Origin of the sequence: Pseudarthrobacter sp. C1 (assembly GCF_034720455.1) — a bacterium.
Taxonomy (GTDB): Bacteria; Actinomycetota; Actinomycetes; order Actinomycetales; family Micrococcaceae; genus Arthrobacter.
Genome location: NZ_JAYESK010000008.1, coordinates 46,789 through 103,779 on the forward strand (window position 1 = coordinate 46,789; position 56,991 = coordinate 103,779).

At 65.0% G+C, this 56,991-nt stretch carries 49 protein-coding genes, 1 tRNA gene and 1 other RNA gene; 23 read left to right on the plus strand and 28 right to left on the minus strand.

What is annotated here, in order from left to right; genetic code table 11:
- Nucleotides 1-109: 109 nt before the first annotated feature.
- The 5 genes from U7114_RS14055 to U7114_RS14075 all read right to left on the minus strand — a co-directional run bounded on the left by U7114_RS14055 (nt 110) and on the right by U7114_RS14075 (nt 6,113).
- Nucleotides 110-1,417 (minus strand): MFS transporter, encoded by a 1,308-nt coding sequence (locus tag U7114_RS14055; RefSeq protein ID WP_323057695.1) that lies wholly within the window; start codon nt 1,415-1,417, stop codon nt 110-112.
- Nucleotides 1,410-2,867 carry an FGGY-family carbohydrate kinase gene (locus U7114_RS14060; protein ID WP_323057696.1) on the minus strand — a complete coding sequence of 486 codons (1,458 nt, stop codon included), beginning with the start codon at nt 2,865-2,867 and terminating at the stop codon, nt 1,410-1,412. Before U7114_RS14060 ends, U7114_RS14055 begins: the two co-directional genes overlap by 8 nt.
- 27 nt (nt 2,868-2,894) lie before the next feature.
- Nucleotides 2,895-3,683 (minus strand): SDR family NAD(P)-dependent oxidoreductase, encoded by a 789-nt coding sequence (locus tag U7114_RS14065; RefSeq protein ID WP_323057697.1) that lies wholly within the window; start codon nt 3,681-3,683, stop codon nt 2,895-2,897.
- A gap of 99 nt (nt 3,684-3,782) precedes the next feature.
- Nucleotides 3,783-5,198 (minus strand): FAD-binding oxidoreductase, encoded by a 1,416-nt coding sequence (locus U7114_RS14070; protein WP_323057698.1) that lies wholly within the window; start codon nt 5,196-5,198, stop codon nt 3,783-3,785.
- Between the two features lie 309 nt (nt 5,199-5,507).
- On the minus strand, nt 5,508-6,113 hold the full coding sequence (locus tag U7114_RS14075) for a glycerol-3-phosphate responsive antiterminator (RefSeq protein ID WP_197432426.1): 606 nt from the start codon (nt 6,111-6,113) through the stop codon (nt 5,508-5,510).
- 217 nt (nt 6,114-6,330) lie between these two features.
- Between U7114_RS14075 and U7114_RS14080 the strand changes: the two genes are divergently transcribed.
- Complete coding sequence (locus U7114_RS14080; RefSeq protein ID WP_323057699.1) at nt 6,331-7,203, plus strand: hydroxymethylpyrimidine/phosphomethylpyrimidine kinase; 873 nt, start codon at nt 6,331-6,333, stop codon at nt 7,201-7,203.
- Between the two features lie 151 nt (nt 7,204-7,354).
- Here U7114_RS14080 and U7114_RS14085 read toward each other — a convergent pair whose 3' ends face one another.
- Together U7114_RS14085 and U7114_RS14090 are read right to left on the minus strand one after the other, a co-directional pair.
- Nucleotides 7,355-8,629 (minus strand): serpin family protein, encoded by a 1,275-nt coding sequence (locus U7114_RS14085; RefSeq protein WP_323057793.1) that lies wholly within the window; start codon nt 8,627-8,629, stop codon nt 7,355-7,357.
- Between the two features lie 357 nt (nt 8,630-8,986).
- The gene (locus tag U7114_RS14090) at nt 8,987-10,381 is read right to left on the minus strand and encodes an MFS transporter (RefSeq protein ID WP_323057700.1); all 1,395 of its coding nucleotides are present in this window, start codon (nt 10,379-10,381) and stop codon (nt 8,987-8,989) included.
- A gap of 346 nt (nt 10,382-10,727) precedes the next feature.
- Between U7114_RS14090 and U7114_RS14095 the strand changes: the two genes are divergently transcribed.
- Genes U7114_RS14095 through U7114_RS14105 form a run of 3 tightly spaced genes read left to right on the plus strand, consistent with a single transcriptional unit; the run spans nt 10,728 to nt 13,847 of the window.
- On the plus strand, nt 10,728-11,396 hold the full coding sequence (locus tag U7114_RS14095; RefSeq protein ID WP_323057701.1) for a response regulator transcription factor: 669 nt from the start codon (nt 10,728-10,730) through the stop codon (nt 11,394-11,396).
- A complete protein-coding gene (locus tag U7114_RS14100; RefSeq protein WP_323057702.1) occupies nt 11,393-12,844 on the plus strand; it encodes a HAMP domain-containing sensor histidine kinase in 1,452 nt (483 codons plus the stop codon). Before U7114_RS14095 ends, U7114_RS14100 begins: the two co-directional genes overlap by 4 nt.
- Complete coding sequence (locus tag U7114_RS14105; RefSeq protein ID WP_157239275.1) at nt 12,837-13,847, plus strand: TAXI family TRAP transporter solute-binding subunit; 1,011 nt, start codon at nt 12,837-12,839, stop codon at nt 13,845-13,847. The genes U7114_RS14100 and U7114_RS14105 overlap by 8 nt, the downstream gene beginning before the upstream one ends.
- Before the next feature lie 110 nt (nt 13,848-13,957).
- On the opposite strand, the gene U7114_RS14110 is transcribed toward U7114_RS14105, so the two are convergent.
- The gene (locus U7114_RS14110) at nt 13,958-15,472 is read right to left on the minus strand and encodes an XRE family transcriptional regulator (RefSeq protein WP_157239277.1); all 1,515 of its coding nucleotides are present in this window, start codon (nt 15,470-15,472) and stop codon (nt 13,958-13,960) included.
- Between the two features lie 149 nt (nt 15,473-15,621).
- Between U7114_RS14110 and aceA the strand changes: the two genes are divergently transcribed.
- Together aceA and aceB are read left to right on the plus strand one after the other, a co-directional pair.
- Nucleotides 15,622-16,953, plus strand: a complete 1,332-nt coding sequence (aceA, locus tag U7114_RS14115; protein WP_323057703.1) for an isocitrate lyase — start codon at nt 15,622-15,624, stop codon at nt 16,951-16,953.
- A 92-nt stretch (nt 16,954-17,045) separates the two neighbouring features.
- A complete protein-coding gene (gene aceB / locus U7114_RS14120; RefSeq protein WP_323057704.1) occupies nt 17,046-18,698 on the plus strand; it encodes a malate synthase A in 1,653 nt (550 codons plus the stop codon).
- Between the two features lie 248 nt (nt 18,699-18,946).
- Here the strand turns inward: aceB and U7114_RS14125 are convergent, their stop codons facing one another.
- Nucleotides 18,947-20,140 (minus strand): CynX/NimT family MFS transporter, encoded by a 1,194-nt coding sequence (locus tag U7114_RS14125; protein WP_323057705.1) that lies wholly within the window; start codon nt 20,138-20,140, stop codon nt 18,947-18,949.
- 141 nt (nt 20,141-20,281) lie between these two features.
- On the opposite strand from U7114_RS14125, the gene U7114_RS14130 reads away from it, so the two are divergent.
- Nucleotides 20,282-21,241, plus strand: coding sequence for a D-2-hydroxyacid dehydrogenase family protein (locus U7114_RS14130; RefSeq protein WP_157239283.1), 960 nt, complete (start codon nt 20,282-20,284; stop codon nt 21,239-21,241).
- Between the two features lie 86 nt (nt 21,242-21,327).
- Here the strand turns inward: U7114_RS14130 and U7114_RS14135 are convergent, their stop codons facing one another.
- The 6 genes from U7114_RS14135 to U7114_RS14160 all read right to left on the minus strand — a co-directional run bounded on the left by U7114_RS14135 (nt 21,328) and on the right by U7114_RS14160 (nt 27,914).
- Complete coding sequence (locus U7114_RS14135; RefSeq protein ID WP_323057706.1) at nt 21,328-22,077, minus strand: ThuA domain-containing protein; 750 nt, start codon at nt 22,075-22,077, stop codon at nt 21,328-21,330.
- A 1-nt stretch (nt 22,078) separates the two neighbouring features.
- Nucleotides 22,079-23,173, minus strand: coding sequence for a Gfo/Idh/MocA family oxidoreductase (locus tag U7114_RS14140; protein ID WP_323057707.1), 1,095 nt, complete (start codon nt 23,171-23,173; stop codon nt 22,079-22,081).
- Nucleotides 23,174-23,219: 46 nt separating this feature from the next.
- Entirely contained in the window at nt 23,220-24,116 is an 897-nt protein-coding gene (locus U7114_RS14145) for a carbohydrate ABC transporter permease (protein WP_323057708.1), read from the minus strand.
- Entirely contained in the window at nt 24,116-25,048 is a 933-nt protein-coding gene (locus U7114_RS14150; protein WP_157239289.1) for a carbohydrate ABC transporter permease, read from the minus strand. Before U7114_RS14150 ends, U7114_RS14145 begins: the two co-directional genes overlap by 1 nt.
- A gap of 2 nt (nt 25,049-25,050) precedes the next feature.
- A complete protein-coding gene (locus U7114_RS14155) occupies nt 25,051-26,346 on the minus strand; it encodes an ABC transporter substrate-binding protein (protein ID WP_157239291.1) in 1,296 nt (431 codons plus the stop codon).
- Between the two features lie 347 nt (nt 26,347-26,693).
- Nucleotides 26,694-27,914: an ROK family protein gene (locus tag U7114_RS14160; RefSeq protein ID WP_157239293.1), complete on the minus strand. Its 1,221-nt coding sequence runs from the start codon at nt 27,912-27,914 to the stop codon at nt 26,694-26,696.
- Between the two features lie 148 nt (nt 27,915-28,062).
- Between U7114_RS14160 and U7114_RS14165 the strand changes: the two genes are divergently transcribed.
- The 5 genes from U7114_RS14165 to U7114_RS14185 are packed head-to-tail and all read left to right on the plus strand — an operon-like array spanning nt 28,063 to nt 32,690.
- Nucleotides 28,063-28,803 carry a sugar phosphate isomerase/epimerase gene (locus tag U7114_RS14165; protein ID WP_323057709.1) on the plus strand — a complete coding sequence of 247 codons (741 nt, stop codon included), beginning with the start codon at nt 28,063-28,065 and terminating at the stop codon, nt 28,801-28,803.
- Nucleotides 28,800-29,930, plus strand: coding sequence for a Gfo/Idh/MocA family oxidoreductase (locus U7114_RS14170; RefSeq protein WP_323057710.1), 1,131 nt, complete (start codon nt 28,800-28,802; stop codon nt 29,928-29,930). Before U7114_RS14165 ends, U7114_RS14170 begins: the two co-directional genes overlap by 4 nt.
- On the plus strand, nt 29,927-31,129 hold the full coding sequence (locus U7114_RS14175; protein WP_321215270.1) for a Gfo/Idh/MocA family oxidoreductase: 1,203 nt from the start codon (nt 29,927-29,929) through the stop codon (nt 31,127-31,129). Before U7114_RS14170 ends, U7114_RS14175 begins: the two co-directional genes overlap by 4 nt.
- A gap of 1 nt (nt 31,130) precedes the next feature.
- A complete protein-coding gene (locus tag U7114_RS14180; RefSeq protein ID WP_323057711.1) occupies nt 31,131-32,126 on the plus strand; it encodes a sugar phosphate isomerase/epimerase family protein in 996 nt (331 codons plus the stop codon).
- A 30-nt stretch (nt 32,127-32,156) separates the two neighbouring features.
- Nucleotides 32,157-32,690, plus strand: a complete 534-nt coding sequence (locus tag U7114_RS14185) for a GNAT family N-acetyltransferase (RefSeq protein ID WP_323057712.1) — start codon at nt 32,157-32,159, stop codon at nt 32,688-32,690.
- Between the two features lie 18 nt (nt 32,691-32,708).
- On the opposite strand, the gene U7114_RS14190 is transcribed toward U7114_RS14185, so the two are convergent.
- Together U7114_RS14190 and U7114_RS14195 are read right to left on the minus strand one after the other, a co-directional pair.
- Entirely contained in the window at nt 32,709-34,847 is a 2,139-nt protein-coding gene (locus U7114_RS14190) for a glycogen debranching N-terminal domain-containing protein (protein ID WP_157239305.1), read from the minus strand.
- Between the two features lie 55 nt (nt 34,848-34,902).
- Nucleotides 34,903-35,964 (minus strand): glycosyltransferase family 4 protein, encoded by a 1,062-nt coding sequence (locus U7114_RS14195; protein ID WP_323057713.1) that lies wholly within the window; start codon nt 35,962-35,964, stop codon nt 34,903-34,905.
- Nucleotides 35,965-36,184: 220 nt separating this feature from the next.
- Here U7114_RS14195 and U7114_RS14200 point away from each other — a divergent pair, with 220 nt between their 5' ends.
- Entirely contained in the window at nt 36,185-36,883 is a 699-nt protein-coding gene (locus U7114_RS14200; protein WP_157239309.1) for a DsbA family oxidoreductase, read from the plus strand.
- Between the two features lie 57 nt (nt 36,884-36,940).
- Nucleotides 36,941-37,591 (plus strand): TetR/AcrR family transcriptional regulator, encoded by a 651-nt coding sequence (locus U7114_RS14205; protein WP_157239310.1) that lies wholly within the window; start codon nt 36,941-36,943, stop codon nt 37,589-37,591.
- A 34-nt stretch (nt 37,592-37,625) separates the two neighbouring features.
- Here U7114_RS14205 and U7114_RS14210 read toward each other — a convergent pair whose 3' ends face one another.
- Together U7114_RS14210 and U7114_RS14215 are read right to left on the minus strand one after the other, a co-directional pair.
- On the minus strand, nt 37,626-38,300 hold the full coding sequence (locus U7114_RS14210) for a LytR C-terminal domain-containing protein (RefSeq protein ID WP_321215266.1): 675 nt from the start codon (nt 38,298-38,300) through the stop codon (nt 37,626-37,628).
- Entirely contained in the window at nt 38,293-38,592 is a 300-nt protein-coding gene (locus U7114_RS14215) for a type II toxin-antitoxin system VapB family antitoxin (RefSeq protein ID WP_199775313.1), read from the minus strand. Before U7114_RS14215 ends, U7114_RS14210 begins: the two co-directional genes overlap by 8 nt.
- Nucleotides 38,593-38,740: 148 nt before the next feature.
- On the opposite strand from U7114_RS14215, the gene U7114_RS14220 reads away from it, so the two are divergent.
- Both U7114_RS14220 and U7114_RS14225 read left to right on the plus strand, forming a co-directional pair.
- A complete protein-coding gene (locus U7114_RS14220; protein ID WP_321215265.1) occupies nt 38,741-39,670 on the plus strand; it encodes a hypothetical protein in 930 nt (309 codons plus the stop codon).
- 278 nt (nt 39,671-39,948) lie between these two features.
- Nucleotides 39,949-41,364 (plus strand): stealth family protein, encoded by a 1,416-nt coding sequence (locus U7114_RS14225; protein ID WP_409339704.1) that lies wholly within the window; start codon nt 39,949-39,951, stop codon nt 41,362-41,364.
- Nucleotides 41,365-41,373: 9 nt separating this feature from the next.
- Here U7114_RS14225 and U7114_RS14230 read toward each other — a convergent pair whose 3' ends face one another.
- The 3 genes from U7114_RS14230 to U7114_RS14240 all read right to left on the minus strand — a co-directional run bounded on the left by U7114_RS14230 (nt 41,374) and on the right by U7114_RS14240 (nt 44,236).
- On the minus strand, nt 41,374-42,327 hold the full coding sequence (locus tag U7114_RS14230) for a phosphodiesterase (RefSeq protein ID WP_321215264.1): 954 nt from the start codon (nt 42,325-42,327) through the stop codon (nt 41,374-41,376).
- Between the two features lie 164 nt (nt 42,328-42,491).
- A complete protein-coding gene (locus U7114_RS14235; protein WP_321215263.1) occupies nt 42,492-43,004 on the minus strand; it encodes a glutathione peroxidase in 513 nt (170 codons plus the stop codon).
- A gap of 113 nt (nt 43,005-43,117) precedes the next feature.
- Nucleotides 43,118-44,236 (minus strand): M23 family metallopeptidase, encoded by a 1,119-nt coding sequence (locus tag U7114_RS14240; RefSeq protein WP_323057714.1) that lies wholly within the window; start codon nt 44,234-44,236, stop codon nt 43,118-43,120.
- A 682-nt stretch (nt 44,237-44,918) separates the two neighbouring features.
- Between U7114_RS14240 and U7114_RS14245 the strand changes: the two genes are divergently transcribed.
- Nucleotides 44,919-45,809, plus strand: a complete 891-nt coding sequence (locus tag U7114_RS14245) for an oxygenase MpaB family protein (RefSeq protein ID WP_323057794.1) — start codon at nt 44,919-44,921, stop codon at nt 45,807-45,809.
- A 59-nt stretch (nt 45,810-45,868) separates the two neighbouring features.
- Here the strand turns inward: U7114_RS14245 and U7114_RS14250 are convergent.
- Nucleotides 45,869-45,953: transfer RNA gene (locus U7114_RS14250), tRNA-Ser, on the minus strand.
- Between the two features lie 311 nt (nt 45,954-46,264).
- Here U7114_RS14250 and U7114_RS14255 point away from each other — a divergent pair.
- The 4 genes from U7114_RS14255 to recR all read left to right on the plus strand — a co-directional run bounded on the left by U7114_RS14255 (nt 46,265) and on the right by recR (nt 50,776).
- Entirely contained in the window at nt 46,265-46,588 is a 324-nt protein-coding gene (locus U7114_RS14255) for a hypothetical protein (protein WP_323057715.1), read from the plus strand.
- A 45-nt stretch (nt 46,589-46,633) separates the two neighbouring features.
- Nucleotides 46,634-46,730: signal recognition particle sRNA small type (gene ffs / locus U7114_RS14260), an RNA gene on the plus strand.
- Nucleotides 46,731-46,751: 21 nt separating this feature from the next.
- Nucleotides 46,752-50,102 (plus strand): DNA polymerase III subunit gamma and tau, encoded by a 3,351-nt coding sequence (locus U7114_RS14265; protein ID WP_323057716.1) that lies wholly within the window; start codon nt 46,752-46,754, stop codon nt 50,100-50,102.
- Nucleotides 50,103-50,176: 74 nt separating this feature from the next.
- Nucleotides 50,177-50,776 carry a recombination mediator RecR gene (gene recR / locus U7114_RS14270; protein WP_050056466.1) on the plus strand — a complete coding sequence of 200 codons (600 nt, stop codon included), beginning with the start codon at nt 50,177-50,179 and terminating at the stop codon, nt 50,774-50,776.
- A 57-nt stretch (nt 50,777-50,833) separates the two neighbouring features.
- On the opposite strand, the gene U7114_RS14275 is transcribed toward recR, so the two are convergent.
- From U7114_RS14275 to U7114_RS14285, 3 genes are all read right to left on the minus strand, one after another.
- Nucleotides 50,834-51,937, minus strand: a complete 1,104-nt coding sequence (locus U7114_RS14275) for a hypothetical protein (RefSeq protein ID WP_323057717.1) — start codon at nt 51,935-51,937, stop codon at nt 50,834-50,836.
- 108 nt (nt 51,938-52,045) lie between these two features.
- Nucleotides 52,046-53,179 carry an ABC transporter permease gene (locus U7114_RS14280; RefSeq protein WP_323057718.1) on the minus strand — a complete coding sequence of 378 codons (1,134 nt, stop codon included), beginning with the start codon at nt 53,177-53,179 and terminating at the stop codon, nt 52,046-52,048.
- Nucleotides 53,176-54,141, minus strand: a complete 966-nt coding sequence (locus U7114_RS14285) for an ABC transporter ATP-binding protein (protein ID WP_321215255.1) — start codon at nt 54,139-54,141, stop codon at nt 53,176-53,178. The genes U7114_RS14280 and U7114_RS14285 overlap by 4 nt, the downstream gene beginning before the upstream one ends.
- A 206-nt stretch (nt 54,142-54,347) precedes the next feature.
- Between U7114_RS14285 and U7114_RS14290 the strand changes: the two genes are divergently transcribed.
- On the plus strand, nt 54,348-55,706 hold the full coding sequence (locus U7114_RS14290; protein ID WP_157239329.1) for an aspartate kinase: 1,359 nt from the start codon (nt 54,348-54,350) through the stop codon (nt 55,704-55,706).
- A 123-nt stretch (nt 55,707-55,829) separates the two neighbouring features.
- Here U7114_RS14290 and U7114_RS14295 read toward each other — a convergent pair whose 3' ends face one another.
- Nucleotides 55,830-56,045 carry a hypothetical protein gene (locus U7114_RS14295; protein ID WP_104999594.1) on the minus strand — a complete coding sequence of 72 codons (216 nt, stop codon included), beginning with the start codon at nt 56,043-56,045 and terminating at the stop codon, nt 55,830-55,832.
- Between the two features lie 115 nt (nt 56,046-56,160).
- Nucleotides 56,161-56,403 carry a hypothetical protein gene (locus U7114_RS14300; protein ID WP_323057719.1) on the minus strand — a complete coding sequence of 81 codons (243 nt, stop codon included), beginning with the start codon at nt 56,401-56,403 and terminating at the stop codon, nt 56,161-56,163.
- A gap of 77 nt (nt 56,404-56,480) precedes the next feature.
- On the opposite strand from U7114_RS14300, the gene U7114_RS14305 reads away from it, so the two are divergent.
- On the plus strand, nt 56,481-56,963 hold the full coding sequence (locus U7114_RS14305) for a MarR family winged helix-turn-helix transcriptional regulator (RefSeq protein ID WP_157239334.1): 483 nt from the start codon (nt 56,481-56,483) through the stop codon (nt 56,961-56,963).
- The last annotated feature ends 28 nt before the right edge of the window (nt 56,964-56,991 follow it).

Here is a 56,991-nt window from a genome sequence, read left to right on the forward strand (position 1 = left end):
AGGAAGCGCTCGGCCGGGATATCCCGGCCGAGCGCTTCCTGACCCGGTGACGGCGGGCTAACCGCAGGTTCCCCAAAACCTTTGGTTTATCGCCACTGGCAGGACCAAGCTAGCTGGCCGCCTGCAGCTCTTCGTCCGCGTTCGAACTCTCAAGGTCGTTGCGCCTCTTCATCAGAACCGCAAAGTAGCCGGCTGCCAGCGCCCCCACCAGACCGATGCCTCCGGTGACGGCAAAGAAGAAGTTGTTGGCGCCTGCCACGTTGTCGCCAAAGGCAGTGTAAATGGCGCTGCTGATCTGCGGAATAACAATGTCTGGAAGATAGCCGACAAATGAGATGATTCCGATCGCGATGCCGGTAGCGGCCACGGGTACGCGGCAATCATCCAGGAGGGACCAATAGATTCCACGAATTACGTACATGAACAGTCCCACCAGTACGACCAGGACGTAGACGGCGCCGACGCCCCAATTGCCGGGGATGAGAGCGAGTCCGATCAACCCCACAGCTGCAACGACCATGGAGATCGAAAGAACACGCGCTTTGCCGAACTTATCGGCAAGGTACCCGCCCCCGAAACCGCCGATGGGACGCATCCACAAAACGATGACAGTCACCACACCCGCGCTGACCGGGGTGACAGCATGATTGACGTCGAGGTAGCCCGAGAAGTAATAGTGGCCCCAAAACAGGGTGTACCCGCAGAACAAGACCACAGTCATGACCCACACTTCACGGATTTTCAAGATTCGTCTTACTGCGGCGATCGTCGACTCAGCGGGCTCGCTGACCAGGTCCGGCGTCTTACGCTCACTTTCCGACAACGCAAAGAAGACGAGTATCGCAACCACAACCAGAACCGCACAGTACATATACACCACGCCTTGGAACCCGGCTTTGGTGTTTTCGATGTTCGATCCGTTACCCACAAAGAATGCGAACACGCCTACCGCAATGCTGGCCAGAATGGCTTCGACTAAACCTCGCCCGCCGTCCAGGGCGCCAAAGTACTTGCCTTCCTCGCTCTTATCCGCCAGCAGGCTGACGGTCTTGAGAATCGCACTCCAGAAGGTGAAGACCGTGGCGAAGCCCCAGATCAGATACACGTATACGAGCATGGACTTATCGGGGATCTGCGCATAGTACAACCCGGTCGCTGCCGTGAGGAGCAGTGAGAATGTGATCAGGTACCTGACAGGGATCTTATCCGCCAGCCATCCACTGGGAATATAACCCACGACAAATATAATGCCGAGCATTGAGTAAAGCCCCGACAGTTCCGAATTGGACAGGCCAAAGACCTCTAGAATGGTCGACTCAAAGTTCTGGCGAAGGTATACGAGTGGATAAATGGATCCAGCGGCGAGAATAAGCAAAGCTAGCTGAATAATCTTCTTTGATTTGCCTAGCTTAGGCATAAGAGGTGTCTCCTTGGTTGTCTAATAGGATGCGGTGGGTCTTTTCCAGGATGGCGTCTGTTTGGGCCGTGATCTCCGCCGAGACGGAGCGAAGTTGTTGATACAGCGCGACATTGGCGGGATTGGGTTCGAACCGATCCCTGCGCCGAACCATGTGCGAAGAAGCCTCATCAAAAGAGGGGTAGACACGGCAAGCCACCGCGACGCAGATCGCAGCGCCTAGGCCAGCCCCATCACGGACCACGTTTCTTTCAACCGGAATATTGAAAACGTCCGCGAAGATCTGCATGCAGAGATCGCTTTTTGAACCGCCGCCCGAAAGAACCAGTGTTTCGATGCTGGCTTCCCGTTCGGACAGCATCGCATCCATGTTCGTTTTCATTGTGAAGGCTATTGCTTCAAGGACGGCGCGGTACATATGCGCGTATCCATGACGTTCATCGAATCCGATGAACATCCCTTTCTTGTATGGCTTGTTGGGAGGTGCCAGCCAATCGAGGACACAGAGCAGGCCCTCACTGCCCGCGGGAACGGTTGATGCCAAGTCATTGAGGTATTCCTCGCTGCTCACGCCGGCCTTTCCGGCGGCGTGGGTTATTTCGGCCCCAAGCAGGTTTCGCAACCACGACACCGTCCACATTCCACGACGAATACCGGCACTTTCGTAGATATAGCGGTGTGGCTGGGACGCAAAATTCGAGAAGTAGCTCTTAGGTTCGGCCACAAAATCGTGTCCCAGGATCATGCCTGCAATGTAGGTCCCCAAGGACACCAGACCTGTCCCCTCGTCGCGGAGTCCGGAACCGAGAGCCTCGGCAGCTTTGTCGTTGGCTGTATGGACAACAGGGATACCCTGAGGGATTCCGGTGTCGGCGGCAAAACCGGCGTTGACGTACCCGCCAATTTCGCCAGGCATCTGCAGCCGATACAGCATGTTGTGCGGCACCTTGAACGAGTCGAATCGTCCCTGATCGCTGAACCAGTTCCAGGTTTGACCGTCCATTGGCCACGGGCCGATGTAGTTGGCCGCGGTGTCAGTGAACTCCCCTGTCAGCCGGGCCATGAGGTAGCCGGAGGCCGTGGTGACGTAAGCGACATCGTCGTTGCTGTGCTCATATGCCTCGGACAGTCGACGGTCCATCCAGCTTTGCACTGGTTCGGCAAGGGTGCCGTCGCTGCGAACCAGGGCGCGGCAGCACCGAATGGTGCATAAGCCGACGCCGATAATGTCGGCAGGGTTTCCGGTGAACGCCTTCATTACGCGGCTGGCTGCTGCGACGATCGAATCGTAAAGGTCATCGTTGGGATGTTCGGCGATGCCAGGCCCCGGCGTTGACATCGGTTCCAGGGACTGGCTTGCCTCACACACGATCCGTCCATGTGTATCAAAGATGACTACCTTCGAACTTTGCGATCCCCCGTCGAGTCCGATGATGTACTTGGTGGTCATGGTTCGTGTCCTAATCTGCTGAAGGTGTTAGCGCACCAGGTAGCCGCCGTCGACGCTCAGGATGTGACCATTGACGTAGTCAGATGCTCGGCTGGCAAGAAATACGGTCGCTCCCATGAGGTCTTGCGTCTGCCCCCAGCGGTTGGCGGGGATATGGTCCAGGACTCGCTGGTTGGTCTCCGGGTTTGCCCTGGTTGCCGTGGTCAGTTCGGTGGCGTAGTAGCCGGGCGCTATTCCATTGACCTGGATACCGAATTGCGCGAGTTCATCGCAGTAGGCTTTCGTGAAACCCGCGATGCCGTGCTTCGTTGCTGCGTAGGCTGGCGACCACTGGCCGCCAAGGAAAGTGAATACGGAGCAAATGTTGATGATCTTGCCGCTGCGCTGCGGGACCATGTGTTTGGCGCACTCATGTGACATCTCGAAGGCGGCGGTGAGGTTCAACGCCACCATTGGATCCCACTGTTCACGGGTGTATTCGAGGACGTCAGGCTCGTTGATGCTGCGGCCCGCGCAGTTGACCAGAATGTCGACGCTGCCGAATTCCGCTATACAGGCGTCAACCACTTTTTTGGGGTTTCCGGCAACTGTGATATCCGACATGACGTACGCATATTTAGCTCCGGCAGCCTCCACCATGGCTCCCGTTGCGCCGTCGTCAGGCATGATGCTTGCCGCCAGAACATTCGCTCCAGCTTTCGCCAGCGCAAGGCTGAACGCCTGACCGAGCCCTGTGTTTCCTCCGGTGACAATGGCATTCATGCCTTTGAGTGAAAAGAAATCCATCTGGAAATCTGTGATGCTTGCTTCGGACACGTGCACTCCTTTGTGTGTCTTGAACCAGGCCCGGCTCGGCAAGGGTGTGGGCAGGACTGCACCCACCCTTGCCGCGCTGGCCGAGACTGTGCCTATACGTCAGAGCGGAAAAATGGTTCCGCGGTTCATGATGCCGTTCGGATCGAAGGCAGATTTAAGGGTCTCCAGCATGTAGAGCGACGACCCATATTCCTCGGCGAGGAAGTGCGTCCGATGCTTACCGACGCCGTGGTGGTGGCACATGGAACCACCATGTTTGAGCGTTTCCTCAACAATGATGTTTTGGATGGGGTCGTGGTAGGTGGTGCGTTCCTCAGTGGGATCCACGTCGATCTTGTAGTAGTAGACAAAGTACATGTTGGTGCCATTGAGGTAGCTGTGGCTCGAGTGGCCGCCCAGCAGGCTGAAATCTGCGGACACCTCTTTACGAATCCTGGCAATGGCGCTCTCGTAAATATCGTTAATGACGCTCCAGTTGCCGGAGACTTCTGTCGTGAAACCGTTGTTCAAGGTCTCGCGTATTTCGATTCTTTCCTCTTCGATCTTGGAAACGTCCCAATTCAGATTATTGAACCAATCTTCAATGAGAGAATCCTCGACACGTTCTGCTGAATCGAATGAGGAAACAATCTCTTCAATTGCAGCCCCAGTCGCATCCGCGATGCGCTTTGGCCCCTCGGCCATAAAGATCAATACGCAGCGGCCGTCGGAGAAATGCTTGAAGTGGTAGAGGCCGTCTTCTTTGTCATATAGCCGCGCGACCGAGGGGCGATACCCCTGGGTCACAACTTCCCGAAGGATTTCGAACCCGGTCTTCATATCGTTCAAGAGGTAGCCGTAGAACCTGTTGTTCTCGGGGTAGTAGCGGAAGATCTTGACGCTTACTTCAGTGATGAAGTTGAGTGCGCCTTCATTTCCGATGACCAGGTGTCGGATGTCCGGTCCGGCCGCGCGGCGCGGAACGTTTTTGATGCGGCAGATTTCGCCGTTGGGGAATACGGTCTCTACTCCGATCAACAAGTCCTCGATGCCGCCGTAGAGAGTCGAGAACTGGCCGATGGAACGGGTGGCAACGAGTCCGCCGAACTGGGCGAGAGGCTTCGACTGCGGCGAATGTCCCGTGGTATAGCCGATTGCTCGGAGCTCATTTTCGAGGTCCTCCAGGCAGACACCGCACTGGACAGTCGCAATCATGTTGTCGGTATCAATGTTGATGATCTCGTTCATGGTCGACCCATCGAGCACGATGGAGTTTTCGACCACTGTTTCGAGACCGCCTTCTGTTGCCGACCCTCCGGTCTTTGGCACGACGTTCACGCCATATTCGTTGGCGAATTTCAGAACTGCGGAAACTTCCTCAGGGGTGCTGGGTCGTACCACCGCTGCCGGCAAAGGCAGCGAGTATATTCCGAACACGTTCTCGACTTTGTAGTACCTGTCCACACTGTTTTCTTTCAGTGTCTGCTCGTCGGTTATCACTCGCGCACGGCCAAGGATGTCGATGTAGGCATTCACGATTTCTTCGCGCGTTAGGGTTGTCAATTTAGCTGATTCCATTCGTTCTAGCGGTATCGGTTTGCTTTGGCTCTTGCACTGCCTGCCCTGCAGGCGGAAGGCACAAAAAAAGAGAACAGCAATCCCCTGATATTTGGGGTCGCTGTTCTCTAGTGTTTAGCAACTGTCATTGGCTTGCGCCGTGACCGTTATTTAGTTTTTGGTTGTGAGAGAGCGTAGCACAGGGACGCGGACCTGGCCAGAGGGAGGCTGGTGGGCCTGGACACCCCTGACGTGAGGAGTCCTGACTTGAACCAGAATACCGGCAGCCTACATCAGCCATACATCGCGGTTGGACGACGCAACTGCTGTGGCGCCAGCACCCAGGGCACCAATGACGTCTTCCTTGTCGCACACCAGTCCCCCCGCGATAAGGGGGAGATCAGTGTCCTCACGGATCCAGGAGATGACCCGGGGCATGCACCCTGGCAGGATCTCGATGGCGTCCGCTCCGGACAGGCTGACCTGCTTCGGCAGATTGTTGTAGCTGAAGGAATCGATGAGGAAGAGACGATGGATTGCCAGGAGTCCCGCGGTCTTTGCAGCCCGGACTATGACGGCCTTTGAGCTTAGGACTCCGTCCGCCCGCGTGTTCGCCTTGAGGAAATCAACGACAACCGGCTTGCTGGAAAAACCGTCAAGCAGATCAACATCGACGAATACAGTCTTTCCTGCAGCTTTCAGGGTCTCCACGATTCGGCGAATGCTCATAACAGACCCAAAGAGCACAAAAACTACTGGGCAGTGAACGCCCAGGACCGCTCGTAGCCCGTCCTCATCCTTGATGCTTGGGATCACGGGGTGATCTGTCAGCACTGCGGTAATCCGTGCTGAAGCTCCAGTCGCACGGCCGCGCTTCGTCGTTGATTCTGCCACTGCTTTTCTCCTGTGCTAAAAGAACCCATCCATGACGAGCCCCCCTACCGAATGGTACGCCTTTGGACAGGCCTGGCAATGCTCGCCTCTGGCCCGCCCCCTCGGGGTATGGACGGGCTGTTCCCTGGCCGCGGGGCAGCTACGTTTGCAGTACGGCCTGTCGTCGCTGTACAGCGGCACAAAGCGGGCGGCCGACGGCGGATGGCAGGATGGTGCCATGACTTCCGTTTCCGTTGCCGCACCCCGGCCCGTCACAGCTCCCGCAGTCGTCCTGACCATCGCAGGCTCCGAAGCAACCGGCGGCGCCGGCGCCCAGGCGGACCTGAAAACCTTCCAGGAACTCGGCGTCTTTGGCATCGCCAACCTCACGTGCATCGTTTCGTTCAACCCGAACGACAGCTGGAACCACCGGTTCGTACCGGTGGACCAGCAGGTGATCGCGGACCAACTGGAGGCGACGACGGCCGCGTACGGTCCGTCGTCGTCCGCTCCTTCGGAGCCCGGACGTCCGGTGCTGGACACGGTGAAGATCGGCATGCTGGGCAGTCCCGCCACCATCGCCACAGTCGCTGATGCCCTGGCCGCCGGCCGGTTCGAAAACGTGGTCCTGGACCCGGTGCTGATCTGCAAGGGCCAGGAGCCCGGGCACGCCCTGGACACGGACCAGGCGCTGAAGGCGCAGATCCTTCCGCTGGCCACCTTTGTCACGCCGAACCACTTCGAGGCCGAGTCGCTGTCCGGCCTGGATATCACGGACGTAGAGTCCCTCAAGGCCGCCGCCATCCGCATCTATGAGCTCAGCGGCGCCGCCGTGCTCGCCAAGGGCGGGGTGCGGCTGGAAGGCCCGGACGCCGTCGACGTCTTCTATGACGGCGAGACCCTTGAGGTCCTCAGCGCGCCCAAGGTGGGTGAGGTGGCGGTTTCCGGTGCCGGCTGCTCGCTGGCCGCGGCTGTGACGGCGGAACTCGCCAAGGGCGCCACGCCGCTGGAGGCTGCCCGGACGGCCAAGGAATTCGTCACGGCGGGCATCCGCAACCGCGTGGCGTCAGGCGCCCCGTTCGATGCCCTGTGGCAGGGCGGAGCCCGCTAACTGCCACCCCGCCCCGGACCCTCTCTCACTTAATGCGCGTTTTTCCGCAACCCTCTTGCACCTAGTGCGAGAGGGTTCAGGATTTTCCCGCATTAGCTGATAGAGCGTCTGAGGTCGGGGACGGTGGAGAGGGCAGGCCCGGGGCGCGCGCTCACCTGGGATCGGCCACGGTTCCCATAAACAGCGGCAGCCCGGTTTCAACGTGGACGATCTGGTAGTGGAACGGCCGGTCGAACTCGATGGTCCGCTCAGGCTGCGGCGGGGCGCTGGTGGCCATTCCGTTGATCTGGGTTACCGCGGCGGCAATGGTGCCCTTTTCGGCCACGGTGATGTTGGCAGCCTGGGCGGCCTGGGTGATCATCATCTGCGGCTGGATGTTGTTGAAGTCCTCCGTGGTGCCGAGCATGTTCTCCAGTCCCAGCGCCCCGAAGACCTTGCGGAGGTCAAAACTGGACCTGTGGTCCCAGCGGGGCAGCTGGATCTGCAACGACGCGGGCTGGGCCACGTCAAACATGGCCGCGATTTCCGTCAGTTTCTCCGCGCCGAAGGCCGCGGGGGCGGGAGTGTCACGGGAAGCGGCTGTGCCGTCGGGAGCGGCCGTCTCCGCGGGCAGGACCAGCCGCATGACGAAACCGTCGGCGTAGGGAAGGTCCACACCCTGCCAGCCGGCACCTTCCGCATATTTCATCGTGAGTTCGTTGTGCATGGCAGGCACCGCGATTTCCTCGCCCGCGGCTGTCGTGAACGGCAGGTCGGAGGTGGCGTTCGGATCGAACGGTGCGCTCCAGGCGGCGGCGAAGTACAGCGAGTTGAGCAGGCTGAAGGTATTGTCGGGGTCGTATTCCGCCGGGGCCTCCTTGATCCGGCCGCCGGTGTTCCTGCTCACCCACGCATCTATGGCGGGCTTCGTTGCTTCTTCGTCGCTGAAATCCACGGGATACACCCCCGATCCATAGTGCCGGGCCAGTGTGTCCAGGAAGGACCGCCCGGTAGGCACGTCCTTGTCGACGAAAAGCCCGTTGGCGGAGTGCATGACCGGTTTCCGCGGCGGGTTGTCCTCATCCACTGCGCCGGGGTCGCCGTCGAACTTTTCCAGCGAGCGGAGGACCGAGTTCATGGCCTCGTCGCGCTTCTCAAGGGGGAATTGCAGGACGCTGTCCATCTCGGCCGCGGTCCCGCCGGTGGCACCCGCCCGCAGCATGGCGAGGGCAATCAGCAGGCTCCCGGGCGAGGACACGACGTTCCCGTTGGCGCCGTCGCCGCCGTCGGCCAGCAGCGCCTCGCCGAGGACGAACGCGGAAGCCCGGAAGGAGCGCAGCTCAGCGGCGTAGTCCGCGCGGTCCACCGAAACCCGCTCGACGCCGTCGGCCGTGAGGAGTTCCGGGACCGGCGGCCGGGCCGGCGCCGCACACCCCGCCAGTCCCATCAAGGCACCCAGCGCGATTATCCGCTGAAAACGAAACACCTCTGTTGCCTCCCCTGGCATGCCAAAGGCGGGAATCCGCCTCCTCCCAGTGAAACAGCGACGGCGGCGCGTGACGATGCCGGCAGGGTCACGCTTTGCATTCGTTTTGGTCTCGCCCGGCTCGCGGGACGCCGCGCCGGACCCTCTCTCACTTAACGGTGGAAAACCCGGGACCCTCTCTCACTTTCCTGAAGAAAGTGAGAGAGGGTCGAAGGAAAATCCACATCAAGTGATAGAGCGTCGTGGCGTGGCGGGCGGACGACGGCGGGCGGGCACCCGCCGTCGTCATCAGTCCTGCCGCGGGTGCGCCTCCGGGAGCTAGACGCCCAGCAGGTCCTTGTCCTTGTCGCCGTCCTTGCGCTCCTGCACCCACGCGTGGCCCTGTTCCTGGTCCAGGTGGGTTGCCTTCTTGTTCTTCAGCGCAAAGATGTACACCAGCAGCGAGAGGGCAATGGCCACAGTGACGTAGGTGAAGAACAGGTCAACCCGCTCGGCCTTCTGGAAGGCTGCGCCGATGAGTGGAACGGTCCCGCCGAACAGCGAGTTGGCGATCGCGTAACCCAGGCCGACGCCAAGGGCACGGATCGAGGCCGGGAACAGCTCGGCTTTCACCAGTGCGTTGATGGAGGTGTAGCCGCCCACGATCACCAGGCCACCCATCATCAGCAGGAAGGCGGTAAAGGGATCCTTGGTGTTGGACAGGGTGGAGAGCAGCGGCCAGGTGAACAGGACGCCGGTGATGCCGAACCACAGGAGCAGCGGCTTGCGGCCCACCTTGTCCGAAATCATGCCGTACACGGGCTGCAGGAGCATGAAGATGAACAGCGCCCAGAAGTTGATCACCGAGGTGTCGGTCTTGGCGATGCCGGAGGTATCGTTCATGAACTTCAGGATGAAGTTGGTGTAGGTGTAGAAGGCCACGGTGCCGCCGAGCGTGACACCGATGCAGATCAGCAGCGGCTTCCAATACTGCGTGAACAGCAGCTTCATGGTGCCGGGCTGGGCAACTCCCGCTTCGGCCGGGGTCCTTGCAGCCTGCACCTGCTCCTCCGAAACGGTCTCTTCCATAGAGCGCCGGAGCCAGAGGACCACGAGCGCCGCGACGCCGCCCAGCGCGAACGGGATCCGCCAGCCCCACTCCGTGAGGTCATCCTTGGGCATGGCATTTTGCAGGATCACCAGGACCAGCAGGGCCAGCATCTGGCCGCCGATCAGGGTGACGTACTGGAAGCTGGAGAAGAAGCCGCGCCGCCTGGACGTGGCAGCCTCGGACATGTAGGTGGCACTGGTGCCGTACTCGCCGCCCACGGAGAAGCCCTGGACCAGGCGGATCAGGATCAGCAGGATCAATGCCCAGACGCCCACCTGCTCGGTGGTGGGCAGAACGGCGATGGCGAATGACCCCGCGGACATCAGGGTCACGCTGAGGGTCAGCGCTGCCTTGCGGCCGTTGCGGTCGGCGTACCGGCCGAAGAACCAGGCGCCGATGGGCCGCATGAGGAACGACGTCGAGAAGACGGCCATCGCTTCCAGGCCCGCCTGGAGGTCGTCCTTCGAGTTGAAGAAGTGGGACTGGAAGTAGGCGGCGAAGACCGTGTAGACGTACAGGTCATACCACTCCACCAAGTTGCCGGCAGAGCCCTTGAGGATGTTGCTGACCGCCCGTCGGGTCTCGGCCGACTCACTCACTGCCGCGGTTTGCTGGGTGCTCATCGCTGAACCTTCCTTGGCTGCGCGGCCCCGGCTATGCGCCCTGGCCCGACTTTCGTGCTGTCCATGGCAGCATTGCTCATGGTTCCTCCTCGACGTTGAACGTCCCCTGGAAGCCCGGGGACCCCACCAAAGCTATTGGTGAGCCAGCGCACAGCCCAAGCGAAAACCGAATTCCTAACACTTCCTTAGGTTTTCCCCGCGGGCGGCGGGTCCAAGGCCGCGGTGCCGGGCAGTGCGACCGCCCCGGGGCCGGGCGGAAAACAAGCGAACGGGGTAACCTCCAAAGGCGGGCAGGGGAAATCGCGCCCCTGAAAACGGAAGCCGCCCAACGGAACAGGAACTGGCAATGGATGTGCTGATCGTCGAGGACGACGACGCCATGGCATCCGCCCTCGGGGCGGCCGTGGTTTCCGCCGGGCATGCGTCGGCCAGGGTTTCCCGGGGCGCCGACGCACTCCTGGAGCACCGGCGCTTCGGCGTGATCCTGCTGGACCTGGGACTTCCCGACATGGACGGCCTCGAGGTGCTCCGGAAGCTTCGGCAGGTCACGGACGTTCCCATCCTGATCCTCACTGCGCGCGACGACGAACGGAGCGTGGTCCTTGGCCTCCGTTCCGGGGCTGATGACTACCTCGTCAAGCCCGTAAAGCTCGTGGAGCTCCTGGCCCGGATCGAAGCCGTCACCCGGCGGGCGGGCCGCGCTCCCGGCAACACGCAGCGGCGGATCGTGCTGGGGGAACTCGAGGTGGACCTCGAACGCCGCCTGGTAGTCCTCGGCGCACAGGTACTCCCCCTGACCGCCACGGAATTCGACCTGCTGGCCCTACTGGCCAGCCATGCAGGGTCAGTAGTGACCCGCGAACAGATCCTGGACGCACTGTGGGGCGATGCGTTCCTGGCCTCCTCGCGGTCACTTGACGTGCACCTGACCGGGCTGAGGTCCAAACTGCAGCTGCCGGGGTTCATCATCAACGTCCGCGGGGTCGGCTATAGGGTCGAGGCGGACCCTGCGTGAAGCTCCGTGTCCTCGGGATCCTGAGCATCCTTTCCGTCCTCCTGGTGCTCATCGCGTCCAATGCCCTCCTGGCCTCCGCCAGCCGGGAACTCACGCAGGAACTCCAGATCAACCGGGCCACTGCCCTAAACAGGCTGGCGCAGGTTGCGTTCGACGCCGGCACTGAGGGAGGTGATTCCACCCAGTTGCAGGCCGAAATGGACAGGTACTCGGAGCTCTACGCCGAAGGAGTCCTGGTCCGGCTCCAGCAGGGCACCCTGCGCTCCGGCGGCCTGAGCGAGGACCGGGCAGACGTGCGGAATGCCTTGGCCAGGGCCAGCCTGAACCTCAGTGACACCACACTGGCGCCGCTTCAGCCGTTCGGCACGGGCTCCGAGGTGATTTCCCGCTCGTTTGGAAGCGCCAGCCAGGTACTCGGAGCAGCGGTCCTGGAAGTCAACCAGGACGCTGCCCGGCAGAAACTCCGCGAACGCTGGCTCGGCGTCGGACTGGCCGCGGCGGCACTCATGGCGATGCTCCTCATCGGCGCGTCCCGGGTGACCCGCTGGGTGCTGCGCCCTGTCCACCGGCTCAATGCCGCCGTCGCCGAACTGGAAACCACCGGCCGCAGCAGCCGGCTGCCGGAGGAAGGGCCGCCCGAGCTGAGGGCCCTGAGCCGTTCCTTCACTGCGATGGCACAAAGCGTCAGTGACAGCATCGAAGCGCAGCGCCAGCTCATTGCGGACACCTCCCATGAACTGCGCAACCCTGTTGGTGCGCTCCGGCTGCGCGTCGACTTGCTCCAGCTGGAATTGAAGACCGCCCGGGAAAAGGCAGCTGCATCCGCCGTCGAGACTGAGCTCGAGAGGGTCGAGGAGATCCTTGACGGCGTCCTCAAACTCGCCGCCGCCGAACACCGGGCCTTCGAGGATTCCGCCGGCCCACCCGGCGGCGCGCCTTCGCGGCGAGATCGGGGGCCCATTGATCCAGTCCCTGTCCTGCAGGAAGAGGCCGAACGTGCAGGACCTGCCGCGCGACGTGCCGGCGCCTCCATCCATTTCGACAGAACGTCCGGGCAGCCTGCGCTGATTGCCTGCGATGCGGGGGACCTTGCGCAGATGGCCGGGGAACTGCTGAACAACGCGGTCAAATATGCCGGCCGCGCCCGGATATCGGTTGCCGTCCGTAACCTCGGCGCCACCGTGGTGATCGAAGTGTCCGACGACGGGCCCGGGCTCTCGTCCGAGGAAAGGGCATCTGCCACCCAGCGGTTTTGGCGTTCACCGAAGCACCGGGACGTGCGCGGAAACGGCCTGGGCATGACCATCGTCGAAAAGCTGGCCGCGGCCAATGGTGGACGCCTGCTGCTCCGCGAGGCGCACCCGCACGGCCTGGCGGCGTTCCTGGAGTTTCCCCGGGTCCCCAAAAGCGGTCCGGACGCCACGGGGCAGGTGGCTCCGCATGCCTGACTTTCGCTTCAGACCGCCGTCGAGACGCGAAGTCCTCAGGGCCGGTGCTGCCGCAGGGCTCGCGGGACTGCTGCCACCGGCGCTGGCGGCCTGCACCCCGGCGGACAGCCCCGACGCCGTTACCGTTGCGGGCGGCGAACCGGGCGGCTTCTACCTGGAGTTCGCCACCCTGCTTGCCGCGTCCCTGCAGCGCCATGGGGTGGCCCGGCAGGCCACGGCCCTGACCACGGGGGGCAGCCTGGACAACCTCGGACAGCTCATTGCCGGGAAAGCCACGTTCGCCGTCGCCCTCGCTGATGCCGCCGCGCAGAGGGAAGCAGGGAAGAACACGTCCGACGCCGGCATTACGGCTCTCGGGCGGGTGTACGAAAACTACGTCCATTGCGTGGTCCGGAAGGCCAGCGGGATCCGGGGCATCGGGGAGCTGGCCGGCAGGACGGTGGCTGTGGGCGAGCCGGGTTCGGGGACGTCCCTCACCACTCCCCGCCTCCTTGAGGCCGCGGGGCTTGGTTCCGTCGCTGCCGGCGGGGCCGGAGCTGCAGGGCAAGCCGTCACCGTCCTGAACCTGGGCCTCAATGACGGCCTCGCGGCACTGCGTGCGGGGTCAGTGGACGCCCTGTTCTGGTCCGGGGGCGTTCCCACGGCCGCCATCTCTGCTGCCCATGACGACGTGGGTCTCAACTTCCTCGATCTTTCCCTGTTGTTGCCGGCGCTGCGGTCCAGGTACGGCGTCTTTTATGACCGGGTCCTGATCCCGGCGGGCGCCTACGGGGGTGTCCCTGCCGTCTGGACAGTGGGGGTGACCAACCTGCTGCTGTGCCGGAGCGACCTGGACGCCCGCACCGTGAAAAGAACCGTGGAACTGCTGGTGGGCCATGCGGAGGAGCTCATCCCCCGCTCGAGCCTGGGAGTTCAGTTCCTGAGCCCGGATTCCCTGATCAACACGGCCGGCATTCCGTTGCACCCGTCAGCGGCGGACGCTTACCGCGAGCTGCACGGGTGACCCGATCCTCTCTCACTTAATGCTGGAAAACCCGGGACGCTCGCTCACTTTCCTGAAGAGAGTGATAGAGCGTCCGAGGGAAATCCACATCAAGTGAGAGAGCGTCCGGGTCACGTTCCCGAGTGCGCCTGAAGGAAGCTGTACACCTCGGTTTCGTCGACGCCGGGGAAGGCGCCGGGCGGCATGGCCGCCAGCAGGTGCGAATGGGCCCGGGCGGAGGGCCAGGCGTTGCCGGCCCACTGCGAGGCGAGCTCGGCCGGCGGCCGTTTGCAGCAGTTCGGGTCGGGGCAGGTGGACTTGGCCCGCGCGGTGGTTTCCCGTCCGCGGAACCATTTGACGTGCTGGTACGGCACGCCGATGCTGAGCGAAAACTCGCCGCTGGCTGAACGTTCGGTGCGGGCGGTGCACCAGTACGTCCCGGATGGCGTGTCGGTGTACTGGCTGTAGGCGCTGAACTTGTCCGGAACGTCGAACACTGCGCGGGAAGTCCAGGCCTTGCACGACGGCTGGCCCTCGATGGCGCCGGTGTGGTCCTGCGGGAACGCCACGCCGTCGTTCTCGTATGCCTTGTAGATGATTCCGCTCTGGTGCGTTTTCTGGAAATGGGTGGTGATGCCCAGATGCTGCGTGGCAAGGTTCGTGAACCGGTGGGCTGCCGTTTCATAGGACACGGCAAAAGCGTCCCTGATGTCCTCGACGGCGATTTCCTTGGCGGCCTTCGCCTTCTGCAGGAATTCCAGGGTTGCCTTTTCCGGCAGCAGGAGCGCTGCGGCAAAATAGTTCGTTGCCACGCGCTGGGCCAGGAAGTCGCCGTAGTTCTTCGGGGTTTCGTGTCCCAGCACGTAGTGGCCCAGGGCCTGCAGCAGGACCGACCGGGGGTCGTGGTCCTGGCGCTGGTTCTGGGTCAGGTAAATTCTGCGGTTCTTCAAATCGGTCACGGAACGGGTGGAATGCGGCAGGTCACCCACGTGGTGCAGGGTGAATCCGAGGTTCTCGGCGATGTCCGCGATGACGTGCTGGCTGAGCGGACCGGTGGTGTAGCCAACGCCTTTGAGGACCTTCTGCGCCTCGGCCTCGTACTCCGGAAAATAGTTGCCGCGCTCGCGCATCATTGCCCGCAGTTCACCGTTCGCCCGGCGCGCTTCCTCGGGGGTGGCCACCTGCTCGTTCATCTTGCGCTCCAGCTCATGCAGCAGCCCCACCTGGGCCTCCAGCACGTCCATCGGAAGCCGCGAGCTGATGCGGATTTTGGGCAAGTCCAGCGTCTCGTAGAGCGGACTGCGCTGGTAGCGTTCGAGCTCGATCTCCAAGGCGGCCCGGCGGCTGGGAGGCTCGGCACCGAGCAGCTGGTCGATGCTGACGTTGAGGGCGGACGCCAAGTGCTGCAGGAGCCCGAGCTTCGGTTCCCGCTTGCCGTTCTCGATCAGGCTCAACTGGCTGGGCGCAGTACCGACGGCGGCGCTGAGGTTATCGAGAGTCAGTCCAGCCTGCTTGCGCAGGTGGCGCACGCGGCGGCCAAGGCTGATGACGTCCAGTCCGGCAGACGCGGCGGACGGGGTGGGCGGCGCGGCTTCGCGGTTCCAGCTTCCAGGTGACATTTCTAAAGAATACGTGAAGAAGTGCATTTCTTTCCATCATTTATCTCTAGTAAGCCTCTTGGAAGTGCGGAAAAGTAAGTGTCACGGAAAGAAACACCGCACCGGAAAAGCCGGTGGGAACCTCAACGGCGAGGTTCCCACCTACCCCATCCGGAGCTCAATCAAGGAGATCAACGATGACTGCAGCATTTGAGCCCACCCAGCAGACGCCCGAACAGCAGGCCGCCGCCCTGGAGCTCGAGTGGGCCGCCAACCCCCGCTGGGAAGGTGTGACCCGGGACTACTCAGCTTCCGACGTCGTCCGTCTCCGCGGCCGCGTCTCCGAGGAGCACACGCTGGCCCGCCGCGGTTCGGAGAAGCTGTGGAAGCAGCTCACCGAGGAGCACAAGACCGGCGGATACACCAACGCCCTGGGCGCGTTGACCGGCAACCAGGCCGTGCAGCAGGTCAAGGCCGGGTTGCGGGCCATCTACCTTTCCGGCTGGCAGGTCGCAGCGGACGCGAACAACTCCGGCCACACCTACCCGGACCCGCCGCGTTACCCGGCCCCCTCGGTTCCGACGGTGGTGCGCCGGATCAACAACGCCCTGCTCCGGGCCGACCAGATCGAGTTCTCCGAGGGCATCCGGACGGTCGAGGACTGGCTGGTCCCGATCGTTGCGGACGCTGAGGCCGGTTTCGGCGGCCCGCTGAACGCCTACGAGCTGATGAAGTCCATGATCCAGGCCGGCGCCGCGGGTGTTCACTGGGAGGACCAGCTCGCCTCGGAAAAGAAGTGCGGCCACCTCGGCGGCAAGGTCCTGATCCCGACCCAGCAGCACGTCCGGACCCTGAACGCGGCCCGCCTCGCCGCGGACGTCGCCGGCACCCCGTCGGTGGTCATCGCCCGCACTGACGCCGAGGCAGCCACCCTGATCACCTCCGACGTCGACGAACGCGACCAGGAATTCATCCTCCGCGAGGGCGGACAGCCGGTCCGCACCCCGGAAGGCTTCTACAAGGTCCGCAACGGCATCGAACCCTGCATCGCCCGCGCCAAGGCCTACGCCCCGTACTCGGACCTGATCTGGATGGAAACCGGCACCCCGGACCTGGAACTGGCCCGCAAGTTCGCCGAAGCCGTCAAGGCCGAGTTCCCCGACCAGATGCTCTCCTACAACTGCTCGCCGTCGTTCAACTGGCGCAAGCACCTGGACGACGCCACGATCGCGAAGTTCCAGCGTGAACTCGGCGCCATGGGCTTCACGTTCCAGTTCATCACCCTGGCCGGCTTCCACGCCCTGAACTACTCGATGTTCGACCTCGCCCACGGCTACGCCCGGACCGGCATGAGCGCCTACGTCGAGCTCCAGGAGAAGGAATTCGCCTCCGAATCCCGCGGCTACACCGCAACCAAGCACCAGCGCGAAGTCGGCACCGGCTACTTCGACGACATCGCCACCGCGCTCAACCCGAACGCATCCACCCTCGCCCTGGTCGGATCGACCGAAGAGGGACAGTTCCACTAAATCTTTCCCAAGTAAGTAGCAGTAGGTGTCGTTTTGAAGGCTCAAAACGACACCTACTGCTACCCAGATGGGCCTTGCACCAGGAGACTGAAATGAACAGCTTCACCGACTCTTTTACGATCAATGGCATTACGTTGACCGCCCAGCCGATTTGCCGGCAGAACGAGGTGCTCACCCCGGACGCTTTGGAGTTTGTGGCCAGGCTGCACCGGGCGACGGCGGCCCGGCGGCAGGAACTGCTGCAGGCACGCCGGACCCGGCGGGCGGAGATCGCCGCCGGGCAGGACCCTAGGTTCCTCCGCGAAACCGAGCACATCCGCAACGACCCGTCCTGGCGCGTCGCTCCCCCCGCCCCCGGCCTGGAGGACCGCCGCGTGGAAATCACCGGTCCGGTGGACCAGAAGATGACCATCAACGCCCTGAACTCCGGCGCCAAAGTCTGGCTCGCTGACATGGAAGACTCCTCCACCCCCACCTGGCGCAACGTCATCAAGGGCCAGCTGAACCTCACCGACGCCCTGGAACGCCGCATCGACTTCACCTCCCCCGAAGGCAAGGAATACAAACTCCGCCCCGCCGGCGACCTGCCCACCATCGTGGTCCGCCCCCGCGGCTGGCACCTGCCCGAAAAGCACATGCTCATCGACGGCGAACCCGTCGCCGGCGGCATCGTGGACTTCGGCCTGTTCTTCTTCCACAACGCCCGCCGCCTCCTCGCCCAGGGCAAAGGCCCGTACTTCTACCTGCCCAAGATCGAGAACCACCTCGAAGCCCGGCTCTGGAACGACATCTTCATCCTCGCCCAGGACCTCCTCGGCATCCCCCAGGGCACCATCCGCGCCACCGTGCTCATCGAAACCATCACCGCAGCGTTCGAAATGGAGGAAATCCTCTACGAACTCCGCGACCACGCCGCCGGACTCAACGCCGGCCGCTGGGACTACATCTTCTCCCTCATCAAAAACTTCCGCACCCGCGGCCCCCGCTTCGTCCTCCCGGACCGGGCCCAGGTCACCATGACGCAGCCCTTCATGCGCGCCTACACCGAACAGCTCGTCCGCGCCTGCCACAAACGCGGCGCCATGGCCATCGGCGGCATGGCCGCAGCCGTCCCCAACCGCAAAGACCCCGAAGCGAACACCAACGCCCTCGAAAAAGTCCGCGCGGACAAAACCCGCGAAGCCAACGACGGCTTCGACGGCTCCTGGGTGGCCCACCCGGACCTGGTGCCCGTCTGCCGCGAGGTGTTCGACGGCATCCTGGGCAGCAAGCCCAACCAGCTGGACCGCACCCGCGAGGACGTCACCCCCGACGACGCCGCCCTCATCAACGTCGCCGCGACCACCGGCACCATCACCGAACAAGGCATCCGGAACAACATCGAAGTAGGCATCCGCTACATCGAATCCTGGCTCCGCGGCAACGGCGCAGTAGCCATCCACAACCTCATGGAAGACGCCGCCACCGCCGAAATCTCCCGCTCCCAGCTCTGGCAATGGATCTACGCCCGCGCCATCACCGACCACGGCGAAATCATCACCCACCACTGGATCGAGGAACTCCTCGACGAGGAATTCGCACGGCTCGAACGCTTCGACGGCGACCGCTTCGAAGACGCCCGCGACATCTTCGAAGAAGTCACCCTGGCCCAGGACTTCCCGTCCTTCCTCACCCTCCCCGCCTACGCCCGCTACCTCACCGAAGCCCGCGAAAAGGCCACCGCCGAAGAACTCGCGGCAGCGTAGGTTCGAACAAGACTTCCGTCCGCCGGGCCGGCACGCCCTCCGCAACAGGCACCTCCGAAAGCCGGAGGGCCGGCCCGGCGACGGAGCACCTCCCTTACGTTTCCCGATCGCTCTCTCACTTGATGCGGGAAACCCCGGATCGCTCTCTCACTTTTCTTAGGAAAGTGAGAGAGCGATTCACTATTTCCCGCGTTAAGTGAGAGAGCGTCGGAAGGCACGGAGAGCTTACGACGACGGCGCCGCCCGCCTCAGCGGTTCTTCGGCACCTTCCGCACGGAAAGGGTGGTGGTCAGGAAGAACGTCAGCACCGACGCCAGGATCAACAGCATGGGCACGGTCCAGGAACCGGTCAGCCCGTGCAGGTACCCCAGCAGCGGAGGAGCGGCCGCACCGATTGCATAACCGGCGCCTTGGACGACGGCGGACATCTTCCCTGCCGACGCCTGGTCCCGCGCGATCTTGATGATGGCGATGAAGATCAACGTGATGCCGCCACCCTGGGCTACGCCGCCCAGGGAGCACCAAAGCCACCACCATTCGGGGGCCAGCAGCAGGCCCAAGGGGACCGTCAGCCACATCAGGCCAAGGGCCACGGCCACCGTAGTCGTACGGGCAAACCGCGCCGCCAGGGGAACACCCAGGCTGCCGGCGATCGCGAGGATCTGGAACAGCGAGGATCCGGCACCGGCCGCGGCAGGGGCCATTCCCAGCTCGTCGGCCAGGATCTTCGGCAGCCAGGCGGTTACCCCGTAATAGGAGAAGGCCTGTCCAGCGAACCCGGCCGTCAGGCCGGCCGTGGTCCACCGCGCACCGTCGACCGGCGGCAACCGCGTGCCCTTGCCGTCGTCGGGGGCAATGAAGAAGGCGCGGCGCACGCCCACGGCGAGGGTCCAGAAAACTACCGCCACCACCGCCAGGACGGCAACCGATCCCAGCGCGAACCGCCAGCCGGCCAGGCTGGCCAGCGGTGCCGTGGCCACCGAGGTCAGGAACGAGCCGATGTTCAACGCCGCGGTGTAGATGCCCATCGCGGTCCCCTGCCGGCCCCGCCCGAAATCGCGGCGGATGATCAGCGGCACCGCGATGTTGCCCACCGTGATGGCCAGGCCAATCAGCACCGTCCCGGCCACAACCAGCACGGGCCCTCCCGCCGAACGCACCAGGACGCCGGCCAGCACGCCGAGGATGGTCAGCGTCACCGCGAACTCGGCACCGAATTTCCTCGCGGCCAGGGAGGCCAGCGGAGCGGCAAGGGAGAAGCACAGCACCGGGATGCTGGTCAGGAGCCCCAACACGACCGGCGAGAAGTTGAGTTCCGCCTGCATCAGGTCCACTACGGGGGCGACCGCCACAAAAGGGCCCCGCAGGTTCAGGGCCAGCAGGCCTATGCAGGCCAGCAGGATCCAGCTGTTGGGAATGCGGGCGAGGATCCGGCCGTTCACGGGGCCAGGAACCGGTTTGGGGGTGGTTTCATCACTCCCATTGCTATCACGCCGGAAGTGGCAGGGGTTCCAGGAAAGGCCAGGACCCGCTGCCTTACGATGAACATCACGCCAAGGTTACCCGGGACGAAGGACAACGCCATGAAGCACCGCCTCGCCATCCTCGACGACTACCAGGGCGTGGCCCATGGTTTTGCCGACTGGGCTGCCCTGGAAGCCGAGGGCGTCGCCACCATGACCTTCCGTGAACCCTTCGCCTCGCCGGAGGCCCTGGTGTCCGCGCTGGCGGATGTGACCATGGTGGTGGCCATGCGCGAGCGGACCGCCTTTCCGCGGGAGGTGCTGGAAAAACTTCCAACTCTCCAGCTCCTGGTGACCACCGGCATGGCGAATGCCGCCGTGGATGTGGCCGCCGCTGCCGAGCAGGGCATCACCGTTTGCGGCACACCGGGCTCGCCCGCCGCCGCCCCCGAACTGACGTGGGCCCTGCTGCTGGCCCTCGCCAGGAACCTGCCGGCCGAAGAGAACTCCCTGCGTGCAGGCTCCTGGCAGACCACCGTTGGCTTCGAGCTGGCCGGTAAGACCCTGGGCGTGGTGGGCCTTGGCAAGATTGGCCGACGGATCGCGGCGTACGGGCAGGCCTTTGGAATGGAGGTCCTGGCCTGGAGCCAGAACCTGACGGCCGCGGCAGCGGAGGAGGCCGGCGCCCGCCTGGTGTCCAAGGAGGAACTCTTCCGGCTCTCGGACGTTGCCACGCTCCACCTGCGGCTCTCCGAACGCTCGGAAAACATTGTGGCCGAGCCCGAACTCCGGCTGCTGGGACCTGAGGGCATCCTGGTGAATACCGCCCGGGGGCCCCTGGTCAACCAGGACGCCCTGCTGAAGGCCCTCGCCGAGGGCTGGATCCGCGGGGCGGCGCTGGATGTGTTCGACCAGGAACCGCTGCAGGCGGGGCACCCTCTGCTGGCGGCGCCCAACACCGTGTTGTCTCCGCACCTCGGCTACGTCACTCGGGAAAGCTACCGGCAGTTCTACGGCGGGGCTTTCGAGGACGTCACGGCCTGGCTGGCGGGCGCGCCTGTCCGCACGCTCACGCCTTAGCCCCCGCGCCCCGGGGACGGAAACGACGACGGCGGCCCGGCCATCTAAAGGCAACCGGTCCGCCGTCGGACTTCTTTGGCAGTGCCTCAGGCGTCCCCGAGGTACCAGCCTCGCCGGGCGTTGGCCACCCCGGGTTGCTCGCGGAAGACGTCCGGCTGGGCGGCCCAGCGGACGCCGTTGGCCAGCACCTGCCGGATTTCAGCCTGGTGGTAAACCGGGTAGTCCTGGTCGCCGGGGCTGAAATAGAAAATCCGGCCCTTGCCGCGGGTGAAGGTCACGCCGGAGCGGAACACCTCGCCGCCTTCAAAGGAGCTGATGAAGATGAGGTCGTCCGGGTCCGGAATGTCAAAGAGTTCGCCGTACATCTCCTGTTTGGGAATGATCAGCGGATTGGGAACGCCCTGCGCGATGGGGTGGGACGGTTTGACCGTCCACACTGTCTCGCGTTCACCGTCGTTGCGCCACTTGAGCGAGCAGGTGGTGCCCAGGAGTCGGGTGAAGATCTTGGCGAAGTGGCCGGAGTGGAGGACCAACAGGCCCATTCCGCCCAGGACGTGGCGCTGCACCCGATCCACGACGTCGTCACTGACCTCGGCGTGGGCTTTGTGTCCCCACCACAGGAGGACGTCCGTTCCCGCCAGCGCCTCCTCGCTGAGTCCGTGCTCGGGGTCCGCAAGGGTTGCGGTGGCCACCCGCGAATCCGGCAGGTGTCCGCGCAGGCCCGCGGCAATGGCGCCGTGGATCCCGTCCGGGTACATCTCCGCCATGGAGGCTGGCGTATTCTGCGCCTCGTGGACGCCCTCGTTCCAGACCAGGATGTTGAGTTTGTCCGTCATGTCAGAGCGCAACTTCCCGGTGTTCGAGTGCGGACCGGTAGCAGGCGTCCAGGACCAGGGCCCGGCTGAGGGCCACCGAGCCGTCATGCGCGCCCCACGCCTCCGGGCCGCCGCGGACGGCGTTGACGAAGTCCTCGACGACGGCGTCGTGGGCGCGGCCGGGCTCAGCCACCACCTCGTAGTCGGCGTTTTCGCCGTCCTTCTCCTTGAAGATCCTCAGGTCCGCAACCGGTGCCATCGAAGCGCCTACAGCGCGCAGTTCGGCGCCGCCGTCGGTCCCGTACACGGTGAAGTCCAGGAGGTCCTTCTCTTCGCGGTAGGCCGCCCAGCCCGCCTCGAGGATGAGCGTGCCGCCGCCTTCGAGCCGGATGAACGCGGTGGCGAAATCCTCCACCTCGAATTTGTGGCTGGACTTCATCGCCGAGTAGCGGGCGTTGCCGCCCAGCCCGCGCGGGCCCAGTTCGGAGTGGGTGGCGGCGGAAACGGACAGGACCTTGGGTTCCCCCAGCAGGTGCAGGGAGTAGTCCAGTACGTGCACGCCGATGTCGGCCAGCGGACCGCCGCCGGCCAGCTCCGGATTGGTGAACCAGCTGCCCAGCATGGGGATGCCGGAGCGCCGGAGCCACGAGGCCTTCGCGTAGTATGGCCGGCCGAGCTCACCGTCGTCGATGATGCCCTTCAGCTTCTGGATGTCGCCGCGGCGGCGGTGGTTGAAGGCGACGTCCAGCACGCGGCCGGCATTGCGTGCGGCGTCCACCATCGCCTGGCCTTCGACGCCGTTGCGAGCCAGCGGCTTTTCGCTCAGGACGTGCAGCCCCTTTTCCAAAGCCGCGATGGCGATGGGTGCGTGCAGGAAGGTGGGCACGGCCACGCTGACGGCGTCCAGCCCCTCCATGTCGATCAGGTCCTCCCAGCGGGCGAACGTGTGCGGGATGCCGTACTCGTCCTTCAGGTTGGCCAGGAGGTCCGCCTCCATGGCAGCGACCGCTACGAGTTCCACGCCATCCATGCCCTTGTAGGCCTTGATGTGCTGCTGGCCGGCCCATCCGATGCCAACCACCCCCACCTTCAGGGTTTCCGGCTGCTGATTGCTCACAGGTAGATCCTTCTCTTTTTCGTGCGATGGAAATGGGGTTGGGAAGTCAGCCCTTGACGGCCCCGGCGGTCATGCCCGAGACAATCCTCTTCTGGCAGACCAGGACCAGGATGACAAGGGGCAGTGTGATCAGGACGGACGCGGCGCTGATGGTGCCCATGGGCTGGTCGAACTCGCTGGCACCGTTGAAGAAGGCAATGGCCACCGGGACCGGGCGCGCGTCCGGCGACGTCGTCAGCGTGACGGCCAGGAGGAACTCGTTCCAGACGGAGATGAACACCAGGATGGCCGTGGTGGCCAGGCCCGGCACCGCAAGCGGCAGGATCACCTTTCGGAAAGCCTGGAAAGGGGAAGCTCCGTCCATGTACGCGGATTCCTCCAGCTCCCGCGGGATTTCCCGGAAGAAGGACGTCAGGGTGTAAATGGCCAGCGGCAGAGCGAAGGTCATCTTGGGGATGATGAGGCCGACGAGGGTGTCGTAGAGCCCGATCTCCCGCCAGATCGCGAACATGGGCGCCGCTATGGCGATCGCCGGAAAAGTGGTCACGGACAGGATCAGCGTCAGGATCAGCGCCTTCCGGCGCATCTTGAGCCGGGCCAGGGCGTAAGCGGCAAAGGATGCGAACACCAGCGCCAGCGTGGTGGTGACGACGGCGATAATCACCGAGTTCCGCAGCGCCAGCAGGAATTCGGCGTTCTGGAGGACCGTCAGGTAGTTATCCAGCGAGGGTTCGGCGGGGAACAGCTCCCCCTTGCCCAGGCTGGCGCCTTTCTTCAGGGACGTATTGACCAGCCAGTAGAACGGAACCAGTGAGAAGGCCATGACGGCCAGGACGAAGAGCCACGTCAGCGGGTGAAGTTTGGCTTCCCCCCGCAAACGTCGGCGAGGTGCCCTGGACCGGGCCGACGTATCGGCGGGACGGTCGGCAAGCAGGGTACCCATCAGTTCTCCTTGGCGACGGCGCGGATGTTGCTGCCTGCGAAGCGGATATAGACCATGGAGACCACCATGACCGTCAGGAACGTCAGGATGGACAGCGCTGAGCCCTCACCCACCAGTCGGTTTTCCCGCAGCTCCTTGTAGGCAAGCATCGACATTGATTCGGTACCGTTGGCGCCGCGGGTCAGGACGAACGGCAGGTCGAAGACGCGCAGGGAATCCATAGTGCGGAAGATCGCCGCCAGGACAATCGCGGGCTTCAGCAGGGGCAGGGTGACATCCCGGAAGGTCTGCCATTTGCTGGCGCCGTCCAGTTCAGCCGCCTCGTAGGTCTCATCCGGAATGACCTGCAGGCCGGCCAGGATGATGAGCGCCGCGAAGGGAGTGGTCTTCCAGACGTCAGCCAGGACAACCACGGCCATGGCGTAGCCAGGTTCACCCAGCCAGACGATGTCGCCGGCGGGCAGGCCCAGGGCGGAAAGAACCGTGGTCACCAGCCCCAGGTTTGGTTCGAACATGGTCTCCCAGGTGATGGCGCTGACCACTGTGACGATCGCGTACGGCAGCAGCACGATGGTGCGGAGCAGCGCACGGCCCCGGAAGGCAAGGTTCAGCAGCAGGGCCATGGCCGTTCCCAGCACCAGTTCCAGCGACACCGAGAGCCCGGCGAAGAGGAAGGTCTGGCCGAAGGCCGCCCACCATTCCTTGCTCGCCAATGCCGCGATGTAGTTATCGAGGCCGACGAAGCGGGACAGGCCGGCCTGGCGGACGCTGTACTGGTTCAGCGAGAGCCACAGTGCGTAGCCGATGGGCACAGCGGCCACCAGGGCCATCAGGATGAGGGACGGTGCCGTCATCCTGATGGCCAGGCGGCGTTCTGCCCGGTCGTGACCGCTCACGCGGCCACGACCGGAAGTCAGGACAGGGGGTGCCATGGTCAGAAGGTCGCCTTGGCGGTCTTGATCTCTTCAGCCATCTGCTTGGTTGCGTCATCCGCTGTGGCCGTGCCGGACAGGACCGCGTAGACGTTCTTGTTGATGGCCTGGGAAATCTGCGGGTACACCGGGGAGACCGGCCTGGGCTTGGCACCCTTGACCGAGTCGAGCAGTTCCTTCGCGAACGGCATCTTGGCCAGGACTTCGGGGGCGGAGTAGGCGGCCTCGTTCACCGGCGCCTGGGAGTTGTCCATGGCCACGTGCTTCTGCCACTCCGGGGAGGTGGCGAACTTGATGTAGGCCACGGCTGCGCCCGGGTTGGTGGAGTGGGCGGAGATGGCGAAGTTCCAGCCGCCCAGGACGCCGCTTGGCTTGGCGGAGCCGTCAAAGGAGGGCAGCGGTGCCACGCCGAAGGTGCCTGCCAGGTTGGTGGCGTTCAGGAGGCGGTAGACGTGGGGCCAGTTGCGCTGGTATCCGAAGTTGCCGGACTCGTAGGCCAGGCGTGCGGGATCTTCGTTGTAGGTCAGCACGGCACGGTCCGCGGAACCGTTCTTGATGCCGTCGGCCATGAAGTTCAGGACCTTGCGGGTGGTGTCGTTGTCCACCGCCACTTCGCCGTTGGCATCCAGGACCTCGCCGCCGGCGCTGTAGAGGAGTTCGAGGAAGTTCACCGTCAGGCCTTCATACTGCTTGCCTTGGTAGACCAGCCCGTTGCCTGGGGCCTTGGCTGCCTCTTTGTAGAGCTGCTGCCAGGTTTCCGGCTTGGCCACCTTGTCCTTCTGGTAGTAGATCAGGCCGGCGTTCGTGTAGAAGGGTGCGGCCCAGTACTTGCCGTCGTACTTCACCGTCTCAGTCGTGGACGTGATGAGGTTGTCCTTGATTCCTTCGACCAGTTCGGTCTGGTCAAGCAGCCAGCCCTGGGAGGCGAACTCGGCCGTCCAGATCACGTCCGTCATGAAGATGTCGCACTCGGTGGACTTGCCTTCAAGGCGCTGGACGGCCTGCGTGCGGGATTCGTCCGTCGTGGCACCGATCTCCGTGTACTTCGCCGTCATGCCCGGGTTGGCGGCGTTGAAGGCCGCCGTGGTGTTCTTGTGGATGCCGCTCGCGTCTTTGCCGCCGCACAAATGGATGTTTCCCTTGGCGCCTTCTGCGCTCTTGGGATCGGCTACGGCCGCGGCCGGAGCCTGGGTCGATTCCGATTTCGACGCCGGCTGGTTTCCGCAGCCCGCGAGCATGACTCCCGCTACTACGGTTGCTGCAACACTCTGGGCAAGACGACGGCGTCTTGCTGGCATGGATGCCTTCACGAGTTTCCTTTCGGGGTGGCCTGGTCCGCCCATTCGGTCCACGGCCATAATCGGACGGCCTCAGGTACCGGACAGCGGGACGATGAAGCGGTCAGCCGCAACTTTCAACCGCTATAGGTCAAAAGTATGTAGGCGAGCCGCTGTAAGCAGATTTCCATGGAGTGTGACCCATGTCAACAAGAATCGGATGGGATTTTTCGGTATCCGATTGGATCCCGGGGTACATCTGCCGGTATTCGAGGGCATGCCGCGGCGAGGCCTGCGTGCTTGGGTGCTTGCGTGCCTACGCGCTTGGGTGCACGGACCGTACAGGCCTGGAATTTGGGGGGACGCGCCTAATCAGCCTGGGTGGACGTCCGGATGGCGGTTTCCACCGCTTCGGGCGAGAGGACGTGGTCAATCACCATCCGGCTGGCACCAAGTATTGCGGCGTCTGCCGGAGCTTTGGACTGCTCGATGCGGAGCCGGGACGTGGCAAGCGGCAGCGATCTGCGGTAAACCGCCTCGCGTACCCCCGCCAGCAGCTGGTCGCCGGCGCGCGCCAGGCTTCCGCCCACCACAATGACGGAAGGGTTGAGCAGGTTCACGCAAATTGCGAGTACCTCCCCCAGGTCCCGTCCGGCCTGCCGCAGCGCATGGATGGCCTGGACGTTTCCCTTGGCCGCGAGTTCCACCACGTCTGTACTGGTGGTGGCGTCGATTCCTTCCGCACGCAGCTTACCGGCCAAGGCAGGTCCGGATGCCAGGGCCTCGAGGCATCCGCTGTTGCCGCAGCGGCACAGCACGTCCTCGCCGTCGGGGACCCGGACGTGCCCAAGGTCGCCGGAAGTACCATCTGCGCCACGCTGGATTTGGCCGTTGCTGATGATGCCGGCACCGATGCCCGTGGCCACTTTGACCAGCAACACGTTCTGGAATTCCTGCCAGTGGGCGTACCGCTCACCGATCGCCATGATGTTCACGTCGTTATCCACCAGCACGACCGTGCCCAGCTGCCGGCCAACGAATCCGGCCACATCGAACCCGTCCCAGCCCGGCATGATGGGAGGTTTCACCGGCCGCCCCGTGCTGTGTTCCACAGGACCGGGGAGTCCTATCCCCACTCCGGCAAGATCGCCGACGCGGCGTCCGACGTCTTCCAACAGCTTGCGCCCTATTTCGATGACGCGGTTCAGGACGGGTTCGGGACCTTCCCCAATATCGATCGCTTCGGAGTGCCTGGCAAGGATGGTGGCATTCAGGTCCGTGGCCGCCACCGAGGCATGGGTTGCGCCTATGTCGGCGGCGAGCACCAGCCTGACCCCCGCGTTAAACGCAAATTTCGACGGCGGCCGCCCGCCGGAGGAGGCCGCTTCGCCGGCCGGACCCACCAGGCCCATGGCAAGGAGGGCATCGATCCGGGCGGCAACAGTGGTCCGGGCAAGGCCGGTCAGGTCCGCCAGTTCGGACCGCGTGCGGGGCTTGCCGTCACGGAGCAGCTGGAACAGGTCACCGGTGCGCGAAAGCAGCCCGGCTTCCTGCTGTAGACGCGGTTGTTGCCTCGGAACGATCGCCATACCTAAGGAATAGCACATTCGGAAATACTTTGGTTCGAGTAATCCTTGACTTTTGATTGACTTGCGCCAAAAGTCGCCGTAATTTGTAAAAAACCCAACTCATGTGCTGCGGCGCATGCAACATCGAGCAGCAAGGAATGGGCAGGCCATGGACTACTCGCTTCAGCTTTACACTCTTCGGCGGCCCTTGGAAGAGGACCTTCCCGGAACCATCCGCAGGGTCGCGGACATCGGTTTCACCCAGGTGGAGCCCTACAATTTCGTGGCCACCGCGAAGGAACTGGGCAGTGCCCTGAAAGAGAACGGACTGACGGCGCCGTCCGGCCATGCCCCGCTGCTCAGCCAGGACCAGGACGAAATCTTCGCAGCGGCCAGGGACCTGGGCATCACCACGGTGATCGACCCGTTCATCCCCGCCGACCGCTGGCAGACGGCCGAAGACATCCGTGCCACGGCGGAGAAGCTGAACGAAGCCGCCAAAAAGGGCGCCGAGTACGGCATCCGGGTTGGCTACCACAACCACCAGTGGGAGTTGGAGTCACTCGTCGAAGGCCGGACCGCCCTGGAATACTTCGCCGACCTGCTTGACCCGGAACTGGTCCTGGAAGTGGACACCTACTGGGTGGCCGTGGGCGGGCAGGATCCGGTGGACATCCTCGCCAGGCTCGGTGACCGGGTTAAGCTGATCCACATCAAGGACGGCCCCCTGACCACGGATACCAAGGCCCAGCAACCGGCCGGCAAGGGCCAGGTGCAGGTCCTTGACGTCATCGCCGCAGCAAAGGCCCTGGAGGTGGGCGTGGTGGAATTCGACGACTACGAGGGAGACATCTTCCAGGGCATCGCCGAGAGCCTGGCATTCCTCAACAGCGCAGGAGCCAGCGCATGAGCACCCCCTCCCCCAGCAAAGGCCCGGTGGGCGTCGGCGTCATCGGCGCGGGCAACATCAGCAAGCAGTACCTGGACAACCTCACCACGTTCCCCGACCTCAAGGTCCACGTCATCGCGGACCTCTTCGAGAAAGCCGCCGAAGCCCGGGCCAACGAATACGGCATCCCCGAGTGGGGCGGGGTGGAAAAAGCACTGCACCACCCCGACGTCGAGATCATCGTGAACCTGACCATTCCCGCAGCCCACGTCGAAGTGGCCACAGCAGCCGTACACGCCGGCAAGCACGTCTGGACCGAGAAGCCTTTTTCCCTTGACCGCGAATCAGGCCTGGGGCTCCTCAAAACCGCAGACTCCGCGGGGATTCGCCTGGGCTGCGCCCCGGACACGTTCCTGGGTGCCGGGCTCCAGACTGCACTGCGCCTGATCCAGCGGGGCGACATCGGCACGCCCCGGACCGGCATGACCACCTTCCAGACGCCGGGTCCGGAGTCCTGGCACCCCAACCCCGCCTTCCTGTTCCAGTACGGCGCCGGCCCCCTGTTCGACATGGGCCCCTACTACCTCACCACCCTGGTCCAGGCCTTCGGCTCCATCCGCAAGGTGGCCGCCGTCGGCTCCAAGGCCAAGGACATCCGCGTCATCGGTTCCGGACCCAAGGCCGGCGAGGAGTTCACCGTGGAAGTCCCCACGCACGTCTCGGCCATGGCGCAATTCGAAAGCGGCGCGTCCTCCCACAGCGTCTTCTCCTTCGAATCTCCCCGCACGCGGATGGGATTCGTGGAGATTACAGGCACGGAGGCCACTATCTCCCTGCCGGATCCCAACAACTTCGACGGCGACGTCAGGCTTTGGCGCGCGGGCGACGAAGCCTGGACCACCATCCCGGCCACGGGCCCGGCGAACGGCCGCGGCATGGGCGTCCTGGACATGGCGCGTTCGCTGCGTGCCGGCGTCCCCCACCGCGCCCCCGGCAGCCTGGCCTACCATGTGCTGGACGCCATGGTCTCCATCTCGGAATCCATGGACTCGGGCACCTTTGTGGACGTGGAAAGCTCCGCCCCGGCCTCTGCTCCGCTCCCCGAGGACTGGGCACCGGAGACGCTGACCCTGGGGGAGGGCGCATGAGCCGGGAACCGGGAACCACGGCGCCACTGGGGGTGGCGATGATCGGCTACGCCTTCATGGGCAAGGCACATTCCAACGCGTGGCGGAACGTGGCCAGCTTCTTCGACGTCCCGGCGTTTGAACAAAAGGTCCTGGTTGGCCGCGATGCCGCCGCCGTCTCGGAGGCTGCCGGCAGGTACGGGTGGGCGGAAACGGCCACCGACTGGCGCACTGTCCTGGAGCGGGACGACATCCACATCATCGACGTCTGCGCCCCGGGATGGATGCACGCCGAAATCGCCATCGCCGCCTTTGAGGCGGGCAAGCATGTGCTGCTGGAGAAGCCCCTCGCCAACACCCTGGCGGAGGCCGAGGCAATGACCGCTGCGGCGCAGGCCGCACGGGCCAGGGGCGTCCAGTCGATGGTCGGGTTCAACTACCGCAGGGTGCCTGCCCTTGCCCTTGCCAAGGAGCTGATCGCCGAGGGCAGGATCGGCACGGTACGGCACGTCCGTGCCGCCTACCTGCAGGACTGGCTGGCTGACGACCAGGCGCCCATGACCTGGCGGCTGAAGAAGGAAACAGCCGGCTCCGGCGCCCTGGGTGACATCGCCTCCCACGCCATCGACCAGGTGCTGTTCCTCCTGGGGGACCGGGTCACCGAGGTCACCGGCCGCCTGCACACCTTCGTGAACCGGCGCCCCGGCACGAGCGGTCCCGCAGGCGGCCTTGAGGATGTAACGGTCGACGACGCCGCCTGGGCAACATTGTCCCTCGCCTCGGGAGCAGTCGCCTCAGTGGAGGCCTCCCGGGTGGCCACCGGACGGAAGAACTCCCTCCAGCTTGAGGTCTACGGCGACAAGGGCGCCCTCCGGTTCGACCTGGAAAACCTCAATGAGCTTGCGTTCCTGGATGCCACCGCACCCGCCCGGGAGCAGGGATTCCGCCGCATCCTGGTCAACGAGCCCGAGCACCCGTACCTTAAGGCGTGGTGGCCGCAGGGCCACATCATCGGCTGGGAGCACACCTTCACCCACGAAGTCCGCGACTTCCTGCTTGCCGTCAGCTCCGGAACCGCGCCGTCGCCGTCGTTCGAGGACGGGCTGGCCGTCCAGCGCATCCTGGACGCCGTGGAGGAATCCGCCGCCGCGAAGAGCGCCCTCATCCAACTGGCCCCCGCCAACCCGGCCGCCACCGCCACCCACCCGCAAGGAGCCTGACATGCCCCGCCCGTTTACCCTGTTCACCGGCCAGTGGGCCGACCTGCCCTTCGAAGAGGTGGCCAAACTGGCCTCCGGCTGGGGCTACGACGGCCTGGAAATCGCCGTCTCCGGGGACCATATGGACGCCTGGCGCTGGGACGAACCCGGCTACGTGGAGTCCAAGCTCGCCGTACTGGAAAAGTACAACCTGAAGGTTTGGGCCATTTCCAACCACCTCAAGGGCCAGGCCGTGTGCGATGACCCCATCGACTTCCGCCACCAGGACATCGTGGGCGCCAAGGTCTGGGGCGACGGCGACCCCGAAGGCGTCCGCCAGAGGGCCGCAGAGGAAATGAAGCACACCGCCCGGCTCGCCAAGGCACTCGGGGTGGACACCGTCGTCGGCTTCACCGGCTCCTCCATCTGGCAGTACGTGGCCATGTTCCCGCCCGTCCCGGAAAAGGTCATCGACGCCGGCTACCAGGACTTCGCCGACCGCTGGAACCCCATCCTGGATGTCTTCGACGAATGCGGCGTCCGGTTCGCCCACGAAGTCCACCCGTCCGAGATCGCCTACGACTACTGGACCACCGTCCGCACCCTCGAGGCGATCGGACACCGCGAAGCGTTCGGCCTGAACTGGGACCCCTCCCACATGATGTGGCAGGGAATGGACCCCGTTTCCTTCATCTGGGACTTCAAGGACCGGATCTACCACGTGGACTGCAAAGACACCAAGATCCGCCAGACCGGCCGCAACACGGTCCTGGGCTCCCACCTGCCCTGGGGCGATCCGCGCCGCGGGTGGGACTTCGTCTCCGCCGGCCGCGGCGACGTCCCCTGGGAAGCCTCGTTCCGCGCCCTTTCCGCGATCGGCTATGACGGGCCTATCTCCGTCGAATGGGAAGACGCCGGCATGGACCGCCTGCACGGCGCCCCCGAAGCCCTCGCGGCCCTCAAGAAGTTCGACTTCCCGCCATCGAGCACGTCCTTCGACGCCGCCTTCAAGCAGTAGCTCCCGGGGGCACGCACGTAGAATCCCTGCATGACCCACACCATCCGCCCGGCAACAACGGACGACGCCGGGGCGCTGGCAGCCCTGGCAACCGTCACCTTTCCGCTGGCGTGCCCGCCGTCGACGTCGCCTGAAGACATAGCAGCGCACCTGGCGAACACCCTCAGCGAACAGCACTTCCGGACGTACCTCAGTGACCCGGACGTCACCGTCCTGGTGATAGACGGGGAGGGCGCCCTCCGCGGGTACAGCCTCCTGGTGAACCGTCCCGCGGCGGACCCGGATGTGTCCGCGGTGCTGACATTGACGCCGTCGGTGGAGCTCAGCAAGTGCTATGTGCATCCCGGGCACCACGGCCTGGGCGCCGCTGCGGAGCTGATGCACGCCAGCCTCCAGGCGGCGGCCGGATCAGGCGCAGCCGGTGTGTGGCTCGGGGTCAACAGCCAAAACGCGCGGGCCATCCGCTTCTACGAGAAGTCAGGGTTCCGCAGGGTGGGAACCAAGTCTTTCCGGCTGGGAAATACCGTGGAGCACGATTTCGTGCTGGAGCGAGCCCTCCCGTGACCATCCCCCACTACCCTCTTACACGTACTCAGCCGGGTAAGCCAGTGGCGGGCGCGGTTCCGCCAGGAGCTTGAGGCCCGGCGGCAGCCCCTCCACGGTGCCGTGGGTCCCGGACGCCCTGATGTTGATGCGGGCGGTGTCCAGCAGCACGTTTTCGGCCCGGAACTCGCCCACCTCCTCCGGAAGGATCGGCGCCAGGTGCACTACCCCGTGCGTGAAGACGGGGTCGAAGCGGAGCAGGGCCCGGACCAGTTGTATGGGCGCCGCCGCCGCCCATGCCTGCGGCGAGCAGGCGGTGGGGTATGCCACCGGTCCGGAGAACTCGCCGCGGTCGAAACCGCAGAACAGTTCGGGCAGCCTGCCGTCAAAATGCTCAGCGGCCTCGAAGATGCCGGTGGCCACCCGGCGCGCCTCCTCCACGAATCCGTAGCGCATCAGCCCGGTTGCCACCAGGGCCGTGTCATGCGGCCACACCGAGCCGTTGTGGTAGCTCACCGGGTTGTAGGCGCCCATGTCCGAGCTGAGGGTGCGGATTCCCCAGCCGGTGAACATCTGCGGGGACATCAGGTGCTCCACCACGGAAGCCGCCTTGTCCTCATCCACGATGCCCATCCAGAGGCAGTGCCCCATGTTTGAAGTACACGCGTCCACCGGCCGCTTGTCCTTATCCAGCGCCACGGCGAAGTAACCCTTGTCCGGCAGCCAGAACTTCTCGTTGAAGGCGGCCTTCAAATCCGCGGCGCGTTCAGCCCAGTGCTGTTCCAGGGCGCGGTCGCCGCTCCAGCGGGCCAGCAGTGACCGGCCCACATAGGCGGAGTAAACGTAGGCCTGGACTTCGCAGAGGGCAATGGGCGCCTCCGCCATGGTCCCGTCCGCGAAGTTGATGCCGTCCCAGGAATCCTTCCACCCCTGGTTGACGAGTCCATGGTCGTTGGGCCGGATGTACTCCACGAACCCGTCGCCGTCGCGGTCCCCGTACTTCTCGATCCACTCCAAAGCCCTGTCCACGTGGGGCACCAACGGCTCCACAATGTCCTTTGACTGCCCCCACCTGCTCAGCTCGCCAACCAGGGCCGCAAACAGCGGCGTGGCGTCAGCGGTGCCGTAGTAGGCGCTGCCCCCCAGCGCCAGCCCCGCGGTGACGCCCAACCTCACCTCGTGCGGGATGCGCCCCGGTTCTTCCTCGGAGTCCGTGTCCACCTTCGTCCCCTGGAGGCCGGCCAAGGTCTGCAACGTCCCGGCCGCCAGTTTGGGGTCCACCATCAGGCTCATGTAGGAGGAGAGGATGGAGTCGCGGCCGAAGAGCGCCATGAACCAGGGGGCGCCGGCGGCGACGGCTACCCGTTCCGGATGGTGCGGGTCGAAGATCCGCAGGGATCCCAGGTCGCTTTGGCTGCGGTTCAGCAGATCCTGCAGGTTGGCGTCCGACACGGTGATCAGCGGGACGTTCTGCTCCCAGTGCCGGTGCCGGCGGGCGCCCTCCCGGTGGTGCGGCAGCCCGTCCTCGCTGAAGGCGTCGGCGGGGGCCTGCCCGTTGATCAGGGGGACCACAATGATGCTGGTAGCCCACTTGCCGCGGGGTGGAATGGTGGCGCGGAAGCGGAGCCCGTCTGTGCTGACGGCGGCGCCGCGGGCCCGGACGGCCGTTCCCCGCCGTTGGCCGTTGCGGGCGCTTTCAATCACGAGCTGGCCGTCGCGGACCGTGCGGACGGCCTCGGCATGCTTTGACGTGCGGCCCACCTTGACGTCGAAAAGATCGTCCTGGTCTGCACCAACGAGGAGTTCGATGTCGCATTCCACAGGCTCAGCCGAGTAGTTCTCCAGCGTGATGTCGTCCTGCAGGCCGGGGCCGATGTGGCGGGTTTGACGGACCACCAGCGGGCTGTCGAACCGGCCGTCCGGCCACTGGGCCCTCCCAACGAAGGTGGCTTCGAAGGGCTTGGGCCGTTGCGCCGCCAACGGTTCACGCAAGGAGCCATTTACTCGGAGGATCCAGTGGGAAATGATGCGCGTGTCCTGGTAGAAAGCACCGTTCGTGCCGGTGTCTGAACTGATGTCCCCGGTGCCGGAAGAGATGCAGAACGAGGATCCTTCCAGCACCGTCACCGAACCTGATTCGGATGCGGCGGCCTCGGTGTCGGCGTTCCATGCAGTCAAGGGAAAGGGCTCCTTCGCTAGGAGGCGGACTTACCGCGGTTCGGAAGACCGTCCCTTAAAGATTCTGGTGCAAACCGATCGCATCCGGAACCCCTGGGGGAGCCTCCCCTGCGAGCAGCTTCTCGAAGAGCCGGAGGTGCTCGTTCACCATGCGTTCCTCGCTGAACCGTTCCGCGGCGGCCTTTCGGCAAGCTGCACGGCTGAGGCTCTCCGCCTCATGCACAAAGCCCGCCAGCTGCTCCGTGCTTCCCAGGTACCCGGTCCGGCCATGGTCGATAATTTCGGGTGCGGAACCTACCCGGGTGCCTATTACAGGGGTGCCTGTGGCAAGCGCCTCGATCATGACCAGCCCGAAAGGTTCAGACCACTGAATCGGGTTGAGGAAGGCCAGCGCCTCGCCCATCAGCCGATACTTGATGGCGTCGTCCACTTCGCCGACGAAGTCCTCATTGGGCCCCAGCATGGGCTCGATGACCTCACGGAAATACCGGATTTCGTCGGGGTCGCGCATCTTGACCGCTATCCGCAGCGGCAGTCCCGCCTCCCTGGCGATCATAATGGCCTCCAGCAGTCCCTTATCGGCGCAGGCCCGCCCGACGAAGCACAGGTAGCCGCCGGTCCCCGACCCCATCGGAACGGAGGAAACGTCCATCCCGTGGTGGATGACCCGCGTCACCGGCACCTCCGGTGCGCGCGAGCACTGGTCCCGGGAGATAGCGATCACAGCCGCCCTCCGACCGATGGCACGGTAGATATCCACTGCGTCCGCACTGAGCGGGCCGTGGATTGTCGTTGCCACCGGGACCTGGTCAGGCCGCTCCACGTACAGGGGGCCGGTGAGGGTGTGGTCATGGATGATATCCACGTCCCCCATGGCTGCGTACGCCCGGACTACGTGGCTCAGCTCAGAGATGGCTAAACCGAGTCCGTCACTGTGGGCAGGCCGCATGCCCGGAGCCCGGGGGACAGCGCATGTGCTGTCCGAGGGAGCTGCCAACACGACGTCATGCCCGGCCGCCGCAAAGCCTCTGGCGAGGCTGTCCACTACTCTTTCAATGCCACCGTACGTTACCGGTGGAACAGGGATCCAAGGTCCTGCAACCAGTCCTATCCGCATTCCTGGCCTCGCCTAGAACGGGCCTGGCTCCCCAGCCGGGCCGGGCAATACTGTCCGCGGAACCTGATATGTCCCGCGGTCTAATTCAGAATCATCCGGTGGCATCTGCTTAGCCTTCAACTCAGACTATGGCGCAGGATTGGCGGCAGACAAGACCCACTGTGCGGCAACTAACACCGGGCTCCGGAATGGCGGCCCGAAATCCGCGGTTACGTCCAACATGAAGATAGAGATCTGGTCCGATGTTGCCTGCCCGTGGTGCTTTATTGGCAAGCGGCGCTTCGAAGCTGCCCTGGCGGCCTTCCCGCACCGTGATTACGTGGACGTGACCTGGCGCAGCTACCAGCTGGACCCCACCCTTCCCGAGCACTATGACGGCACGGAACTCGAGTACCTGAGTTCCCGCAAGGGCATCCCCGCAGAGCAGGTCTCGGCGATGTTCGGCCACGTTGCCGGCCAGGCGAAGGCCGAGGGCCTGAATTACCGGTTCGACTCGGTGGTGGTGGCCAACAGCTTCACCGCGCACCGCCTGATCCACCTTGCCGCTGCCCACGGCAAGCAGGATGCTGCAAAGGAACGCCTGCTCAGCGACCACTTCGAGCATGGCAAGGACATCGGCAGCCGGCAGTACCTTGCGTCGCTCGGCGTCGAACTCGGCATCGACCCCGGCGCAGTGGATGAGCTCTTCACCACGGACAAGTACGCGGACGCAGTCCGCTTCGATTTCGAGGAGGGCCGGTCCCTGGGCATCAGCGGCGTCCCGTTCTTCGTGATCGACCGGAAGTACGGACTCTCCGGGGCACAACCCGTTGAGACCTTCACTGCCGCCTTGAACCAGGCATGGCAGGAAGCCAATCCCCTTGTCATGGTCAACTCCGGCGAGGGGGAGGCCTGCGGACCGGACGGCTGCCCGGCGTAGGAAAGTGCGGCAGGAAAGGGCGGGGCGTTTACTGACACATGGCGGTAAAGTGTCTGTATGCCCAGGATTTCAGCGGCCAGTAATGCCGAGCAGCGAGCGGACACCCAGCGCCGCATCCTTACGGCCTTCGGCGAACTCCTTTTCTCCCATGGCCTGCCCGGGCTGACCATGACGGACGTGGCACGGCACGCCGGGGTGGGCCGGACCGCCGTCTACAACTACTACGCGGACATCGAAGAGCTGCTGATTTCCTACGCCCTGGATGAGACTGAGAAGTTCCTCTCCGAACTGCGGGACTCCCTGGGACGACTGGACAACCCCGTGGACAGGCTCGCGCTGTACGTCCGCGCGCAGGTGGTGGACCTCAGCCGCCGCCACCTCCCGCCGGGGCCTGCCATGGGAGCGGTGCTCTCGCCGTCGTCCTTTGCCAAACTCGCCAACCACGTGGGCGAGCTGAGCGTCCTGCTGCAGGGGATCCTGCGGGACGGAATGGAGCAGGGCTACCTTCCTGTGGCGGACGTCAACCAGCAGGCACAGCTGATCCTGGGCACGCTGTCCTCCAGCGCGGCCAGGGGCAGCGATGAGCCCGCCGAACTGGAAGCCCGGGTGGCCAGGACGGTCCGCTTCATCCAGCTCGGGGCCGGGGCAAGGTTCGACGACGACGGCCGCCCCGTCCGGCTGGCCCCGCTTCCCGCGGTGGCTGGCTAAGCAGCACCACAGTGGGCGGGCGGCCAACCCCGCGTCACGGAGTGGGCGCTGCAGAGGGGATGACTGGCCATTTGTCGTCGTCGGCAACCCGGCGGCTTTCCCGCGGACAACCCAGCTTTCCGGGCGTCTGGTCAACGAGCTCGGGCGGGGCCAGCGCCTTGTAGTCCTGGGAGAGGATCACGTCCACGCTTCCGTCTGTCCTGCTGTCCTGGAAGTAGTCCGAACCCGGCAGGTTGCGCTGGACACTGAAGGCAGCGGCCTGCCCGGCCGCCCCGGAAACCACGGCGGCAATGCCACGGTAGCCTGCGTCGATGTTGGACACCGCGCCCACTACGAACTTCCTGGCCAGGAACTCATCCGCCACCGAGCGGGCCAGCCCGGGCCTGCTGGTGGAGTTATAGACGTTGAGGTTGATCTGCTCGTGGGGGGTGTAGTCAAAGGTGGCGGCCGGGCAGGTGGAAACGGCCTCCTCGGCCGGCGCTGCGGCAGGAAACTTCAGCCGTTCGTCGATGATGGCCAGCGCGGTGATGATGGCCGCAACGATGAGGCCGATCAGGAGGACCAGGACAACCCCGTGCAGCGCCCGGCGGCGCACGCGCGCTGTATCGTCGGCGTCGCGGGCCGCTTCAAAGGTGGCCCGCAGTTCGGGGCCGGTGACAACGTGGTGGCCGTGGAGGACACTGACGTCCTGCTGCTTTTTCCTAGCCATCTATCACCAGGACGCGAGCGTGGATTGCGGTGCGCTGGTGCAGGGCGGTGCGGACGGCGCGGTGCAGCCCGTCCTCCAGGTACAGGGTTCCCTGGTACTGCACCACGTGCGGGAATAGGTCACCGAAAAAGGTGGAGTCCTCGGCCAGCAGCGCTTCCAGGTCAAGGGTGCGTTTGGTGGTCACCAGCTCATCCAGCCGGACGGGCCGCGGCGGGAGCGAGGCCCAGTCCTTCGGCGTCATGTAACCATGGTCGGGGTAAGGGCGGCCCTCGCCCACAGCTTTGAATATCACCTTGCCACACTAGGCATCCTGCACGTCCAGCGAAAGTGCCCGGGCGTGCCTGTTGCAGGTTGTGGCCAAACAGTGACCATGTGTCACATGCGGTGCCCAAGGCCCGCCAGGAACAGCCCGCCCCCGGCACTGCTGAGAGAATAGATGTATGACAGTATCCGAGTCCCCCGCCGTGCCCGCACCAGGAGCCCATGCACGAGCCACACCGCCTCTGGCACTCCTGCTCGACGTGGACGGGCCGGTGGCAAGTCCGGTCACCCGCGATGTGAAGCGGGAGATCATCGACGACCTGGTGGCCCTCGCCGCCGCCGGCATCCCCGTTGTTTTCAACACCGGGCGCTCTGACGCGTTCATCAGGGAACAGGTCATGGAACCCATGATCGCCGCCGGGATTCCGTCAGGCACCATCATCCACGCCGTCTGCGAGAAGGGCGCCGTCTGGTTCAGCTACACCGCGGCCGGGCCCGGCCCTATCCACGTGGACCGCGAACTCGCCGTGCCGGCAGCCTACGGGGACGACATCCGGCGGATGGTGGCAGAGGACTATGCAGCGCACATGTTCTTTGACGAAACCAAGCGGGCCATGGTGTCCGTGGAGCAGCACATCGAGGTGCCAAGTGCCGAGTACCTGGCGGAGCAAAAACTCTTCGACGCCGACGCCATGGACCTGATGGCCCGCCACGGGCTGGGAGTGGTGCGGCTGGACCACCACGCCCCCAATTCCGACGACGAGGTGGACTACCGGGTGGACCCCACCATCATTTCCACGGACATTGAATCGGTGCGGCTTGGGAAGGACCTGGGAGCCAGCCGGGCAGTGGAGCTGCTCGCGGCACAGGGCATCACCCCGGAGGCCTGGCGGACCGTTGGCGATTCGCGCACGGACTATGCCATGGCTGACTGGCTTCACCACAACGACCACCCGGTCAAGCACGTGGATGTCCGGCCCGCGGACGGCATCCCGGAAAAACCGTACCAAGTCCTGACCGCCGAGGACCTGGGGCTTCCGGCGTCCGTAATCCATGACGACGCCGGCGGTGCTTTCCTCCGCAGCTGGCGGGAGGCGCTGGGCGGCTGAGCCCCTTCCGGGCATCGGCTGCCCGAACCCCTGCCGTTTTACCGGCGGGGCTATCATGCACATAGGAACGCTAACTAATACGCAGCACGGAGACCACCATTACAGAAGCACCGGTTCAAGACGAGGTCTACTACGGCGGCCAGGCATCCGTAGAGGAACAATTTCACGCAGAGATCACCTCCGCAGAAGCTGAGCAGCGCCTCAACCCGCGCCCTGATGTCATTACGCACAAGGGCCGCATCGCCCTGATCAACTACAACAGGACTCCCTACCAGGCCATGGTGGAGGACCTGCTGTTCGTCAGGAATGTGCTGGCCAACGCCGGCCTGGCATACCTGCTGGTCAGGGGCAACAACGACCGCCCTGTCATTGCCTTGGACTGGAAAGACAGGAAGAAGCTCCGGGCCGCCCTGGTGGAAGCCTGCCAGGACGAACCCTTCTACTCCATGACCGTGGACGCCAAGAAGAAAACCTCCCTCCTGGTTGCGGACGGTGAACTCTCCTCCAACCGGCAGGCGCGCATCTTCCGCCTGTACCGGCCGCGGGTGGAGCCGGCCGGCGGCTTCGAGTTCGGTGCCTCCGCGGGTGTCCAGATTGAGCTTTGGTCCTTCAAGGGCGACGAGATCATCCTGCCGATCGAGAACTCCCTCACACGCAGGACCCTGCTCCGGCAGGACGCCGTCCGAGGCACCGTTGAACGCTACGGCCACACCTGGCCCACCATCGAGAACATGTTCGCGGACCACGCGAGCGACATCAGCTTCGACATCGACCTGGTGTTCTCCTGGGTGGACGGCAGCTCCCCTGAGTACATAGCCGCCCGGCGGGCCCAACAGAAGGACGTTGTCCTGGGCGAGGGCGATGACCACGAGGCCCGCTTCCGGCAGATCAACGAGCTCAAGTACGCGCTGCGGTCCGTCTACATGTTTGCGCCCTGGATCCGCCGCATTTTCATTGCCACGGATTCACCGGCACCCGCGTGGCTGGCGGAACACCCGTCCGTGACCATCGTCCGCAGTGAGGAGTTCTTCTCGGACCCCTCCGTGCTGCCCACGCACAACTCCCAGGCGGTGGAGTGCCAGCTCCACAACATCGAAGGCCTGTCCGAGCACTTCCTGTACTCCAATGACGACATGTTTTTCGGCCGGCCGGTCAGCCCGGACCTGTTCTTCACCCCGGGAGGCATCACCAAGTTCATCGAGGCCGAAACCCGGATCGGCCTGGGCGAGAACGCTGCAGAGCGCAGCGGGTTCGAGAACGCGGCCCGCGTCAACCGCAAGCTGTTGTGGAACAGGTTCGGCCGCATCACCACCCGGCACCTGGAGCACACCGCAGCGCCGCTGCGGCGCAGCGTGGTGGCGAAGATGGAGCGCGAGTTCCCGGAGGAATTCCGAAAGACGGCGGCCAGCCGCTTCAGGGCGGCGGACAACATCTCCGTGACCAACTCCTTCTACCACTACTACGCCCTGCTCACGGGCCGGGCAGTAACCCAGACGGCGGCGAAGGTCCGTTACGTGGACACCACCATGCGGACGGGACTGAACTACCTGCCCAAGCTGCTGGCCAAGCGGAACATGGATTTCTTCTGCCTGAACGATGGCAGCTTCCCCGAGGTGGATGCCGACGAGCGCGCCGCACTGGTGACGGACTTCCTGGAGAAGTACTTCCCCATCAAGGCGCCCTGGGAAAAGTAGGCGGGCGGCCTACCGGCTTGTGGGGAGCCCGAGCTTCGCGCTGTTCGGCTGCTTGAGCTTCGCGCTGTTCCGCTGCTTGGCGGTTTCCGGAATCCGGATCCCGGCTGAGGCCAGCCGGAACTCGGTTTCTTCCGGCGAGACGTACTCCCCCACTGTCGTGGACCTTCCCAGCGGAACCACCGAGTGGACGATGGTGTGCTCGTAAACATGCACCAGGTTGAAGGATTGCCCGCCGTCCTGGCCCCGGGTGCCGCCAACGGGAACATTGAGGTCCTGGGTGTAACAACTGGCCGACGCCACCGATACCGGGATGCCGGCGAAGCTCGCCGTCGTCGAATAATGCAGGTGGCCCGCGAGGATGGTGCGGACATCAGAGTTCCGGACTACTGCCTCAAGAGACGCCTGGTCACGCAGCTCCACCAGGACCGAGAGATCCAGGACGGAGGGTATGGGCGGGTGGTGCAGCGCCAGGATGGTGCCGTCAGGAGCGGGCGTGTCCAGCTCCCGCGTCAGCCAGTCCAGCTGCGCCGGGCTCAGCTCGCCGTGGTGATAACCGGGAACTGAGGTGTCCATGGTGATGACGCGCAGCCCGTTGACGAAGTAGCTCTTGTCCACCGGCGCGTCATTGGGGGCTTCGTCCAACAGTCCCGCCCGGAAGTTTTCGCGGTTGTCGTGGTTACCCATCGCCCAGATCACCTCGGCGCCGAGTTCCTCGCAGGCGGGCTCAACGATTGCCCGCAGTTTCACGTAGGCTCCCGGATCGCCCTTGTCGGCGAGGTCGCCGGTGAAGATCACGGCCTCCGGACGCGCCCCGGACGCCTTCACCTCTTCGAAGAGCTGGATAAGGCGTGCTTCGCTGTCAACGACGCCGTAAAGGGGATCCGGACCTCCCATCAAGTGGGGATCGCTCAGGTGGAGTAGGAAGTGGCGTGGCCGGGGATGTTCGGCCTCGATGTGCTCCATTGCTGCCTCTGTGGTCGGTGGGAAACGGCGCTTCCCTTGTACCCTTCAGTAATGTTTATCCAATCAGACATTTGGCAAACTTTGGGTGAATCGCCGTAGTTGATGTGAAAAAAAATGAAAGAACTGCGCTTTTCGGCCGTCCGGTTCGGCGAAGCGCCCCTTTTTCAACAGAGGGCCTCCTCGACGGCGTCGATAACCTCCGCCGAATCGGGCTCCACGGTTGGCGCGAAGCGGTTCACCACCTGGCCGTCCCTGTTGACCAGGAACTTCTCAAAGTTCCATTTCACCAATCCGGGCAGCAGCCCGCTTTTGAACTTGGTGAGCTCCGCGTAAAGGGGGTGCTGGTTCCTGCCGCGGACGTCCGCCTTGAGGGTGAGGGGGAAGGTGACCCCGAAGTTGCGCTGGCAGAATTCGGCGATTTCGCTGTCGCTGCCCGGTTCCTGCCCTGCGAACTGGTTGCACGGGACGCCGAGTACTTCAAACCCCCGGTCCCGGAACTTTTGATACAGCGTCTCCAGCCCCGTGTACTGGGGCGTGAACCCGCAGTTGGAGGCAACGTTGACCACCATCACCACTTTGCCCTTGAACCTGCCAAAATCGGTCGGGGAACCGTCGTTCAGGGTCAGCGGAACCCGGTACAGGTCAGTTACAGGCGGCTTCCCCAAGAAGTTGTCCATGCATGGAATTCGTTGCCAATGGATCACGGTATTGGTCCGGGCTTGGCGTTTCCAGCACGGATTTCCGGCGCACTTCAGGGCGCCGATGAGGAGCTGGTTGCCGATGCCGCCGGTTAGATGGGGGCCGGCTCGGTCGGGGAAGGCTCGATCGGGGCCGGCTCGATCGGCGCAGGCTCAACCGGGGCCGGCTCAATCGGCGCAGGCTCAACCGGGGCCGGCTCAATCGGCGCAGGCTCAATCGGGGCCGGCTCAACCGGGGCCGGCTCAATCGGCGCAGGCTCAACCGGGGCCGGCTCAACCGGCGCAGGCTCGATCGGGGCAGGCTCGATCGGGGCAGGCTCGATCGGGGCCGGCTCAACCGGGGCCGGCTCAACCGGGGCCGGCTCAATCGGCGCAGGCTCGATCGGGGCAGGCTCAACCGGCGCAGGCTCGATCGGGGCAGGCTCAACCGGCGCAGGCTCGGTCGGCGCGGGCTCAACCGGGGCCGGCTCGGTCGGGGTAGGCGTCCCAGTCTCAGTCGGCGCAGGCGTCCCAGTCTCAGTCGGCGCAGGCGTCCCAGTCTCAGTCGGCGACGGCGTCCCAATGTCAGTGAGCGACGGCGTTCCAGTTTCCGTCGGCGTGGGGGACGGCGTGCCGGTGTCGACCGTCGCCACCAACAGCGACGCGGATGCTGGCCGCGCAGAGGAGCCAGCCGCCGTCGTCGGGACATTTGCCCAGGGGGCGGCCGAGGGAGCCTCGCTGCCCAGCCCCACCGGAATGGTCCAGCGTATGGGCCCCGTGGAGGCAACACCGGGGACTGGCAGGTAGGTCAGCAGCTCAGCGGGCCCGGCGCCAAGCGGGCGTACCGCCATGAGGTGCCATTTCAGCGGATTCGTGTGGCGTCCGTTGAGGATTGTTTCGAAATGCAGGTGGCATCCCGTCGACCACCCGGTAGTGCCTACCCGGGCAATGGCTTGCCCAACATTGACGAAGTCACCGCTGCGGACGGCAATGGACTCGAGATGGTTGTAGGTGGTGACGAGTCCGTTGCCGTGATCGATCTCAACCCGGTTGCCGCCGCCCCATGGATGCCATCCGGCGGCACGGACCACACCTGAATCCGCCGCGTACACCGCGGTGCCGCAGGAGGCCGAATAGTCCTGGCCGAGATGGAAGTCCCCTGCCAGCCCGGACAACGGGCTTACGCGGAATCCGAAGGGCGACGAGGGAATCAGCAGTTTGAGGGGCGCCATGAGATAGCCTGCCGGCGGCCTTCCCACCCCTGAGAGCCCTACCGTGACCGGCGCCGGAGCATCCTCACCGAGACTTCCTACGAGCGGGCGTGGAAAGGCAATTTCGGCTTGGGGAGCGGCCAGGACCGCGGCTGTCCGGGGAGCCGCCACAAGGCTGTCCGACGGAGGTACCGCGGCGGCAAATCCAGTGGCCTCAGTACCAGCGACGGTGCCGGCACTGAGACCAGTCGAATTCCCCGCAGCACCGGCGCCCGGACGGGCAACGGATGCCGCTGCGGTTCCCGTTTCAGGAGCGCTGCCGGAGAGGTTGAAGGCGCAGACGGAAATGGCGAGCGCCCCCGTGGCGGCCAGTGCCCGCGCTACAGGCAGGCAAAAGCCCTTGGCGTTCTTATCGTCCTTCCCGGATACCGCGTGATTGCCCACAAGACTGACTCCAGGACTTGGCCACCCGCACGCGTCTTGACGGTACCTACCATGAGAGCATATGGCCGCAGCCCTGTGAACCCCGGAGCGGGGACACTGCGGGGTTTTTTGTGGAGACTGCCGTTTCCAGCGCCGCCAGGTGGTACAGGACCAGTCGCTGCGGCTGCACTAAAAAGGTGCTTACGATAAGCTCTACAGCCGAGTTCTCCACAGGAGGGCGTGCACCATCAAGAACATTCTCAGTCCCATCAAGAAGCGCCTGGTCCGAACCTTCAGCAACGGTTCCGAAGGCGTTCAGCAGTGGCAATTGGATCTTGCGGAGGGCGATGACCCGGGGTACCACCTGCCCGGTTCCGCGGTATGGGCAGTGCACGGTTCAATGTCGCCCATTGTCGCCGGAATCCGCACTCTGTTGATGCAGTCCCTGCACCCCGGCGCCCTTGCCGGCGTCCACGAACATTCAAACTTCCGCGAGGACCCGCTGGGCAGGCTGGCCAACACCATCCGCTGGATCTTCACAGTGACCTATGGCTCCAAGGAGGCCGCCGAGAACGCCTCACGGAGGGTGCGCCGGCTGCACGAGGCCGTCCAGGGCAGCTACCGCGACAGCCAGGGGGCGCAGCGCACCTACAGCGCCAACGATCCGGAACTGGCCAGCTGGATCCATCTGGCCTTCACTGACGCCTTCCTCACCGCCCACAAGCTGTGGGGAGGCACGATTCCCGGCGGACCGGACGCGTACGTCCGGGAGTGGGCCCAGGCCGGCCGGCTGATGGGAGTGGAAGACCCGCCGCTCACCGAGGCGGAATTGCACAGGCAACTGGACCGCTGGTACGAAAGCGGTGATCTCCGCGTTGACGCCCGCGTGGCAGAGACAGTGGAATTCGTCCGCAACCCGCCCTTGAACAGGGTGCTCCGGCCGGGTTACCGGATCCTGTTCGCGGGCGCCGTGTACAGCCTGGAGCCAAGGTACCGCCGGATGCTCGGGCTGGACGTTCCCCGGCTGGGTCCCCTGCCGCTGCCGGTGAGGCTCGCGACAAAGCTGGTTCTCGGCGTCGTACGCCTGGCCTTGGGACGCAGGGGTCCAAGCGAGCTGGCCGCCAGGGAACGGCTTCGCCGGCTTGGCGTGCCGTCCGCGGAGGCGGGATGATCGCTGCAACAAAAGAAAGGACCCTGCCCCCGATTGAACGGGGGCAAGGTCCTCACCGGCGGAGAATGGGGGATTTGAACCCCCGAGGGCGTTAACCCAACACGCGTTCCAGGCGTGCGCCATAGGCCGCTAGGCGAATTCTCCAGCTGCTTCTGAATCAAAAGCAGATACTAGGTTACCTGATGTTTTCCGCATCGCCCAATTGGCCGAAACCGGCTGGTCCTCCACGGGCCCTAAGGACAGCGGCCCTGCCCCTTAACCACGAAATGGACGCCCCCAACGCGCCCATTCCCCGGACACCGTTGAGCTGCCGGGTCCGGCCCGTTCAGCCAGGCCACGCACCTCACAATCTGGAGATTGCCCCAATCGGTGTATGTACCCATATTCAGGGGAGTTGCCGGGATAAGCAACGGGTGTTGTCCGTTTGCCGGCTGCATTCGGGCACGATGGAAACCATGAATAAGCTGCATGCGCTGGTGGTCTACGTCCCCCGTTCCCACACGGAACGGGTCCTTGCGGCGATCGGTGACGCCGGAGCCGGCAGGATCGGCAATTACTCGCACTGTTCGTTCATCATGTCCGGGACGGGCCGCTTTACTCCCCTGGAAGGCTCCGAACCGTACCTTGGGCAGGTGGGGAAACCGGAGGAGGCGGCCGAGGACAAGATTGAATGCGTGGTTGACCAGGCATTGCTGGGCGCTATCGTTGCAGCGCTGCGGGCTGCGCATCCCTATGAGGAACCAGCCTTTATGAGCTGGCCGGTGGAGGGCTGGCGCTGATCGAAGGCCGATTCGAGTCGGGCCGGAAGTTCAGGTAAAGTGTCTGACGGCCCCTCATGTGGCGTCATCCTGTTGAACTCCCCCAGGACCGGAAGGTAGCAAGGGTAAATGGGCTCTGGCGGGTGCATGGGGGGTCTTTACTATTCCCCCACAGGGCGGCAGGATGTCGGCCCGGATTGGTAGGGTTTTCTCTGTGACAGTTACTACCGCCCTCTACCGCAGATACCGTCCGGATTCGTTTGCTGACGTTATCGGGCAGGAGCATGTCACCGAGCCGCTGATGACGGCTTTGAGGAAAAACCGGGTCAACCACGCCTACCTCTTCTCCGGCCCCAGGGGCTGCGGCAAGACCACCTCGGCCCGGATCCTGGCGCGCTGCCTCAACTGCGCCCAGGGCCCCACTGACACCCCCTGCGGCACGTGCCCCAGCTGCGTTGAGCTGGCCCGCGGCGGCTCCGGTTCGCTGGATGTCATAGAGATTGACGCCGCCAGCCACGGCGGCGTCGACGATGCCCGGGACCTCCGTGAGCGGGCCACCTATGCACCTGTACGGGACCGCTACAAGATCTTCATCATTGACGAGGCCCACATGGTCACGTCCGCAGGCTTCAACGCTCTGCTGAAGATCGTGGAAGAACCACCCGAACACATCAAGTTCATCTTCGCCACCACGGAACCGGACAAGGTCATCGGCACCATCCGCTCCCGCACCCACCACTACCCGTTCCGGCTGGTGCCGCCGGAACCGCTGATGGCCTACTTGGAGCTCCTGTGCAGCCAGGAGAACGTCCCGGTGGCCCCCGGCGTCCTGTCCCTGGTGATCCGTGCCGGCGGCGGCTCCGTCCGTGATTCGCTCTCCGTCCTGGACCAGCTGATGGCGGGCGCCGGGCCGAACGGCCTGGACTACGAACTTGCCGTGGCGCTGCTCGGATACACCCACGCTTCACTGCTCGACGACGTGGTCGAGGCCGTTGCCGCTTCTGATTCCGCTACCGTTTTCCGTGCCGTGGACCGGGTGATCCAAACCGGCCATGATCCCCGCCGCTTCGTTGAGGACCTGTTGGAGCGGTTCCGCGACCTCATCATCGTCCAGGCGATGCCTGAAAGCGCCCAGACCATTCTCCGCGGCATGCCCGCGGACCAGATTGCCCGCCTGAAGAACCAGGCCCACAACCTGGGGGCGGCCGAGCTGTCTCGCGCCGCGGACGTCACCAACACCGCGTTGACCGAGATGACCGGCGCCACCTCCCCGCGGCTGCACCTTGAGCTGCTGTGCGCCCGGATCCTTTTGCCCAGCTCGGAGCAAAACGAGCGCGGCATGGCCGCCCGGATAGACCGCGTGGAGCGCAGGCTGAACTACGCCGGGAACGACGTCGGTGCTCCCGCAGGGTCAATTGCGGACGGCTCCACACCGGCCGCCGCCCCTGCCGCTCCCCCGGCGTCCAATGCCCCTGCCCCGGAAACAAGGCCCTCTGCTCCTGAATCTTCAACTGGCGCCGCCGGTGCCAATGGTCCGGCTCGGGATGCCGCGAAAGCGGCGCCCGCAGCTCCGGCCGTTGCGGGCCCGGCGCCCAGCGCCCCGGCCCCGCCGGCAGCTGCCGGAGCGGGCTCCGTCGGGGAGGCTTCCCCTGCGGTCGGCGGACCACGCTCTCCCTTGACCGCCCCGCGGGTCAGCACCAGCGACTGGCCGGTAGAAGATTCGGCCGGGAACCTCCCGTCGCCCGCCTCTTCGGATCGTCCAGCCGGACGCGACCCGGGCTTTGCCTCGCCGCAGCCCCAGGTGGGGCCGGACGCTGCGTCCGGCCCGGCGCAAGGTGCCATGCAGACTCCGGGTTCCGGCCCGGCGCAGGCTTCCGGCAAGACGCCCGCCTCCGAGCCCAAAGAATCCCCGTCTACCGGCCAGGCGGAGACGTCGTCCGCGCCGCCGGCGCCCGCTGCTGCGCCCGGACCCATGGGGGACGTGGAGGTCTTGCGCCGCGCCTGGCCCGACGTCCTGCAGACCCTGTCCAAAATCAAGCGCAGCACCTGGGCGCTCGTTGAACCCAATGCCCAGGTTGCTGCCTTCGACGGCCACAGCCTCACCCTTGCATTCACCACGTCCGGACTTGCCGGAGCCTTCGGCCGGGCGGACCATTCGGAGAATCTGCGCCAGGCCATCCACAAGACCGTAGGCATCGACTGCCAAATCACTGCGTCGGCCGGTGGCGGCACGCAGGCGAGCTCTGACCCAAACCCAAAAGTGCCCGCCAGCCGGGTGGCGGCGACAACTTCGGCTGACGTCGCTTGGGGGCTGGCACCGGCTTCTGCCCCGACGGGCAGCGATGCCGCACGGCAGCCGGGCCCCCCAGGCGGGCCCGTTTCCGCGAGCCCGCAGCAGTCTGTGCCGGACGCAAAACACCAGCAAAAGGCACGTCCTGGGCAGGGGCCGGCTGATCCGGGCCAGGCCGACGGCGTTGCGCCGGAAGGCGTGGCGCCCCAGGCAGCAGCCGCGGCACTTTCGGCCCCGCTTCCCGGAAGCGGCGCCGTGCGGCCCGCATCCGGACAACCCGCTGCGCAGGTCGCGGCCGGCGAAGGCTCCGCCCCGGTTTCGGTGCCCCGCGCCGCCGTGGAGGAAGACTATTCATATTCCGACGACGACTGGGGTCCGGCCAGGGACGAGGACGCTCCGCCTCTGGACGAAGAACCTCCCCTGGACTGGGCCCCGTCCAACCGGTCCCGGCCCTCGGGAGTGCCGGCTGCTTCAGGCCCGTCGGGCACCCCCGGCACCGGTTCCGGTGTAAAGGGGCCGTCGCCGGCCACCTCGGGCCCCGTTGACGTCCCGGGCGTCCAGCCTCACGGGCCTGATGCTGCCGCCAGCACGGCTGCATCACCGCATGATCCTTGGACCCGCGCCGTGGAACAGGCTCCCGGGGTCTGGGTGGTCGGCGAAGAAAGCAACGTGGGCAGGGCAGCCTCCCCGGCGGCGCCGGACGAGGCACCAACCGGGCCGGTTGCCACACCGCGCTACGAGCCCGCCACCGCCCAGGTGCCACCCTCAATCCCTGTCACGAGGGCCGGCGCCAGCCCGGAGCCGGACTGGGGCCTGGCTCCGTCTTCACCATCTCCAGGCGCCGGACGGTTTGGAACGGAGGAACCGGGCGGGGGCAATTCCTCACCGGACACCGCGCGGGCGCCGGAGTACGCCATGGCGTCAGCTTCCCCGGCTCCCGCAGCCGCTCCAACCCAGGCTGTCCCGGCCAAGGCTCCTCAGCCGTCCTCGGCTGCCGCAGCCCAGGCACGGCAAAGCCTTTACCAGCGACTCTCCAACAGCCCTGAAGCGGAAGCCGGCCGCGCCAAGGCCCCGGCCCGTGCCGTGGCAGCTGCTGCCACCTATGTCCAGGACATCCCGAGCGCAGATGATGAGACGATCGAAGAGTCCGGCGTGTTCGGCCGTGCCGCGGTGGAGCGTATTCTGGGCGGGAAGCTGATTGAGGAGCGCTCCCCCGACGGAAGTCCCATCACACCGCGATATTGACGGTTCCCGGTAAAACGGGGCCCCGCTCCAAGTCTTTGCCCTGCCCGCAATCCATCCCAAACTAAGGGGAAAACGTGTACGAAGGTGCTGTCCAGGAGCTGATTGATGAGCTCGGACGCCTTCCGGGGGTGGGCCCCAAATCCGCCCAGCGGCTTGCGTTCCACATCCTCGAAGCTGACCCCCAGGACATGAAGCGCCTGGTTGAAGCGATCACGACTGTCAAGGAACGGGTCAAGTTCTGCACCGTCTGCGGCAACGTCACAGAGCAGGAACTGTGCAACATCTGCCGTGACCCGCGCCGGGATCCGGCGGTGATCTGCGTTGTAGAGGAATCAAAGGATGTCCTGGCCGTGGAACGCACGCGGTCGTTCCGGGGCCGCTACCACGTGCTGGGCGGCGCCATTAACCCCATTGCGGGCATCGGACCCGAGCAGCTCCGCATCCGCGAGCTGCTGACCCGGCTCAATGACGGTGCCATCCAGGAAGTCATTATCGCCACCGACCCCAACCTTGAGGGCGAGGCCACTGCCACCTACCTGGCGCGTATGCTCAAGACAATCGGCATCACCGTGACCCGGCTGGCCTCCGGGCTGCCGGTGGGCGGCGACTTGGAATACGCGGATGAGGTCACCCTTGGCAGGGCGTTCGAGGGCCGCCGGAACGCCCTCACCTGATTTGGGGCCCTGACCCTGGCCCGGTAAGCGCGGCACGAGGCACACGCGCGGCCTGGGTCAGGGCCGCGGACGCCGGCGCGAAACAGCCGCCCTGTTTCCGGCGGCCAGCAGCGCTCCAGCCACTATGGCTTGGCCGGCAATTCCCACCACAGGCAGCGGCATCCGGGCCGAATCCTTGGTCAGCGGTTCCCCGTTCACACAGGGGACCTGGGTGCCGTCCCCTGCTTCCTGAATGGCTGCCGGCACCCATCCCAGGACAGCCCCGGCCGGATCGGCGTCAGCGCCCAGCGCCAGGAAAACTACCGACGGGCTGATGGCGGCCAGCCACATGATGCGCTCGGTATGGTAGACCTCGGCTGCGCCGGCCGGGACTCCCGAGCACTCGTAGGCCTGGCGTGTGCCGGCGGGCCCCCACTGCACATTCATAGCGACGGTTACTGGTTCCACCGCCCGGACCAACGGCACCACGGCGGCAGCAGCACCGGCCGAGCCAGCCACCAGGATTCCCGCTAAGACCCAGCCCGCCACACGGGCCGGTCCCGATTTCCGAACCGCAGCCGCCACCCCGACTCCAACGGCGCCGAAAACGGCGCCCTCAACAGCGGTGACCCCGGCAGCAGCTGCCGCCACAGCGCCTGATCCGCCGGCCGCCAGCGACTGCAGCATCAGTACGCAGAACGTTAGGGCAGCCAGGACGAGCCCACGGAATGTGGTGGCCAGCAACGCCGGGAGGATCCTGCCGCCCACGGCCGGCTCCAGGGCTGCGGCAGCTTGTCCATGGCACTGCATGCCCCAGGCCACCGCGAGAAAGGCCGCGACGGACGGCACAAGGGTTGCGGCGAGCGCGTACACCAGCATCGGGGCGTTGTACCCGCCACTCCCCTGTCCCAGCGACGCAAACATCACTACGGCGGCGGCGGCAGCAGCCCAGGTTCCTACGACAGCGCCGCCCGCCTGCGCCCAGAACCTGGCGGTACGGATGCTGCGGACCACATCAGCCAACGCCAGCTGCATGCCCGGCCGGCCGCCGCGCACCTGTTCCCGGCCGCCGTCGTCGTCATCCTCCCAGCTGGGGCTGCCCGTACCGCCGGGGTTCGCGCCTATCGGTTCGTAAAAGGGTTCGGGGGCTGGATGCACAGCAGGCTGGTCGTCGTCGGCCATGGGGAAGCCCCGCCTTTCCACGGACAGGCCCCAGCCCCGGCTCAGACCGGCGAACGTGCCGGCTGGGTCCTATCGTTGCCCAACACGCCAGCGCTGTCCAGAGCCGGACTAGGCGATGCGCACGCCCCTGGCCAGCTTGTGCGCTGGCGTCCGGAGCGCCCGCCAGCCCAGCCACATCAGCAGGGTGGACAGCACCAGCTGAAGCCCCAGCCCAAGCGGCCACAGCGGTGTTTTCTGCCCCAGGTATGGCGGCTGGACCAGTCCGTTGGCGCACGGGACGGTGCCGTCCGGGCCGGCCATGGCCTGCCGGGCGCCCTGGCTGATTCCTTCGATGGTCCCGACGGAGGCGAAACCCGTCTGCGCTGTGCGGTCGCGGTAGGGGATGGCATCGGCCACCACCACAAAGGGGTTCATGCCCAGCAGCCAGGCAACCCGCTCGGTACGGAGGGCAGGCTGTTCCCGGAGCGGGCCCGAGCAGGTGTACTCCGGCCCAAACGGCCCGGACTCCAGGGGTGCGTACTGGCGGTACTGCGGGTTGTTGGCCATGACGGTGCCCTGGGCCAGGCCTGTGCCAAGCCCGAAGGAAATCAGCGTGCCGAAAACCAGCCCGGCCACCGCCAGGTAAGTCACCACGATGGAGAACAAGGGCCGCCCGGCCAGAGCTGAAATCCCTACGCCCAGGGCGCATACGATACCCACTTCAACGGCCAGCATCAGCAGTGCCACCAGCACGTGACCCGGCGTCATTCCCCCAAGAGCCACACCGATGATCAGGAACGGCGCGCTGGCCACCAGGAAGGCAAGGGCTGCCAGCCAGGCGGCAAAAAACTTCCCCCACAGGATCTGGCCGGGTTCGAGCAGGGTGACCTGCAGGATCGCCAGGGTGCCGCCCGCCCGGTCCCCGGTGATGGCATTGGCGGACAAGGCGGGCGCCACCAGCAATGCGAACAACAAGACAAATGCCAGCACCACTTCAAAGATCATGGAACCCGGGCCGGCTTGCTCCGGCGGAACATAGCCTCCATACGCCCGCTGGGCAGCCTGGGAAGCGTTCCAACTGGCCCACGTCAGCAGCGTGACCACACCGGTCAGGACAAACCAGATGGCCAGCATGATGTACCAGCCGCGCGAACGCAGGCGCTGCTTCAGTTCCAGGACCACCACATTCCTGATTCCCGCAAGATAGGCGGCTGATGCGCCGCTTCCGGAGGTGTCCTGCCTGTTGTCGGTTGCCTGGCTCACTGCCGCTCCCCCTCGAGGTTCATGTAGGTCTCTTCAAGGGCCCCGCTGGCGGGGGCAAAGGAAATGATTCCGACGCCGGCCAGCACCAGGTCCCGCAGGAGGCGCTCCGCATCGCCGTCGTTATTCAGCACCAGGCTCACGCCCGGACGGCGGCCATCCTCGACGCGGAACGCCATTCCCAGCCCCGTTAGCCCTGCGGCCAGTGCTGCCGGATCCGATCCGGAAATCGCGTACCGCCGGCCCGCGGCGGCTGCTTCCGCCGTGGTCTGCTGGCGGACTGTGCGGCCCTTGTTGACGAACACTGCGCCGTCGGCGATCTCGTCAAGTTCAGCGAGGACGTGGGATGAGACCACCACGGCCTTGCCCTCCGCCGCCAACTGCCGCAGCATAGTGCGAAGCTCCACTCGCGAGCCCGGGTCCAGGCCCGAGGCGGGCTCGTCAAGGAGCAGGACGGAAGGGTCGTGGATCAGTGCCCTGGCGAGGCTCAGCCGCTGCTGCTGCCCGCGGGACAACACCCGTGCCGGCTGGTCCGCGAGATCGTCCAGCCGCACCCTTTCCAGCATGGTGGCCACCCGTTGCCCGAGGCCTTCGGCCGGCAGCCGGTAGAAACGGGCCATCTGGGTCAGGATCTCCCGGGCGGTCAAAGACTCCCACACGCCCAACGTATCGGGCATCCAGCCCAGGCGCCTTCTGACCTGCGCGCGGTGGCGGAGTGGATCCAGGCCTGCCACGCTGATGGTCCCCTCATCCGGCGCCAGCAGCGATGCAAGCATCAGCAGGAGCGTCGTTTTGCCGGCGCCGTTGGGGCCGATCAGGGCGGTCACCTTCCCTGCCGGAGCATTGAAGTCCATGTGCTCGACGGCGCGCACCGCGCCGAAGCTTCGGCTGACACCCCGTGCCGATATTCCGTCGTCGGACACCGGCCCGCCCGAATCTCCCGGTACCTCAGAAATCATTGCCATCTATCTGCACCTGCCCCCACAGTCATTGCATTCTGACGCTCTGAGCCTACGCCGTCCCTGCCCTCCCGGGGCTGCTTAGCCGGCCGGAAATGGTCACAATTCAACCCCCGGCAGCGGGCGGCGATAAACTGTGGGGAGAAGTCGCGCCGACCAGGCGTCAGGCTGCCTGGCCTCCAAACTCCTACCGATCCAGTGAAGGTACGCGCATGAGTACGCCCACTACCGAAGTGCACAACGCAACGCAGCCGCAGGGGCTGCCCACCGGCCGTGCGGTGACAAAGCAGCTCATCGTGCAGAAGTTCGGCGGATCCTCCGTGGCGGACGCGGACGGAATCAAGCGGGTTGCCAAACGCGTGGTGGACGCTCAGGCCGCCGGCAACGAGGTGGTTGTCGTCGTCTCCGCCATGGGTGACACCACGGACGAACTCCTGGACCTTGCCGCCCAGGTGACAGACTCCGCCCCGGCCCGCGAAATGGACATGCTGCTGTCCGCCGGCGAGCGCATCTCCATGGCGCTGCTGGCCATGGCCATCAATAAACTGGGCGCCTCCGCCCAGTCCTTCACCGGTTCCCAGGCCGGCATGATCACTGACGGCATCCACGGCAAGGCCCGGATCATCGATGTGGATCCCCACCGGATCCGGACGGCGCTGGACAAGGGCAACATCGCCATTGTGGCCGGATTCCAGGGCATGAGCCGGGCCACCAACGAGATCACCACCCTCGGCCGGGGCGGGTCAGACACCACCGCCGTGGCGCTGGCGGCGGCCCTCGAGGCGGACGTGTGCGAGATCTACACGGACGTGGACGGCATCTACACCGCCGATCCCCGCGTAGTTCCCTCCGCCCAGAAAATCGAGCGGATCTCCAGTGAGGAAATGCTGGAGCTCGCAGCGTCCGGCGCCAAGATCCTCCACCTGCGCTGCGTGGAGTATGCCCGCAGGTTCGGCGTTCCCCTGCACGTCCGTTCCTCATTCAGCCAGCACGAAGGCACCTGGGTCATCCCCAGCGCCGAAGACAAGATCACCACACAAGAGGGAGTTGCCTTGGAGCAGCCAATCATCTCCGGCGTCGCGCACGACCGTTCCGAAGCCAAGGTCACGGTTGTTGGCGTTCCGGACATTCCGGGCAAGGCGGCAGCGATCTTCCAGGTCATCGCCGACGCACACTCGAACATCGACATGATCGTGCAGAACGTCTCCACCCACGGCACGGGCCGGACGGATATCTCATTCACCCTCCCCATCGTGGAAGGCGCCGACGCGCTGGCGGCCCTCCATGCGGCCCAGGACCAGATCGGCTTCGAGAGCATCGAGTACAACGAGCAGATCGGCAAGCTGTCGCTCATCGGTGCAGGCATGCGCTCGCACCCCGGCGTCTCGGCAACGTTCTTCAAAGCGCTCTCCGACGCCGGTATCAACATCAACATGATCTCCACCTCCGAGATCCGCATCTCCGTTGTGACCCACGCGGATCTCCTGGACGAGGCTGTGCGCGTCATCCACAAGGCCTTTGACCTGGACAGCGAGAACGAAGCGACGGTCTACGGCGGCACCGGCCGCTAGTACGGCCGGCAAGCCAGGGCCCCAAGCCGGGCCGCCGCAGGCGCGGGAAAGCCGGGCTCCTTCCGATATTCGGAGGAAGCCCGGCTTTCCTGCGTTTGGGATGCCCCGGCCTGAGCCGGCGGTTCAGCTTTCCTTCTCGAGGTCTTCCCGGCGCACAGCGTAGTGATGGCCGGTCGAATCGGTTTCCACGACGAAGTGCGAGAGGTCCTCCTCCGAGGCTTGTTCGAAAGCGTCATGCTTGTGGACCACAGGCGTATCCGGGTCCAGCCGCGTGGCCGGGCCAAAGACGAACCGCAGCCTCTCGGTGAGATTCATGAAACCACTGAGTACATGTGCCACTGTTTCCACCCCCTTCCCGGACATCGGGGAAAGCGCTCCTGCCGGCAGGAGCCAGTGCCCTTATTTTATGCCTGCGGGCCGGAAAAGGCTCCCGGCCAGGACAGCATTGCCGGGGTCAGCGAAGGGATTTGTCCTCTGGATTCCTGGGGACCACGTAGGTGCTGCCGTCCGGTCGCTTCACGGTCTCCCACTGCTGGGTCTCAGCCTCCCGCTGGGCCAGCAGCCTGCGGTTTTCATCCGTCATGGCGTGGCCCAGGGATGAGCGGTTCGCGGGGCCGAAGATGGCCCGGAGCCTGCCGGTGGCCCGCATGAAGCGCTGCGAAGCGTTTCCCTTGCCTGCTGAGTTGCCCTTACCCATGAAACTGGCTCCTTACCTGACATGTCTACCGCTGAAAGTGTACGCTAATGATTAGTGCACTAACAATCGGAGGATCCATGACAACGGCAACGGGCAGTGACCAGGGGCAGGACGAGGACCTGCTCCTGGAACACCAGTTGTGTTTCGCCCTGACGGTGGCGGCGCGAAGCGTTGTGGGCGCCTACCGGCCGGTACTGGAGAAGCTGAACCTGACCCACCCCCAGTACCTGGTGATGCTGTGCCTGTGGGAAGCGAGCCCCCGGACTGTCCGGAATATCAGCGAGGCCCTCGCCCAGGAACCGGCCACCATCTCCCCGCTCCTCCGCAGGCTTGAGGCCGCGGGCCTGATTACGCGACGGCGGGCAGACGGAAATGAGCGCGCCCTTGCCGTCGAGTTGACCCCCGAAGGCGCCGCGCTCCGGCAGGAGGCGCTTAATGTTCCCGGGACCATGATGGAACGGCTGGGGTTGAGCAGGGACCAGGTCGGCGAACTGCATGCGGCCATGATGGGGCTCATTGCGGCCACCTCCAACACCGGCCAGATGCAGGACCGGCAGTAGAATAGCGGCATGAAGGGAAGGCCGCGAT

Excerpts from the sequence above, each read along its gene's own strand:
- U7114_RS14105 (WP_157239275.1), top strand. The coding sequence starts at position 12,837 with ATGCCTGACTTTCGCTTCAGACCGCCGTCGAGACGCGAAGTCCTCAGG.
- U7114_RS14165 (WP_323057709.1), top strand. The coding sequence starts at position 28,063 with ATGGACTACTCGCTTCAGCTTTACACTCTTCGGCGGCCCTTGGAAGAG.
- U7114_RS14095 (WP_323057701.1), top strand. The coding sequence starts at position 10,728 with ATGGATGTGCTGATCGTCGAGGACGACGACGCCATGGCATCCGCCCTC.
- U7114_RS14230 (WP_321215264.1), bottom strand. The coding sequence starts at position 42,327 with ATGGAGCACATCGAGGCCGAACATCCCCGGCCACGCCACTTCCTACTC.
- U7114_RS14135 (WP_323057706.1), bottom strand. The coding sequence starts at position 22,077 with ATGACGGACAAACTCAACATCCTGGTCTGGAACGAGGGCGTCCACGAG.
- U7114_RS14080 (WP_323057699.1), top strand. The coding sequence starts at position 6,331 with ATGACTTCCGTTTCCGTTGCCGCACCCCGGCCCGTCACAGCTCCCGCA.
- U7114_RS14150 (WP_157239289.1), bottom strand. The coding sequence starts at position 25,048 with ATGGCACCCCCTGTCCTGACTTCCGGTCGTGGCCGCGTGAGCGGTCAC.
- U7114_RS14290 (WP_157239329.1), top strand. The coding sequence starts at position 54,348 with ATGAGTACGCCCACTACCGAAGTGCACAACGCAACGCAGCCGCAGGGG.
- U7114_RS14265 (WP_323057716.1), top strand. The coding sequence starts at position 46,752 with ATGTCGGCCCGGATTGGTAGGGTTTTCTCTGTGACAGTTACTACCGCC.
- U7114_RS14175 (WP_321215270.1), top strand. The coding sequence starts at position 29,927 with ATGAGCCGGGAACCGGGAACCACGGCGCCACTGGGGGTGGCGATGATC.
- U7114_RS14235 (WP_321215263.1), bottom strand. The coding sequence starts at position 43,004 with ATGGACAACTTCTTGGGGAAGCCGCCTGTAACTGACCTGTACCGGGTT.
- U7114_RS14210 (WP_321215266.1), bottom strand. The coding sequence starts at position 38,300 with ATGGCTAGGAAAAAGCAGCAGGACGTCAGTGTCCTCCACGGCCACCAC.
- U7114_RS14145 (WP_323057708.1), bottom strand. The coding sequence starts at position 24,116 with ATGGGTACCCTGCTTGCCGACCGTCCCGCCGATACGTCGGCCCGGTCC.
- U7114_RS14300 (WP_323057719.1), bottom strand. The coding sequence starts at position 56,403 with ATGGGTAAGGGCAACTCAGCAGGCAAGGGAAACGCTTCGCAGCGCTTC.
- U7114_RS14200 (WP_157239309.1), top strand. The coding sequence starts at position 36,185 with ATGAAGATAGAGATCTGGTCCGATGTTGCCTGCCCGTGGTGCTTTATT.
- U7114_RS14155 (WP_157239291.1), bottom strand. The coding sequence starts at position 26,346 with ATGCCAGCAAGACGCCGTCGTCTTGCCCAGAGTGTTGCAGCAACCGTA.
- U7114_RS14240 (WP_323057714.1), bottom strand. The coding sequence starts at position 44,236 with ATGGCGCCCCTCAAACTGCTGATTCCCTCGTCGCCCTTCGGATTCCGC.
- aceA (WP_323057703.1), top strand. The coding sequence starts at position 15,622 with ATGACTGCAGCATTTGAGCCCACCCAGCAGACGCCCGAACAGCAGGCC.
- U7114_RS14285 (WP_321215255.1), bottom strand. The coding sequence starts at position 54,141 with ATGGCAATGATTTCTGAGGTACCGGGAGATTCGGGCGGGCCGGTGTCC.
- U7114_RS14195 (WP_323057713.1), bottom strand. The coding sequence starts at position 35,964 with ATGCGGATAGGACTGGTTGCAGGACCTTGGATCCCTGTTCCACCGGTA.
- U7114_RS14110 (WP_157239277.1), bottom strand. The coding sequence starts at position 15,472 with ATGCACTTCTTCACGTATTCTTTAGAAATGTCACCTGGAAGCTGGAAC.
- U7114_RS14085 (WP_323057793.1), bottom strand. The coding sequence starts at position 8,629 with ATGGGACTGGCGGGGTGTGCGGCGCCGGCCCGGCCGCCGGTCCCGGAA.
- U7114_RS14305 (WP_157239334.1), top strand. The coding sequence starts at position 56,481 with ATGACAACGGCAACGGGCAGTGACCAGGGGCAGGACGAGGACCTGCTC.
- U7114_RS14220 (WP_321215265.1), top strand. The coding sequence starts at position 38,741 with ATGACAGTATCCGAGTCCCCCGCCGTGCCCGCACCAGGAGCCCATGCA.
- U7114_RS14205 (WP_157239310.1), top strand. The coding sequence starts at position 36,941 with ATGCCCAGGATTTCAGCGGCCAGTAATGCCGAGCAGCGAGCGGACACC.
- U7114_RS14060 (WP_323057696.1), bottom strand. The coding sequence starts at position 2,867 with ATGACCACCAAGTACATCATCGGACTCGACGGGGGATCGCAAAGTTCG.
- U7114_RS14225 (WP_409339704.1), top strand. The coding sequence starts at position 39,949 with ATGGTGGAGGACCTGCTGTTCGTCAGGAATGTGCTGGCCAACGCCGGC.
- U7114_RS14160 (WP_157239293.1), bottom strand. The coding sequence starts at position 27,914 with ATGGCGATCGTTCCGAGGCAACAACCGCGTCTACAGCAGGAAGCCGGG.
- U7114_RS14170 (WP_323057710.1), top strand. The coding sequence starts at position 28,800 with ATGAGCACCCCCTCCCCCAGCAAAGGCCCGGTGGGCGTCGGCGTCATC.
- U7114_RS14130 (WP_157239283.1), top strand. The coding sequence starts at position 20,282 with ATGAAGCACCGCCTCGCCATCCTCGACGACTACCAGGGCGTGGCCCAT.
- U7114_RS14180 (WP_323057711.1), top strand. The coding sequence starts at position 31,131 with ATGCCCCGCCCGTTTACCCTGTTCACCGGCCAGTGGGCCGACCTGCCC.
- U7114_RS14255 (WP_323057715.1), top strand. The coding sequence starts at position 46,265 with ATGAATAAGCTGCATGCGCTGGTGGTCTACGTCCCCCGTTCCCACACG.
- aceB (WP_323057704.1), top strand. The coding sequence starts at position 17,046 with ATGAACAGCTTCACCGACTCTTTTACGATCAATGGCATTACGTTGACC.
- U7114_RS14185 (WP_323057712.1), top strand. The coding sequence starts at position 32,157 with ATGACCCACACCATCCGCCCGGCAACAACGGACGACGCCGGGGCGCTG.
- U7114_RS14275 (WP_323057717.1), bottom strand. The coding sequence starts at position 51,937 with ATGGCCGACGACGACCAGCCTGCTGTGCATCCAGCCCCCGAACCCTTT.
- U7114_RS14055 (WP_323057695.1), bottom strand. The coding sequence starts at position 1,417 with ATGCCTAAGCTAGGCAAATCAAAGAAGATTATTCAGCTAGCTTTGCTT.
- U7114_RS14090 (WP_323057700.1), bottom strand. The coding sequence starts at position 10,381 with ATGAGCACCCAGCAAACCGCGGCAGTGAGTGAGTCGGCCGAGACCCGA.